The organism is Aeoliella straminimaris (genome assembly GCF_024054565.1).
GTDB classification, from domain to species: Bacteria; Planctomycetota; Planctomycetia; order Pirellulales; family Lacipirellulaceae; genus Aeoliella; species Aeoliella straminimaris.
Genome location: NZ_JAMXLR010000023.1, coordinates 57,367 through 107,560 on the forward strand (window position 1 = coordinate 57,367; position 50,194 = coordinate 107,560).

The 50,194-nt window shown below is 56.9% G+C and carries 32 protein-coding genes (1 of these 32 cut by a window edge); 10 read left to right on the plus strand and 22 right to left on the minus strand.

The window, feature by feature from the left end:
* From NG895_RS05550 to pheA, 9 genes are all read right to left on the minus strand, one after another.
* A protein-coding gene (locus NG895_RS05550) for a phosphopantothenoylcysteine decarboxylase domain-containing protein (protein ID WP_252851472.1) crosses the window boundary here: on the minus strand, positions 1-644 show its 5' portion. Its footprint begins 10 nt before the window's first position; 644 of the gene's 654 nt are visible here — the first part of the coding sequence; its start codon is at positions 642-644; its stop codon lies off the left edge, out of view.
* A gap of 1,384 nt (positions 645-2,028) precedes the next feature.
* Entirely contained in the window at positions 2,029-2,568 is a 540-nt protein-coding gene (locus tag NG895_RS05555; RefSeq protein WP_252851473.1) for a flavoprotein, read from the minus strand.
* A 208-nt stretch (positions 2,569-2,776) separates the two neighbouring features.
* Positions 2,777-3,043 (minus strand): DNA-directed RNA polymerase subunit omega, encoded by a 267-nt coding sequence (locus tag NG895_RS05560; protein WP_252851474.1) that lies wholly within the window; start codon positions 3,041-3,043, stop codon positions 2,777-2,779.
* On the minus strand, positions 3,040-3,630 hold the full coding sequence (gene gmk / locus NG895_RS05565; RefSeq protein WP_252851475.1) for a guanylate kinase: 591 nt from the start codon (positions 3,628-3,630) through the stop codon (positions 3,040-3,042). The genes NG895_RS05560 and gmk overlap by 4 nt, the downstream gene beginning before the upstream one ends.
* Before the next feature lie 102 nt (positions 3,631-3,732).
* Complete coding sequence (locus NG895_RS05570; protein WP_252851476.1) at positions 3,733-4,617, minus strand: YicC/YloC family endoribonuclease; 885 nt, start codon at positions 4,615-4,617, stop codon at positions 3,733-3,735.
* Between the two features lie 35 nt (positions 4,618-4,652).
* Positions 4,653-5,057 (minus strand): preprotein translocase subunit SecG, encoded by a 405-nt coding sequence (secG, locus tag NG895_RS05575; protein WP_252851477.1) that lies wholly within the window; start codon positions 5,055-5,057, stop codon positions 4,653-4,655.
* A gap of 97 nt (positions 5,058-5,154) precedes the next feature.
* Positions 5,155-5,907 (minus strand): triose-phosphate isomerase, encoded by a 753-nt coding sequence (tpiA, locus tag NG895_RS05580; RefSeq protein ID WP_252851478.1) that lies wholly within the window; start codon positions 5,905-5,907, stop codon positions 5,155-5,157.
* Between the two features lie 127 nt (positions 5,908-6,034).
* Entirely contained in the window at positions 6,035-7,060 is a 1,026-nt protein-coding gene (aroF, locus tag NG895_RS05585; RefSeq protein WP_252851479.1) for a 3-deoxy-7-phosphoheptulonate synthase, read from the minus strand.
* A gap of 103 nt (positions 7,061-7,163) precedes the next feature.
* Positions 7,164-8,216, minus strand: a complete 1,053-nt coding sequence (gene pheA / locus NG895_RS05590; RefSeq protein ID WP_252851480.1) for a prephenate dehydratase — start codon at positions 8,214-8,216, stop codon at positions 7,164-7,166.
* 593 nt (positions 8,217-8,809) lie between these two features.
* Between pheA and dnaK the strand changes: the two genes are divergently transcribed.
* The 4 genes from dnaK to clpB all read left to right on the plus strand — a co-directional run bounded on the left by dnaK (position 8,810) and on the right by clpB (position 15,580).
* Complete coding sequence (gene dnaK, locus NG895_RS05595; RefSeq protein WP_252851481.1) at positions 8,810-10,723, plus strand: molecular chaperone DnaK; 1,914 nt, start codon at positions 8,810-8,812, stop codon at positions 10,721-10,723.
* Positions 10,724-11,049: 326 nt separating this feature from the next.
* Positions 11,050-11,301 carry a hypothetical protein gene (locus NG895_RS05600; protein ID WP_252851482.1) on the plus strand — a complete coding sequence of 84 codons (252 nt, stop codon included), beginning with the start codon at positions 11,050-11,052 and terminating at the stop codon, positions 11,299-11,301.
* A 490-nt stretch (positions 11,302-11,791) separates the two neighbouring features.
* Positions 11,792-12,799 (plus strand): glycoside hydrolase family 43 protein, encoded by a 1,008-nt coding sequence (locus NG895_RS05605; protein ID WP_252851483.1) that lies wholly within the window; start codon positions 11,792-11,794, stop codon positions 12,797-12,799.
* Between the two features lie 135 nt (positions 12,800-12,934).
* Entirely contained in the window at positions 12,935-15,580 is a 2,646-nt protein-coding gene (clpB, locus tag NG895_RS05610) for an ATP-dependent chaperone ClpB (protein WP_252851484.1), read from the plus strand.
* Positions 15,581-15,715: 135 nt separating this feature from the next.
* Here the strand turns inward: clpB and NG895_RS05615 are convergent, their stop codons facing one another.
* The 5 genes from NG895_RS05615 to NG895_RS05635 form a co-directional block, all read right to left on the minus strand.
* Positions 15,716-15,907 (minus strand): DUF6800 family protein, encoded by a 192-nt coding sequence (locus NG895_RS05615; protein ID WP_252851485.1) that lies wholly within the window; start codon positions 15,905-15,907, stop codon positions 15,716-15,718.
* Positions 15,908-16,283: 376 nt separating this feature from the next.
* The gene (locus tag NG895_RS05620; RefSeq protein WP_252851486.1) at positions 16,284-16,895 is read right to left on the minus strand and encodes an EF-hand domain-containing protein; all 612 of its coding nucleotides are present in this window, start codon (positions 16,893-16,895) and stop codon (positions 16,284-16,286) included.
* A gap of 39 nt (positions 16,896-16,934) precedes the next feature.
* Positions 16,935-17,984, minus strand: a complete 1,050-nt coding sequence (locus NG895_RS05625) for a DUF1559 family PulG-like putative transporter (RefSeq protein WP_252851487.1) — start codon at positions 17,982-17,984, stop codon at positions 16,935-16,937.
* A 35-nt stretch (positions 17,985-18,019) separates the two neighbouring features.
* Positions 18,020-19,654, minus strand: a complete 1,635-nt coding sequence (locus tag NG895_RS05630) for a PQQ-dependent sugar dehydrogenase (protein ID WP_252851488.1) — start codon at positions 19,652-19,654, stop codon at positions 18,020-18,022.
* A gap of 190 nt (positions 19,655-19,844) precedes the next feature.
* A complete protein-coding gene (locus NG895_RS05635; protein ID WP_252851489.1) occupies positions 19,845-24,041 on the minus strand; it encodes a PEP-CTERM sorting domain-containing protein in 4,197 nt (1,398 codons plus the stop codon).
* A gap of 990 nt (positions 24,042-25,031) precedes the next feature.
* Here NG895_RS05635 and NG895_RS05640 point away from each other — a divergent pair.
* Positions 25,032-26,654 (plus strand): sulfatase, encoded by a 1,623-nt coding sequence (locus NG895_RS05640; RefSeq protein ID WP_252851490.1) that lies wholly within the window; start codon positions 25,032-25,034, stop codon positions 26,652-26,654.
* A 462-nt stretch (positions 26,655-27,116) separates the two neighbouring features.
* Here NG895_RS05640 and NG895_RS05645 read toward each other — a convergent pair whose 3' ends face one another.
* A complete protein-coding gene (locus tag NG895_RS05645) occupies positions 27,117-28,583 on the minus strand; it encodes a DUF1501 domain-containing protein (protein ID WP_252851491.1) in 1,467 nt (488 codons plus the stop codon).
* 3 nt (positions 28,584-28,586) lie between these two features.
* Complete coding sequence (locus tag NG895_RS05650; protein ID WP_252851492.1) at positions 28,587-31,628, minus strand: PSD1 and planctomycete cytochrome C domain-containing protein; 3,042 nt, start codon at positions 31,626-31,628, stop codon at positions 28,587-28,589.
* Between the two features lie 1,317 nt (positions 31,629-32,945).
* On the opposite strand from NG895_RS05650, the gene NG895_RS05655 reads away from it, so the two are divergent.
* On the plus strand, positions 32,946-34,127 hold the full coding sequence (locus NG895_RS05655) for a XylR family transcriptional regulator (RefSeq protein WP_252851493.1): 1,182 nt from the start codon (positions 32,946-32,948) through the stop codon (positions 34,125-34,127).
* A gap of 606 nt (positions 34,128-34,733) precedes the next feature.
* Positions 34,734-35,852: a hypothetical protein gene (locus tag NG895_RS05660; RefSeq protein ID WP_252851494.1), complete on the plus strand. Its 1,119-nt coding sequence runs from the start codon at positions 34,734-34,736 to the stop codon at positions 35,850-35,852.
* 479 nt (positions 35,853-36,331) lie between these two features.
* Here NG895_RS05660 and NG895_RS05665 read toward each other — a convergent pair whose 3' ends face one another.
* The gene (locus NG895_RS05665; RefSeq protein ID WP_252851495.1) at positions 36,332-37,807 is read right to left on the minus strand and encodes a DUF1501 domain-containing protein; all 1,476 of its coding nucleotides are present in this window, start codon (positions 37,805-37,807) and stop codon (positions 36,332-36,334) included.
* 17 nt (positions 37,808-37,824) lie between these two features.
* Positions 37,825-40,659, minus strand: coding sequence for a DUF1553 domain-containing protein (locus NG895_RS05670; protein WP_252851496.1), 2,835 nt, complete (start codon positions 40,657-40,659; stop codon positions 37,825-37,827).
* Positions 40,660-41,285: 626 nt separating this feature from the next.
* Here NG895_RS05670 and NG895_RS05675 point away from each other — a divergent pair.
* Both NG895_RS05675 and NG895_RS05680 read left to right on the plus strand, forming a co-directional pair.
* A complete protein-coding gene (locus NG895_RS05675) occupies positions 41,286-42,584 on the plus strand; it encodes a Gfo/Idh/MocA family protein (protein WP_252851497.1) in 1,299 nt (432 codons plus the stop codon).
* Positions 42,585-42,598: 14 nt separating this feature from the next.
* Positions 42,599-43,339 carry a 3-keto-disaccharide hydrolase gene (locus NG895_RS05680; RefSeq protein ID WP_252851498.1) on the plus strand — a complete coding sequence of 247 codons (741 nt, stop codon included), beginning with the start codon at positions 42,599-42,601 and terminating at the stop codon, positions 43,337-43,339.
* A gap of 82 nt (positions 43,340-43,421) precedes the next feature.
* On the opposite strand, the gene NG895_RS05685 is transcribed toward NG895_RS05680, so the two are convergent.
* The 3 genes from NG895_RS05685 to NG895_RS05695 all read right to left on the minus strand — a co-directional run bounded on the left by NG895_RS05685 (position 43,422) and on the right by NG895_RS05695 (position 46,545).
* On the minus strand, positions 43,422-44,078 hold the full coding sequence (locus NG895_RS05685) for a hypothetical protein (protein ID WP_252851499.1): 657 nt from the start codon (positions 44,076-44,078) through the stop codon (positions 43,422-43,424).
* A 425-nt stretch (positions 44,079-44,503) separates the two neighbouring features.
* Positions 44,504-44,866: a hypothetical protein gene (locus NG895_RS05690; protein ID WP_252851500.1), complete on the minus strand. Its 363-nt coding sequence runs from the start codon at positions 44,864-44,866 to the stop codon at positions 44,504-44,506.
* Positions 44,867-45,354: 488 nt separating this feature from the next.
* Complete coding sequence (locus NG895_RS05695) at positions 45,355-46,545, minus strand: IS91 family transposase (protein ID WP_252851501.1); 1,191 nt, start codon at positions 46,543-46,545, stop codon at positions 45,355-45,357.
* Positions 46,546-46,636: 91 nt separating this feature from the next.
* On the opposite strand from NG895_RS05695, the gene NG895_RS05700 reads away from it, so the two are divergent.
* Positions 46,637-47,239, plus strand: coding sequence for a DUF6398 domain-containing protein (locus NG895_RS05700; RefSeq protein ID WP_252851502.1), 603 nt, complete (start codon positions 46,637-46,639; stop codon positions 47,237-47,239).
* 441 nt (positions 47,240-47,680) lie between these two features.
* On the opposite strand, the gene NG895_RS05705 is transcribed toward NG895_RS05700, so the two are convergent.
* Entirely contained in the window at positions 47,681-50,110 is a 2,430-nt protein-coding gene (locus NG895_RS05705) for a PKD domain-containing protein (RefSeq protein ID WP_252851503.1), read from the minus strand.
* Positions 50,111-50,194: the final 84 nt, after the last annotated feature.

Sequence of the window (50,194 nt, forward strand, 5' to 3'; positions counted from 1 at the left end):
CGGCGGATCAAACGCTCGTCCACCAGGCGCAATACGCCACGGGCCACGTCGGTTTTGCTGCCGGCAAACTCGGCCAGCACCTCGCCCTCGGGGCAGAGAATCTCGACTGAGTTTTCCAGGGCGTTCATTGCTTCCACTCCGTTGGAGACCATCAGGTCGCAGTGCTTGCGTTCCAGTTTGGCCAGCGCCCGCAGGCGGTGGTCCTCGGTCTCCAGGGCAAATCCGACCACCCACCGCCGCTTCTCCTCGGGATCGAGGTCTTTTTCGGCGCCCAGGGTGGCCACTACGTCGTCTGTTTCGACAAGCTCCAACAAGAGAGGTTCACCCGTCTTGGAGATTTTCTGATCCGAAACCCGCTCGGGCCGGTAGTCACACGGCGCCGCCGCCCCAATGAGCCCATCACAACTGGCAAACTGCTCGCGGGCGACCTCCATCAACTCCTCGGTCGAAGTGATCGGCACCACGGTGGCCCCTGGCGGATAGTCGACCTCCACCGGCCCCGAGACGATCACCACCTCGTGCCCAAGCTCCAGCGCAGCCGTGGCGAGCGCCGCGCCCATCCGACCACTCGACGCGTTGGTCAGGTAACGCACCGGATCGATGTACTGGCGAGTGGGTCCGGAGGTGATGAGGATTTTGGCCATGGGGTTTCTTGGGTTTCATGTCACGCAGAGACGCGGAGACGGCGGAGGTTCGGAATCAGTCGCGGATTCACGCGGATTGGAGCGGATGTTCGCGGATAGTAGTGGCGTAGGTGTTTGACGGTGTGGCAGGTGACGGCCACCATCACAGGGTAGCGGGATTGGATTGTGAGTTCAAACGACGCTGACAACCGCCACTTCAGTGCATACCATCGTTCGGGCGTGCTAACCGATCAAAGCCCACTTATAGCCATCGCCGTTCAACTCGGACCACTTCGTTGCGGGCTCTCCAAGCGATGCGCGCAATTCTAACACTACATCTGAAAGTGCCGCCCGCTGATAGTAGGCCAAGTCGAGCGCTTTGTCAGAGTCACCCATTCCACTCGCAACACATGCAAACTGTTCGGGCCCAACTAAGACTTCGACGATCTTCGTGATTGCTTGCTGAAGCGAAGTTGCTACTGGCGAAGTTTCATCGTGTACACGAGCAAATCGTTCGGCGTGTCCGAGACAAGCTACGCAATCATAGATGTGCATATCAAAGCCGTAGGGCCCATCATCGAACAGGTATTCAGGTTCGCCAGGATTTGCCGGAATGGAAACTACTTCCCATGGTTCACAATCGAACGAATACCAAGCGTGCTCCTGGATGACTCGAAGTTGGACGGCGCATTCGGCGAGGCTAGAGTTCAACCTCTGCGATATGCAAGTTCGATCACAATTTTCCGGTCTCGAAAAGACTACATCAATGCTTGTGCCCACTGCACTTCATCCAGCCAGAACCTTGGTGCTCGGTGAACAAGAACTCTACTGCACTGCACCGGATAACACGTGAGTACGACGGATTATACAGCTCGTAGCTGTATGTCGTCGAGAACGCGAACACGCGGTCGGTCACGTAAAATGCAACAAATGCCCTGCACAAATGGGAACATATGAACTTACTTCGGCTTCATTTTCTTAGGGCACCTTCTCACTTGTCCAATCCGCGATCATCCGCGTCTCATCTCCTCTGCTGTCTCCGCGCCTCTGCGTGACACCTACGTCCGTAGAACCCTATCGACCTCGGCTAGCTGCGGCTCTTTGCGGTCTCGGTCACACTCCAGCTAGTGGATAAGCTGCTCCTCGACCGCTGGTTTGGTTTTCCAACTAACCCAGGGCTGCACTTGGACTCGTGCCTCGTCCGCGTTTGCCCTGGGCTATCCTATTTCGCCCCTTCGGGGCTGGGCTTGGTGGAAGCCGATTCTATCGCAATCCGTGTTCATCCGTGGCCAACACTTCAGCACGATTGACGTGCGGTTCCGTCTTCTCTGCTTCCTCTGTTATCTTCTGTCCAAATCCGCGATCATCCGCCGAGATCCGCGCCATCCGCGTCGAATTCAAAACGCTAACCACCAAGCAGCTTTTCAATCTCCGCCGCAATTGCCTCCGGTTCGCTCATGCGGCCGGCACCTTTGTCGCGGCAGCTGAGCCAGCCTTCGTCGGGGCCGACGAGGTGCACACCGTCTTCTTTCACTTGGGCGACGTTCCGCTGCACCGCGGGCTTGGCCCACATCTCGCAGTTCATCGCCGGGGCCATCAGTACGGGGCCTTCGAACGACAGGAGCAGCGTCGAGAGCAGGTCGTCCGCGATGCCACCGGCCGCTTTGGCCAGGATGTTGGCCGTCGCCGGCGCGATGCACAGCAGGTCAGCCTGCCGCGCCAGTTCGATGTGCGGGCCCAAGGGATGCGTGTTGGGCGGGAAAGAATGCGTGGCGACCCCGCGACCAGTGAGTGCGCGGAATGTGGCTGCGCCTACGAACTCTTCGGCACTCGCGGTCATCACCACCGAGACGCCATGCCCGGCTTGTACGAGCTTGCTCACCAGCGCGGCCGTCTTGTAGGCAGCCACGCCGCCGGTAACGCCGATAAGGATTTCGGAGGGCATGGTGTGGGGAACGATTGGGATCAAGCGGGGAACGTCCAGCCGCGCGCTCAATCACGAACTTCACCCTCCCTCCGGGAGGGTCGGCCTCTCAGGGCCGGGGAGGGCCAAGGCGTCCACCTGTGAGTGGTCGAAAGATGCTGGCTAGTACTCCCCTCCCCGCGGCTGAGACCGCGACCCTCCCCGAGGGAGGGTTTGGGACTGTGGCAGCTTACAGTGCGGAAAGGTCGACTTCGGGGCCGTCGTCCATCGGGGTCGGTTCACCGACCACGGTGCGGACTTCGCCCGACTGGTCGAGGAAGATCTTGTCCTGCAGGATTTCCTGCACGACGATTTCCATCTTCTCGTCGGTTTCTACATCCACCAGCGGACGGGCGCCACCGTTGATGGCAACCAGTCGCTTCTGGATGAGCGTGGAGAGCTTGAACCGCCCGCCCACCTTGTTGACGATTTCTTCTTCCTTCAAAGCGTCGATCATACTTCGAGTCCCTCTTGCGTGAGGATGTTTGCTATCTGGTCGATGGTGGATTCGACCTTGTCGTTCACCACCCGATACTTGTACGTATTGGCTTGGTCCATCTCGTGACGGGCCACGTCCAGTCGGCGGAGGATCGCTTCTTCGGTATCCGTCTTCCGAGACCGAAGTCGCTGCTCGAGTTCCTGGTCCGACTCGACCGTAATAAAGATGGTCACCGCCTGGGGGAATTGCTCGCGGGCTTTGCGCGCACCGTCCACGTCGATTTCCAGAATAACCCATTGCCCGGCCGCTAGACTAGGCCTTACCTCGTCAAAAAGGGTGCCATACCAGTGCCCGCGGCCGAAAACCTCCATGCATTCCAGAAATTCCCCCGCCTCGCGGCGAGCCGCGAACTCCTCGGGCGAAAGGAAGTGGTACTGGCGGCCATTCACCTCGCCGGGGCGCGGCTCGCGGGTTGTGGCCGATACGCTCAGACGAATCTTGGGCGAGAGCCGCTGGATCAACCCCGCCACGATGGTCGACTTTCCCACCCCCGATGGCCCGGAGATGATGACCAGGCGGCCTTGTTGGTCGGCTGCGGGCGTCATTTGCGGGAAACTGACCTCGGCAGAGGGGACGAAGCGAAAATGACCAAGGACAAATTCACAATGACCAAACGGAAGCCTTGGTCATCTTCAATTCGTCACTGGTCATTCAACATTTTGTACTTGTTCGCGGATGCGTTCCAGCGCGGCTTTCATCTCCACAACGTACTGGCTGATCTCGCAGTCGTTGGCTTTCGAGCCGATGGTGTTGATCTCGCGGCCCATTTCCTGCGAAATGAACTCCAGCTTACGGCCCGAGCTTTCCTTGGCGTCGACCGTGTCGGCGAACTGGGCCAGGTGGCTTTTGAGCCGGACCAGTTCTTCGCTGATGTCACTCTTGTCGACAAACAGGCTCATTTCCCGCAGCAGGTCGGCTGGCTCGACCGTGACGTTCAGTTCCGAGAGAGCCCTGTTCACTCGCTCGGTTAGCCGCTCGCGGTATCCCACGGAGACGTTCGGCGCGCGATGCTCGATGGCCGCTACCTGCTGATCGATCACATTGCAGTTCTCCAGCAAGTCGGCCGCCAGGGCTCGGCCTTCCGCCTCGCGCATCTTGGTGAGCGAAGCCAGGGCTTCCCGCAGCGTTGGTTCGATCTGCGGCCAGTCCTCCTGCGATTCTTGCTCGGGGGCACGGCGATCGTCGATCACGCCGGGTAGCGTGAGCATTTGACTGATCGAGATTGATCCCTCGATGCCCGCCTTGTCGGCGACCTGCTGGGCCTGCTCGATGTAGCTCTTGAGCACCTCGGCATTGATGCGGTAGTCGTCCGGCGCCGTGGCACGCTGGACATGCATGTTAAGCTGCACGGTGCCACGACGGACTCGCTTGCGAACCAGGGCATCGATTTGCGGCTCGAGTGCGCCGTAGCCTTCGCTGGTGCGGAGGCTCAATTTGTAGTGGCGGCTGTTGATGGTGCGAAGCTCCACGGCCACCGACAATGTGTCGAACCGGTTATGAGCTTCGCCGAAGCCTGTCATGCTGAGGAGCACAGCGGGTAACCCTCCGTAGCGTGAAAGCGAGGTGGTTACTCTTCGCTGGACGACGAATCGCTAGACGACGATTCTTCGGTGGTCGCACTGCTCGAATCGCCCGCTTCGCTGGACGACTCCTCGGCTGCGCCGGTGCCGGTGCCTTCGGTTTCGGTTTGTACCGACCGCTTCTCGTCGAGTCCGCCGAGTTTGCTGCTGCCTGCTCCGCCCCGGCCGTTGGCGAAGTAGAGCGTGGCGACGATGCAGACGAACATCCAGATCAGGGCCGTGTAGGCGGTGATCTTGGTGAACGCATCACCTGCCTTGGCACCGAAGGCACTGGAGCCTCCCGGTCCGCCGAGCGCACCAGCGAGTCCACCACCACGTCCTCGCTGAACCAGGATCAGCAGGATCATGAACAGGGCGATCAGGAACAAGGCAACTTGAAATAAAGCTTCCATCGATCTCGCTTGGGTTGGGACACCAAAACGGCGATCGCCCGGCGATGAAGCCGGGCGGCCGCCTTTTGTTGTAAATTGTAGCCGACAGCACGCGGCCTCAGACCGCCTTGGCGATGCCCAGGAAGTCTTCCGGCTTGAGGCTGGCTCCGCCAACCAGGGCACCATCCACATTGGGCTGCGACATCAGCTCAGCCGCATTGCTGGGCTTCACGCTGCCGCCATACAGGATGCGGACTTTGTCGGCAATCTCGTCATTGTAGCTTTCTTTGAGCAATCTGCGAAGGTCAGCATGCACTTCTTCGGCCTGCTCGGGAGTGGCTACTTTTCCAGTGCCAATGGCCCAGACGGGCTCGTAGGCGATCACAATTTTTGTCACCTGGTCGGCCGTCAGGCTGGCCAGCGAGCCGGCGAACTGCTCGGCGATTACCTCGCCTGTCTTGCCGCCTTCGCGCTGTTCCAGCAGCTCGCCCACGCACACGATCGGCACCAAACCGGCCTCGAGGGCGGCCAGCGTCTTCTCGTTCACCATGGCGTTGGTCTCGCCCATGATGTTGCGGCGTTCGCTGTGGCCCAGGATCACGTATTCCGCGCCGACGTCCGTCAGCATCGCGGCGCTGATCTCGCCCGTGAACGCGCCGTTGGGCTGGGCGTACATGTTTTGGGCACCCAGTGCGACCGGCGAGCCGTCCAGGGCCTTGCCGACCGATTCCAGGTAGATCGACGGGGGGCAGACCAAGAGGTCGGCGTTCTCCACGTCGCCCGAACCCTTCGCCACGCCCTCGGCCAAAGCCACGGCCGCGGCGTGATCGGTGTTCATCTTCCAGTTACCAGCGATTAGTGTTCGACGCATGGTGGGGGGTCTCCATATTTCAACTCGTTTGATGTCCAACCGAGGGTGTCGGTTCGACCAGGTATTAGGTGTTAAGCGTTAGGCGGTCGAACTCAGTCGCCACCTCCGAACGCCTAACATCTAACGCCTAAAAACTCTTACCAACGGCCTCCGCCACTTTTCTGATCTGGGCGGCGAGGTCTTTGTATTGTTCGGGCAGCAATGCCTGCGGGCCGTCGCTCATTGCTTCTTCAGGGCAGTTGTGTACTTCGATGTGCACGCCGTCGGCACCGCATGCCGCGGCAGCCAGGGCACACGCGGGGATCAACTCGGGGCGGCCCGTAGCGTGGCTCGGGTCGACGATGATCGGCAGGTGCGACATCAACTGCACCTGCGGCACCGCGGCGATGTCGAGCATGTTGCGGCACGCATTGTCGAAGCCCTTCACGCCCCGCTCGCACAGCACCACTTCGGTGGTGCCGTTGGCGATCACGTACTCGGCGCTCATCAACAGGTCCTTCACTGTGGCCGCCATACCCCGCTTCAGCAGCACGGGCTTCTTGGTCATGCCGACTTCGGTGAGCAGAACAAAGTTCTGCATGTTCCGCGCGCCAAGCTGAATCATGTCGGTGTACTCGGCGATCAACTCCACATGGCGGGGGTCGATGGCCTCGGTCACGACGGGCATGCCATGCTTGTCGCCCACCTCGCGGAGGATCTTCAGGCCCTCTTCGCCCAGGCCCTGGAACGAGTAGGGACTGGTCCGCGGCTTGTAGGCTCCGCCGCGAAGCACGTTCGCGCCGGCCGCCTTGATCTCGCCAGCAATCTCGTCCAGACGCTCGCCGCTCTCGATGGCACACGGGCCGGCAATCATGCCAAAGTGGCCGCCGCCGATCTTTGTCACCGCCTTGCCGGAGCCGATTTCCACCACCGAAGGTTGCGGGTGCGCCTCGCGGCTGGCCAGCTTATAGGCCGGCATGACGGGCATGGCGTCTTCGACGCCTGGGATGGCTTTGAGCGGCGCGGTTTGGATCTTCTCCTCGTCGCCAATCACCCCGACCACGGTGCGGTAGGTGCCTTTGCTCAAGTGAGCCTTGAGGCCCATCGCCTCGATCCGCTCGACCACGTGATCGATCTGGTCGTCCGTGGCACCGTTTTTCAGAATTATGATCATGGGGGAGCTGGGGGCTCAGGGCTGTAGCCGGATTCGCAAGAATCCGGGGGCTGAGGAGGAGCACTGAATTCTTGCGAATCCAGCTACGAAACGTCCCCAAATCCTAGCCGATAGGCTCCCGATGCGCATAGGACCCAAGCACCACCAGTTGCTGGGCCTTTTTCTCCAGTGCTGCGATGGCCTTCTTGGCTCGGGCCTCCGTGGCGTGGCCGACGAATTCGATGAAGAAAAGATAACGCCCGCGGCTGCCCGCTACGGGGAAGCTCTCGATCCAGGTCATGTTCAGTCGATTCCGCTTGAACACGGCCATCGCATCGGCCAGGGCGCCCGGTTCGTGGCTGATTTCGAGCATCAGAGCGGTCTTGTCATTGCCGGTCTTGGCAGCCATCTCGCGGCCGATCACGGCAAAGCGGGTAACGTTGTCCTTATTGTCTTCGATGTTGGGCACCAACACCGACAGGCCGTACTGTGCGGCCGCCTGGGCGCTGGCGATGGCAGCCACCGTTGGATCGTTGGCGGCGGTCTGGGCTGCTTCGGCAGTGCTGGCGACGGGGTGGCATTCGGCGCCCGGCAGGTGCCTGGCCAGCCAGTTTCGGCACTGCGAAAGTGCCTGTGGCTTGCTCTCCACGCGACGCACTTCGGCCCGCGCGCCCGAGCCTAACAGACAGTGATGAATCACCAGCGGCAGCTCACCGCAGATGCTCACGCTCGCCTTGGCGAAGCACTCCAGGGTGTCGCTCACGCGGCCATCGGTGGAGTTCTCCATCGGCACGATGCCAAACGCCGCGGTGCCTTGCTGCACTTCTTCGAACACCGCTGCGATGGTCGCCACGGGCACCAGGTCGGCTGCCGCGCCAAAGTGTTCGATGGCCGCAATGTGGCTGAAGGTATGTTCGGGGCCCAGGTACGCAATGCGTTCGCTGCCGGTGAGCGTGCGACACGCGGCCACGATTTCGCGAAACACGGCCGACACCGCTTCGCTGGCCAGCGGCCCGCGATGGCGAGTCACAGCCTTGGCGGCGGCATCTTCGGCAACCTGATGCGACTCGCTGGCCAGTTCCGCGCGGCGCTCCAGCAGCTTGAGGATCTCGCGATCCACGCTGTCGATTTCCCGCTTGGGACTCGCGGTTCGCGTCGTCTTTTTCTTTTTGGCCATGAGTTAAGAATCAGTCGCGGATCTGCACAGATTGGAGCGGATTCACGCGGATCTTTGAATGAGTAATTTATTCGTCCAGGAGGTTCGCCGGTGCGACTTCCATGCGGCGGTTGACTCGTGCACCTGCCAACGCACCAGATTCAGATCCGCGACCATCCGTTCAAACCCGCGTTCATCCGCGACGAATTTAAACCGCCAAATTCACCCTGCCACCCAATTGTAAGTCCTTATCGGTGGCCAAGTTGCTCCTGGCAGCCTGCCAAGTTGACTGCCAGTTTGGTCGGGTGGGCGGGTGCTGGCACGCAGGTGGCAGTCAATTTGGCAGCCCCGGCAAGTTTGGCGGGGCCGGAGAACGTGTTCTCCGCGTGTCGTAAGTTGTTGTTTTCAGGCATCTTACAGCAATTTATTGCTTTTGCCAGGGGGACCGGCACACTCTTTGCTTTCTCCCTTCGGCGTACCGGTCTGCACTGGGCCGAACAAATACAAGTTTACGACCCCCAATTCCATATATTCAGCAATTAAGAATTCATGCCGCTGCTCCTGTTGGCGGTTAATGACACGCGAGAATAGATCGCGAGAGAGAGAGGAATCTCATGGCTACTGGCGAAAAAATCATTGGTATCGACCTCGGCACCACCAACTCGGTGGTCTCCGTAATGGAAGGCAAAGAAGCCAAGGTCATTCCCAATCCCGAAGGCAATCGCCTGACGCCCAGCGTCGTGGCGTTCACCGACAAGGGCGAAGTCCTGGTTGGCGAGCCCGCGCGTCGTCAAGCGGTGACCAACCCCACCAAGACCGTCTACTCCATCAAACGCTTCATGGGCCGCCGCCACAACGAGGTGGCCAGCGAAGAGAAGATGGTGCCGTACGAAGTGACCGGCGGCAGCGAAGACTACGTGAAGGTGAAGGTCGGCGATCGGGAGTTCACTCCGCCAGAGATCTCCGCCAAGGTGTTGGTGAAGCTCAAGGAGTCGGCCGAGGCGTACCTGGGACACAAGGTGAACAAGGCCGTCATTACCGTGCCGGCTTACTTTAACGACGCACAGCGTCAGGCCACGAAGGACGCCGGGCAGATCGCCGGGCTCGAAGTGGCTCGTATCATCAACGAACCGACCGCCGCGTCGCTTGCTTATGGTCTCGACAAGAAGACTCAAGAGACCATCTGCGTGTTCGACCTTGGTGGTGGTACGTTCGACGTGTCGATCCTCGAAGTGGCCGATGGCGTGTTCCGCGTCATCAGCACCAATGGCGATACCCACCTGGGTGGCGACGACTTCGACGAAGAGTTGATCAACTACGTGGCCGACGAGTTCCAGAAGGAGCAGGGCATCGACCTCCGCAAGGACACGATGGCCCTGCAGCGTCTGCAAGAGGCCTGCGAAAAGGCCAAGAAGGAACTCAGCTCCGCGCAGTCGACCGACATCAACCTGCCGTTCATCACCGCCGACTCGAGCGGGCCCAAGCACTTGCAGATGAGCATCACCCGGGCCAAGTTCGAAGAACTGGTCGATGGGCTGGTGGAGCGTGTGCGTGGTCCCGTGATGCAAGCCCTGGAGGATGCGAAGCTCGACCCCTCGAAGATCGACGAAGTCGTTCTGGTGGGTGGCTCGACGCGTATCCCCAAGGTGCAGGAACTGGTCAAGAAGATCTTTGGCAAGGACCCGCACAAGGGCGTGAATCCCGACGAAGTCGTGGCCGTGGGCGCCGCTATTCAAGCTGGCGTGTTGGCGGGCGACGTGCAGGATATTCTGCTGCTCGACGTCACTCCGCTGTCGTTAGGCATCGAGACCCTGGGTGGCGTGATGACCAAGCTGGTGGAGAAAAACACCACCATTCCGGTCGAACGCAAGCAGGTGTTCAGCACCGCCGACGACAACCAGACAGCGGTGACGGTACGCGTGTTCCAAGGCGAACGTGAGATGTGTGCCGACAACCGGCTGCTGGGCGAGTTTAACCTCGAAGGCATTCCGCCCGCGCCGCGGGGTGTGCCGCAGATTGAGGTGAAGTTCGACCTCGACGCCAACGGCATCCTGAACGTGGCCGCCAAGGACCTGGGTACCGGTGTGGAGCAAACGGTGAAGATCGAGCAATCTTCGGGCTTGTCGGAAGACGAGATCAAGAAGATGCAGGAAGACGCCGCGGCTCACGCCGAAGAGGACAAGAAGAAGCGCGAGCTCGTGGAACAGCGAAACCGTGCCGACAGCTTGGCCTACCAGGTGGAGAAGACGCTCAAGGAGCAAGGCGACAAGATCTCCGACTCCGACAAGGCGCCGATCGAAGCGGCCATTACCAAGGTCCGCGAAGCGGCCAAGGAAGACGATCCGGAGAAGATCAAGACGGCCATCTCCGAGCTCGAAGCGGCTAGCCACGCCATGAGCGAGGCGATGTACAAGCAGGCCACGGCCGACGGCTCGAACGTCAATGACGAAACCGTGGGCGCCACCGCCGGCAAGGGCGGTGACGACGACGACGTCGTGGACGCCGAGTTTGAAGTGAAGGAAGACTAAGAAGCTGTGGGCTGTTAGCTGTAAGCTTTGGGCTTGCAGTGACCGGCCAGCAGTTTTGGTTATACAGTCCGATCCAGTTGCCGCGGAGCTTCGGCTCCGCGGCGCTTGGGTCACCCGCTGAGTTCGAGATTTTCACCCCAGGTTCAAAGCTGAATAGATAACCAACGCGAGCATCATCGACCAGCAAGGCAGGTGTTCGCACCTGCCTTTTTTTATGGAGTGAGAGCACATGGGTGGCTGGGGCCGAGCTCCGCGAGCCCCCAGGGGCGCAAACTGTGGGCTCGCTGGACTCGACCACAGCCATCCGAACAGTTCAAGGATTGTCCATGAACGGCGTGCAACTTGCCTGGTACCTGGGTATCCGAGCCGTGGCGGTTGTGGTGGGGCTGTACCTGCTACATCGCCTGGCGTTGGGGCTCGAGGCCCGTGGGCTTATTTACTACTTGAACAAGAAACCAAATAGCAGTGGTGTGACGGCCGCTGCCTGGGAGTTCGATCGACTCACTCGTCCCTCGGTCGAACATCACGTTGCGGCCGAAGATGAGCAAGTGGAGAGCGAAGAGAACGATGGCGAGTAGGTAATCAAGCCGCAGTGGCTTTGTAGGAATCTTACACGCGTTTGATAAGATGAAGGTTGCGAAGCGTCTGGCCACTCCAGGGTGGCTGTGGTCGAGTTCAACGATGGGCACAGGCAGATAAATTGTGAGCTTGCAGGACTCGACTCCAGACACCCCAAATTACCAGAAAGGTTTTGGGCCAATGCGGAAAGCCGGTGGGGGAAACTCGTGGAGTTTTGTCGCACTTCCCGGCGGAAAGTCCCTGAAAAAACAGTGTGAAACGCGAGTGAGATGGGACAAAACTAACAGTGTTTTGGGCCCATGAATGTTGTTCCCCCATGTTGGCCCAAAACATGTTGGCCCAAAACCCTTTGTTCCGAATCGCTATGTCCCGAAACCCAGTTCCGACGAGGTGTAGCTCGTCGGCTGTGGGCGGCGAGTAAGTAAAAGTTGTTGGCAATCCCACAATCCACAAATCCCTGACTCCTGAATCCTGACCCCTGCCGCCACTATGCACCGATCCATGACGTACGCCGTTGCTACTGCCATTACCGCGACCTTACTGCTCGCCCCGTTGTCGGCGGCCAAGAATCCCATCGATCCTGGTTGGTACGCCGATCCGGAGGTGGCCGTGTTTGGCGAGCGGTATTGGATTTATCCGACCACCAGTGCGAAGTATGACGAGCAGGTCTACTTCGACGCGTTCAGCTCGCCCGACCTGGTGAACTGGAAGAAGCACGAGCGGATTTTGACCGCCGACGACATCACCTGGGCTCGCCGGGCGATGTGGGCGCCCTGCTGTGTAGAAAACAACGGCAAATACTACTTGTTCTTTGCCGCCAACGACCTGCAGCGGCCAGGCGGGCCGCTATACGACAAAGATAACCCGAACAACCACACCGGCGGCATTGGTGTCGCCGTGGCCGATCGGCCCGAGGGTCCGTTCAAGGACCTGTTGGGTAAACCGCTGATTGCCGAGTTCCACCACAATGCCCAACCGATCGACCAGTGCGTGTTCCAGGACGACGATGGCACCTGGTACCTGTATTACGGCGGTTGGGGCCACTGCAACGTGGGCCGCTTGAAGGACGACTTTACCGGCATCGAACCCTTCGATGATGGGCAGTTGTTCCACGAGATCACGCCTCGCGGGTATGTGGAAGGACCCGTGATGTTCAAGCGGGACGGCAAGTACTACTTCATGTGGTCGCAGGGTGGTTGGACCAACGGCACCTATCATGTTGCCTACGCGATCGCTGATTCGCCGACCGGACCGTTCAAGCGAGTCGGTACGGTGCTCGAGTCGGACGAGAACATCGCCACTGGCGCCGGTCACCACTCGGTGCTGCGTTCGCCGGCGAGCGGCGACTGGTATATCGTGTACCACCGCCGGCCGATCCCGAACAAAGACCGCGACCACCGCGTTACGTGTGTAGATCGGCTCGAGTTCAACGACGATGGAACCATTAAGCCCGTAAAAATGACCTTCGAAGGCGTGAAAGCGGATGCTTTGAAGTAGCAGAGATTTTGGGTGGCTGTGGTCGAGTTGAGCTCGCCCACAGTAGCTATGACCTGTGGGCTCGCAGGACTCGACCACAGCCACCCGACCGCGTCGAATTACTTTCCGACCCCTGAATCCTACCCCCTCCCTACCATGGCTTTTCGATTCGATAAACTGACCCTCAAGGCTCAAGAAGCGGTGCAGCGTGCGCAGGAGCTTGCTGCGGACGCTGGCAATCCGCAGATCGAGCCGTTGCATCTGCTCTCTTCGCTTTTGGCCGAGACCGAGGGCATCGTGCGCCCTGTGCTGGCGAAGATGAACGCCAACGTGGGACAGCTGCAGTCGATGGTAGAGTCGGAACTCGGCCGGCTGCCCAAGTCTTCCGGTGGTTCGCCGCCAGGGATTGGTGGCGACTTGAGTAAGGTGCTCGAAGCGGCCGCCGCGGAAGCGGAGAATATGAAGGACGAGTACGTCTCGACCGAGCACCTGCTCTTGGCCCTGGCCAAGACCAAGTCGAAGGCCAAGGACACGCTCGAACTGTGCGCCATCTCGGAGAAGGACCTGATGGCGGCCCTGCAGCAGGTGCGTGGTTCGGCGCGGGTGACCGATCAGGAGCCGGAAGGCAAGTTCCAGGCACTCGAAAAGTACGGCATCGACCTGGTGGAGCGAGCACAGCAGGGCAAGCTCGATCCGGTGATCGGCCGCGACAACGAGATCCGCCGCGTGATTCAAGTACTGTCGCGGCGACGGAAGAACAACCCCGTGCTGATTGGCGATCCCGGCGTCGGCAAGACGGCCATCGCCGAAGGGCTCGCCTTGCGCATCGTGCAGGGCGACGTGCCCGAAAGCCTCAAAGGTCGCCGCGTGGTGGCGCTCGATATGGGCGCGCTGGTGGCCGGGGCCAAATACCGTGGCGAATTCGAAGAACGCTTGAAGGCCGTGCTCCGCGAGGTGGAGGACGCCGCCGGCAGCGTCATTATGTTCATCGACGAATTGCATACCGTGGTCGGTGCGGGTGCAGCCGAGGGTTCCGGCGACGCGGCGAATTTGCTGAAGCCAGCCCTGGCCCGCGGCGAGCTGCGGTGCATTGGCGCCACAACGCTCGACGAGTATCGCAAATACATCGAGAAGGACGCGGCCCTCGAGCGACGGTTCCAACCGGTCTTCGTCGGCGAACCAAGCGTCGACGACACGATTGCCATTCTGCGTGGTTTGAAGCCGCGCTACGAAGCGCATCATCAGGGCGTGAAGGTCAAAGACTCGGCTTTAGTAGCGGCCGCGGAACTGTCGGATCGCTACATCGCCGATCGGCACCTACCCGACAAGGCGATCGACCTGGTCGACGAAGCGATGAGCCGCCTGGCGATGGAGCTGCAAAGCGTGCCGCAAGAGATCGACGAGGTCCAGCGGCGGGTTACGCAGTTGGAGCTGGCTGCGCGGCAACTTGCCGACGAGACCGAAGAGCATGCCAAGGATCGCCTGGCCGAAATCAACAGCGAGATGGAAGAGCTGCGGCATCAGCTGGCGAGCCTCCGCGAACAATGGGAGGCCGAGAAGCTGGGCGTTGGCGACGTGGCCAGCGTGCGACAGCAGCTTGAAGAAGCCAAGTTGGCTTATGAGCATCAAGCCACGGCCCTGAACGAGAAGCAGTCGAGTGGCCAACTGGTCGACGAGCGCGACTATCAGAAGCTGTACGAGCTCGATCAGGCACGCACGAAGCTAGAGAAGCATCTGGAGGAGATCGAATCCCGCCAGGAGGAGGCCCAAGCTCAGCAAACCGAAACCAAACGCAAACTGCTGCGGCAGGAAGTCGGTCCCGACGAAATTGCCGAGGTGGTCAGCGCGTGGACCGGCATTCCCGTCAGTCGAATGATGGAGACCGAGCGGGCCAAGCTGCTGGTGCTGGAAGAACGTCTGCACCAACGTGTGGTCGGTCAGGACGCCGCGGTGGAAGCGGTGGCGAACGCCGTGCGCCGCAGCCGCAGTGGTCTACAGGATCCGAACCGCCCGATTGGTTCGTTTCTGTTCTGCGGCCCGACGGGTGTCGGTAAGACGGAGCTATGCAAGGCGCTCGCCCAGGTGATGTTCGACGACGAGAACGCTATGGTCCGTTTGGACATGAGCGAGTTCATGGAGAAGCACACCGTGAGTCGGTTGATCGGCGCGCCTCCCGGGTACGTTGGTTACGAAGAAGGTGGTAAACTCACTGAAGCGGTTCGCCGCCGGCCGTATTGCGTGGTGCTGCTGGACGAGATCGAGAAGGCCCACCGCGATGTGTTCAACATCCTGCTGCAAGTGCTGGACGATGGCCGCTTGACCGACAACCACGGGCACACCGTGGACTTTACGAACACGATCATCGTGATGACGTCGAACGTGGGCAGCCAGATGATTCAGGAACTGGCCAGCGAAGGTGGCTCGTCCGAAGAGATGCACCGCGCGGTGATGGACGCGCTGTCGGCGCGATTCCTGCCGGAGTTCCTCAATCGCATCGACGAGACCATTGTGTTCGAGCCCTTGAAGCGAGACGAGATTCGACACATCGTCGATCTGCAGACCGCGCACCTCGAGAAGCTGCTTTCGAAGCAGGGGCTCGAGCTGGTGGTGACCGACGCGGCGCGGCAGGAAATAGCCAACCAAGGCTATGATCCCGTGTTCGGCGCACGACCGCTCAAGCGAGTGGTGCAGCAACAACTGCAGAACCCGTTGGCGACGGAGCTACTAAAGGGAGAATTTCCCGAGGGAGCAACCGTGGAAATCGGCTACGACGGCGAGGAGTTTACATTTGCCAGGAAGTAAGCCAGTTCCTTGAGGAGTGGCTGCTTCACGGCGGTTGTAAAGGCGCACCAATGTAAGCGGCGGCACCAGCGTGGAGTAAACTCCGCGATGCCGCCTCGCATTGGGTGCTCGCCTTACGCTCGGTTGGTGGCCGATCTAGCGATCGACTTCCTCGAGCTTCCACTCGTGAATGAGCACTTCGGCTCCAGGGGTCATCGCACGGAGCTTCCGAGCGATTTCACCTTTTTCGCTGGTGGTGGCCTTTGCCAGGCGCGACTTGAGATGAGCGACCGCCTTCAGACGCTTACGGCGCCGGCGGATTTCGCGTTGACGTTCACTACCTGGCATGCACCAGACTCCCAAACATATGAACCAACTTGCCACGGCACGGATCTTATCGGTATCGTGCCACTTAACACAGACCCGTCATTGTAACGCTGTCCCGCATTCCCGCAAAGTGGGTCGCCGCCGCACGGCAGGGCGGTACGCGCGACCTTGGTCGGGTAGTAGAGCCTGGTTGAATGCACCGGTCTTGAAAAAGCACTGGTTTTGGGGGCCAAAGCGTATCTGCCGTATTTCTCGGCCAATCGATTCTTTGTCCTTACGGTCCCTGGAGCGACTCACCGCAGTAACAGGGCCGATGCCCTTGCCTTCTCGGCTATATGGGGGCACCGACCACGGTGGGCGAGGCGACTTTCCGTGGTGAGACCCAGATGACAGCAAACTACAGCGAGAAGACTATCCGCGTGCCATCGGGGGAATCTTCCGCAACTTCAACTCCACGAACGTACTCCTCGCCTCCGGCTCTGGTGATGGTCACGCGGTATAGTCCAACGGGCAAACCACCGACTGACTTACCTTCGGTTGCCAACGACACCGCGCCTAGCGAGTCGGAGATTCCTGAATAGGCTTTTGGCTCTGCGACCGCAAACTCCTCCTGAACGAACTCCACCGTCGCCATTTCAAGCGGCCGCGTCCCCAAACGAACACGAACCGATAGGGGAACCGTGCTGGCTTGGGTGTCGTAGGCCTTAAGCCTTTCGGCTATTTCGGCGCTGCTGAGTTTTCCGTCGTTATTGGAGTCGATCCTATCCATTGCGGTTGCAAGAGCAGGCGATTGCTCGATTTCTCCTCCGCTCAACTGGCCGTTTTGATCGGTATCGTAGGTCTCCAGCGCCCGCTGCGCTGCGTCCTCAGGAGCGTATCTATCGGGTGGGTCTAACTGTGACGAGCAGCCTACTGACGCGACAGCATACACCAGGGCCATGCCGGCCAGCAGGTCGTGACCCTGTCGAACCATCCCGCGTGAAAGGAGAGGAAATCTTCGATACTTCATCCGTTGTACATTCCGTATCATATCTTAGATGGAGAAGGATCAGCGAACCGGGCCTGTTGACGCTCTCGCTTGCTTCACTCGACAACTATCTCCAAGTACGCCCATCACTTCCCAGACTTGGGGGTCGATGTCGTATTCAATTGGATGAACGGATCCATCGCACATCGCGCCGAAAAACGCGGAGACGTGGGAGCTGCCGAAACGTACCGAGCACGCCTCTTCAATCGCTGTATCTGGTTGGGGCAGATAACGTTCCTCACTTCGCGTCCAACGAATCACGTCCCAATCGTATCCTTGGTACAGCGAGTTATTGTCCGAACAGCTGTTTTCTCGACTCTCTTCAGCATAAAAAACGGGGCTCAAGAACTTCTCTGCAGCCAGCAATGTGTTGGACGTCCCCCGGGAGATCTGACGTAGTTCGACGGGGAACCGCGGTCGAACGGGTCCGTCTAACCATTTGATGTTGCTCTTCGTGTATCCCCAACTGCCGCAATCAGGGTAGGTATTCACACAGTTTGCGCTAGAAGGACCACCCCACCATCCGACAGGCGATCCTTCCGCCGGAGAGTGACAGCCGCCGTTTGCCGCGTAGTCGGTTTTTGCAACCATGTAGTTGGGGGGGTCAGCGGCATTGACCACAGCGTAGGGAGCGTACGATAAAGCCGGCACTCGTCGGCTGGGACAGTAGAAACTTGGCACCACCTGTGTTTGCTGAATGGCCAAGGCTGCTCGTTTCTCGGCAACCGACAGCCCTGACCCCACAGAGTGAACGTTTGCGCCTTCCAAGTACGGGAGTATACTGTAGGCCCATCCACCCGGTTGGCGTTCGCCCGACCCCGAATCAGGATCACCGGTCCAGGTCCATCCCCAACCGCCCGATGGCAGCGCACCAATGTTGCTCTCATGGTTTAAAAAGCCCAAGCCAATCTGTTTGAGCTGATTCTGGCATTGGGTGCGGCGAGCGGCCTCACGCGCCGATTGCACGGCAGGAAGCAACAACGCCACCAGAATTCCGATGATGGCAATTACAACTAGCAATTCCACGAGCGTAAAAGCCCTGCGCAAGGATGGTAATTCCTTCTTCGTCATCATATGCCTCTGATTGTGTAAAGAGGGTTCAATGGTCAAGCTTGACGCTGTCGAGGTTTAGCAACGGTCATCGCAATGGTCACGCCCATGAGCGCAAGCAGTACGGAGGTTGGCTCGGGCACACCCGTGAGCTGTCTCGTTGAGAAAGACAAGCCGGCGTCCTGCAATGCAGAGTGCATCAAGAACAAATCGGCCAGGTCGGTGGTTGAGTCCAAGTTGAGGTCTCCACGTTTCCATGAAGCGACGCTCGGGACCAAAGTTTTCGATAGCCAACCTTCCTTGAATTTTATGACGTCCTGCTGGGTCACGTCGCCATCGAGGTCGAGGTCGCCCAAGATGGACGGCGGGGCAATCGTCTCGCCCGAGACAAAAACATAGACCTTATCGTTAGTCTTGCTGATGACGTAGACTTCGCCGTCAGAATCGGCGCCAAAACGCATATTTGCTCTCCCACCAGCACCAACGCCCACGACATCGCCTAAGGTCATTGACACCCCAGAGAGATCGACGATTGATTGTTGAAAGACATTCGCCGGAATCTCATCGTTCACAAAGTCAGTGGTCGAGGCGAAGAAGATTTGGTCGGTCGACAGATTGCCAAATAGGTACTGGCCTTCCAGCTCCGGCGCAAGCGTGCCGTGGTAGGCCGCACCAGCAACAACCGCAGCCGTTCCGTTGAGATTGTTCCGATGGTCGAATTGCGCTACAGGGTACGTGTACGCGTCACTTAGTCGTGTTGCCAGCGGTACCTCGGTAAGAGTTGTGCTGCTGTACGGGGTGGCAAAGTCGTATGTACCCTCGCGCTCAGCCCAGCCGTAATTCTTGCCACTTTCAATCAGGTTTATTTCCTCCACGTTGTTGTGGCTGATGTCACCTGAGAGCAGCTTGCCGCTAATGGGGTCGAACGCCATGGTCTGCGGATTGCGAAAGCCAAGTGCGTAGACCTCGTCGAGGATGTCGCCGCCATCAGGCGCCTGACCATCCGCACCAACAAACGGGTTGTCGGAAGGAACGGAAAATGGATCGCTGCCACTGCTTAAGGGGTCAATGCGAATGATCTTTCCCAGCACGGTGGCACCGCTCTGCGAAACCGTTGTAATTACGTTATCGGCCGAAAAGTCCTGCGATCCTGGCAATCGACCACCACTGTCGCCAAACCCGATATACAGCTTTCCGTAGTCGAGATCTCCGGGTGAAACAGTAGGGTTAAATGCAATGTTTTGGCCGATGTGGTGACCGGCCGGGTACTGCACCCGATACACTTCGCGCTGTGACGAGAGTGAGACGGTTTTTGGGTCGAATGTCCACTCCGTCAACACGCTATCGAGGTTGCTGCCGGTACCAAGCTCCCAGTTTGGGTTGAGTTGGTGTGTTGGATTCGGGCCGCGTGACTCCGCCTGCATCGTGTAGAACTTCCCGTTCGTGTTAAAGTCCGGGTGAAAAGCGATGCCCCGCAAACCATCCGCCGAACCGACAGGGTTATTTCCAAACACGCTTCCTCGCTGAGAAGCGACGTTCAGGAACACACCAGGGTTGTCAGTAAGCGAGCCATCGGCGTTCTTGGTGTACTCTTCCACTAACCCATTCTGCAAAGCGAAATACAACTTGTCGCCGCGAGCAATCATCTGCTGACTGTTGTGCGAAAGTGAAGCAACTTCGACCAAACGCACGGGGCCATTTGTGCCAAAAGGAACGGCACCCAGATCCACGTCGTTGGCCGCAAGTACCGCGGACCAGCACCCCAACGCTAGGAGTGCTGATGCGATAGCTGACGCGACCTTCGGTGGGGGAACCGACAATATCAATTTGCTCCTACTCGTCACATTGACGTGATTGAACGGCCTGTATTCACCGGTTTGTCTATCGCCGGCGCCACGCCAGCCAGCTAGCGAGGCCCGACAGCGTTATCAATGCAACCGAGGAGGGCTCGGGTACGGCTTGGCCAGCAAGCATGTCCGCTGTGATGGTACCGACTCCGGCACCAGCCAAAGCCTGATTCATGATGTACAGGTCTCCCAGATCCGTCATGCCATCGTGATTGAGGTCACCATTGCCCCAGGTCTCCCAGTCGCCGGCGACTGCTGTGCCATGGGCACCAGCAAACTCGTTCACGCTAAGCCATCCAGCAATGAAGGCGTCGACATCGCTGCTGTTGACATTTCCATCCTTGTTGACGTCTCCTGGCTGCAGCACTCCACCAGGGATGTTGGCAATCTCGTTGGCAATCCACTCGTTGTCAGAGAATAAGTCGAACGATCCCCAGTTTTGACCACCTTCGGAGGTGTTGTCGCCAAACACGTACATCTCCAAGTTGTCGATGTCACCCTCAAAGAAATAGTCGTACTCTGCAGTTTCAAAGTTATTGTCTCCATTCACCTCGGCTGCCCCCACCACTAGCTCGCCTTTGTAGTTGGCAGGCGGAGCTGCAACGATCGTGTCGAGGTTAGCTGAAACCACCACTCCATCTACGTACACAACGCTCAGGAAGGTGTCGCCCGAGGTCGGTTGGTGATGGTGCATCACGTGGTACCATGTGTCGCCAGCAGGCACGTCCACGCTGGCGGGTACGGGTGCAATTCCGTCAGCACCTGAAACATGTTGAGAATTGGTTTGAGTCCACTGTCCGACTTCGTTAATGGCAGGACCACCACTTAGGCTCGTATCAAATACGATGCTCTGGTATGTGCCTGGGCTTTCCTCCGAGCCAAGTGCCGATTGCGCTGGATTGACCCACATTTGCAGTCCGTGGCCGAGGATCCCGGTGTAGTTCAGCGGGTAACCTTCCACTAGAGTCGATAGGTTATCTGGTCGATTCAGTGGAGTGCCATGCAAAACATCGTCGGTACCATCGAACCTCGCTCCAAAGTCGCCGTTTGCAGCACCAGGACGACCCGACACATCGGTGTACCTTGGGTCCCCTCCTACAATCAAATCGAGGTAAGCACCCCCTGGTCCAATCTCATCGCCGGTTGCCGACTGCCCATTGAAGACGAAACCGATGGTGTTTCCATTTCCAACGTTTGCTGCCACGTCGACGCTGGGCGGAGCGAGTGTCGCATCTGCCGAACCAGGATCGCCAAACAAGAACGCGCGATCGTTTGAAACCGCCGCCTGGGCAGTGCTGCCCACAACTGCCCAAGCGACGAGAAAGCACGTAGCCAGACCGAGTCGGCCACGCATTAGCATTGAGAATTCGCTCTTCATGAAACCAACTCCGTTTGTTTTAACAGTGCGCGTTAGCATCAGACTGCCAAGGGCTGCCAACACCAGCACGATGGTCGACGGCTCTGGTACGGCCCTGACGGCAGCTGGCAAACTCGCAGTGGAACCGAAGTTTGACTTCCAGTCTGCATAGTCGGATGCGTCGACGCCGCCACCGTTTCCGGTGCCGGGTGCGAAACTGGACTCGTCGCCCGCGCCAAGGTTGTTGCGCCAGACAGTGTAGTCCGCTAGATTGACCACTCCGTCACCGTTATAGTCGCCGGATACCGGAGGGGGCACATCATATACAACCAAGCCAGGTATTAGCGCCCCGTCAGTAGTCCGGTAGGTGAATACCAGATCACCTTCGTTGCCTGCGCCAAATACGGATTCGTCGAACGCAGAACCAATGGATAGGCCCGACGCGGGAACCTCTGTACTGCCAAGCAGAAAGCCCTCGTGCAACGAGTTGGCTGAACCGGAACCAACCACGTCCCAGGTTTCACCGGGATTGCTCCCTCCACCGATAGGATCGAGATTCTGATCCGAGAAACTGTTCCAACCAAGCGGATCAAGGGCACCACCGACACTACTGATTTGGTAGCTGTTTATACTGACGGGACTTCCCGTCGGATTGCGAATCATCACGCTGCCATTGTCCGGATCGATCTGCAAAGTCAACAAAGCAAGTTGCGAGAGTGCCTCCACCGTAAATGAATTGTCAGCATTGTCCGTGATACTGAGGCCGTAGCCAGCTGACGAACGGAAGGAACCATCCCCACCCAAAGCGGCTGCCGCCTGCACGGCCGTAAGGTCGACCAAGTTGCCGCCGAAATCTGCCGTGAACGTTCCTCCGGGTGAGGTGAAATCGACATAGTTGTTCGCGGCCAGCGCATCGCCGGTAGCAGCAACAGTGAAATTGCTTAGTGGGCCGGCAGCGTCAACCGATCCACCATTGACCGTGAAAGTGCCATACCGCGGACGCCCGGCTGCAGACAGCTCACTGCTGAATGTGATGCCGGCATCAAAGTTCAACGTACCGTCGGAATTGACGACAAAGTTGTGCGTCACCTGTTGCTCGTGGCGAATCAACGCACCCGAATGTGACACATTGAGTATTACGTCCTCGTTGGCTCCCCCAACTCCGTCGCCCACGACGAACAGCGTCCGCGCGAGTCCAACTTGGTTGGTAATGTAGCCGCCGATTTCCCCAACGCCCGAGGTGATGGAAAGGTTGCCACCGCTCTGAAGGTTCAGGATCGGGGTGTTCGTTCCAGCAGCGTTTCTACCGCCAATGTCTGGCACGTTGACGGTCGGCATATTCGAGCCAGCAAAGATAATACTGTCATCCACTCCCGCCACGCTCAGACCAGCGCTGCCCGCATTGTCATCTACTGGAATACCGTTCGTGTCCCAATTGGCGGCATTGTTCCAGTCGCCGTTGCCAGCGGAGCCGGTCCAGGTGTAGTCGATCGCTTGAGCCTGTCTGGTTGGGAGAGCAAAAGAGGCGACGGCTAGCAATGCCAGGAGTGAAATGCTGATCTCACGGTGCTGACGGCGAAGCACAACGGCCCCCAATATTGCTACCATTCCCATCAACAGGTAACTGGCAGGTTCTGGTACACCCCGGGCCGCGATCATCGCTTGGAACGACCCCGCACCGTTGGTGCTTTCAAATGCACGTATGAAGAGATCGGTATCAAGAATGTCATTGACTCCGTCCCCATTTAAGTCGCCCGCTAGGTAGGCCGCGGCAGCGGGCAAGCCTGAAGGGTCGTACATCGCGTTGGTAACATATTCATCCCAGTCATTGGCATCGATTACACCGCTGCCGTTCAGGTCACCGACTTCGATGGGCACTCCTGAGTACTCTACATCAAGTGTGTTGATCGAACCGTCGCTGAGCAGAATCTTGGCAACTACGTCTTCGTAGGGCGTCTGTTTCCAGGGAGTTCCCAAGTTGATTGGACTGCCAGAAGCCAGGCTGCCACCGTTGCCACCATCGAGCTCGCCTTCACTGAGGTCTGTGCCGTCGGGGGTGGTGGTTAAGACTGTCCAACTGTCGTCGCTGTCAACGGATCCGTTGCCCGGCGAGGCATCGTAGTTGCCAGTTACTGTAGTCCAATCGCTGGAGTCGGCACTGAGCGAGCCCGCAACCGAAGTTAGAGAATAGCCAATAATCCCAATGTCTGAGCCTGTTTCATTCACCAGTGCCACAGCACCCGTTGCACGATCAATCGTCAGAACCGGGTTAAGGGGCAAGCTGGCGAAAGCACGAATTTCAACAGGCGTGAAGAAATTGTTGTCGCCAACCCCATTCGAGTCGTGGGCGATGAGGTGCAGACTATCAAAGGTGTCGCCTGGAGAGCCGAGCGCAGAACGGTTGTAGTACGGCGCCGAATTAGGAATGCCCTGTCCCGTGATCGACGCCACCAAGCTGCCGCTGTTGTACAACTCGATGTCATAGTCGTCGTCTCGGTCGTAACAGCAGTTGTTTCTTCCCCAAAGGTCGACATTGAATGATTCGCCCGCGGCAAGGGTGATTGGGCCGTTGGTGAAATCGAAAATCAGTGTCACGTCCTGACCTGCAGGTTCGTCGCTGTGGAATCCATCCGTGTGGATGCCGGCAGGTGTTGCCGAGGTGGGATTGGCTGGATCGTAGGCGAATGGATCGTTTACCAAGTTGGTAATGTCCGTGCCGAAAGCAGGTTGGGACGAGTTGGCAGCGTCCGGGGTTAACGGCACTAAAGTGAGTGCCTGAGCTTCCAACGCCATGCCGCCTAGCATTAGTACTACAATCGTGGACTTTACACTCAGTTGCCGAACTAGATGTACGTGCCGTTGTGAACTCAACATGGTGTCGATTCTCCCTTTATCAACCTGGACGATGATTAGTAGGTAGCAGGGGGTATTCTCGATGAGAACAAGAGTCTTCTTACTTCACAGAATTCATTCACGCGTGAACGTGGACCCTAGCCATCGGTCCCGATGTGCATGATGGACCTTCAACACACAACTCACTTAAGCCACAATCTTGGGAACTGCCCCCCCCCCATCGAAAATGTGGCTGACCAATCGTTCCGCCCAATCCGTCGGAACTTTGATCACATACCTCGGTTAATCTAGACAAGTGCCGAAAAAACTATAGTTCTCTTCGGGTCTTGAGAATATACAGTCTTCGCCCCGGCTTTGTCACTTAGTTTTTGGTTCACAATGCTTTGTTTTTGTCGCATCGCCCAAGCCGCGAGCCAATTGCTGCAAGTCCTTGCTAGAATTTGATTTAACACATAAGAGAACTCGTGGGTGCAGGTTCCGTATCTCGTTACTTCGAGAATGTGGCATTGCACTTAGAGGGCAGGGGAGCACGCTCAGCAAACCGAGGTAGACCGACGCCGGCCGCGCGGTCAACACAGATATCTCCGACCAAAAGAGTACATGCTCCACCGCTATTGCCTCCACGTCAGGCCTAGCAGACAACTGGATGCTGCGAAACTTAATCGACAAAGACTACTAGGCAAGGTGCGCGAAAACGATAGCGTGTGCTGCCCACACGTGTCAGCATATGCCATCGCCCAGCTTACTCAAAGTTAGGGACTGCGTCGTATAAACTTCAACTCGAATGGGCTCAGTGTGGGACAATGCCCGTCCCACGCCGCAGCAAGGTAGCCAAGCCAGTTCAGAATCGGGCATTGTGTGCATTGGCGATGCGGTGTTGCTGTGGACGTGAGTACGTTTGCAAGCTTGCAAATTCTTGTAGCCGATGAACTCCGGAAGATAATAGTTGCAGCTACTCTATGCTTCGTGCCCTTGGTACTAGCCGGTTCCCGAGAGAATGCAATTGGGTGCTTGGATCGCAAGCTCGATGGTCGCAAGAAAAGAACGAGAACAAAAATGTACTGTGTGTTGCTTCGAAATCTGTTGAGGCAGGTAATTGGATACCTCGGCTTATTTTCGGTTTTCAGCTTGCCAGTGATGGGGCAGGCGATAACAAAAGGCAGTCGCGCGACCTCTCGCGCAAAACAACCTAACATTGTCGTATTCCTCGTCGACGACATGGGGTGGACAGATACTTCTGTCCCGTACCACCGTGAACCAACGGAGCTGAATCGCCGCTATCGAACTCCGCGCATGCAACAGCTTGCTTCGCAGGGAGTGATGTTCACACAGGCATATGCCTCGGCTGTATGTTCTCCCTCGCGTATCAGCCTGATGACAGGCATGAATGAGGCGAGGCATGGTGTAACCAACTGGACATTAGATCGAGGCCGTTCACCAGATCCTCAACACCCCCGCGTTCAGCCACCAAATTGGCCACTGAACGGCATGGCTGCCGAGCCTGGTACCGAGCGGACCGTTGTAGCCACTCCACTGCCATCCTTGTTGCAGGAAGCCGGTTATTACACGATTCACGTGGGCAAAGCCCATTTTGGCGCCACTGACACACCCGGAGCAGATCCTAAGAACTTGGGCTTCGACGTAAACATCGCCGGTCACGCGGCTGGCGGACCAGGCAGCTATCTGGGAACGAACAATTTTAGCGCTGCGCACCGCAATGGGCGGAGAGTCTGGGACGTACCCGGGTTAGATCAGTATCATGGACAAGATATCTACTTGACTGAAGCGTTGACGATTGAAGCTCTAAAAGCTGTCGAAGTGGCGGTGGATGAGCACAAGCCGTTTTACTTGTACATGTCGCACTATGCGATCCACGCACCTTGGGAGGCGGATAAGCGTTTCCTCGCTGACTATTTAGGGAAAGGCTACGACGGATTGCCCGCGACTTACGCTTCCATGATCGAAAGCATGGATGATTCTCTCGGTAAGATCCTCAGATGGTTGAGTGAGCGGGGAGTGGAAGACAATACGTTGCTTGTCTTCATGTCGGACAACGGCGTACCTAAACAGTGCCCACGCAACCTGCCACTTCGGGGCCACAAGCTGACACCCTACGAAGGCGGGGTCCGTGTCCCGATGATCGTGCGTTGGCCCGGCCGCACATCGGTGGGCACGCGACAAGATAGCCTCGTCAAGATTGAGGATTTGTTTCCAACAATACTAGCCGCAGCTGGTGTTGAGCAGCCCCAGACCGTACAAGCGACCGATGGCGTAAACTTCCTGCCCTTGCTCGGCACGGAGGCCGACCGACCTCCATCACAACGCGAGCTGGTCTGGCATTTTCCGCACACCTACGATGGGCCACCATGGAGTATGATTCGCAAAGGCGACTGGAAATTCATCTGGTTTTACCTCGACCAACGGTCCGAACTGTACAATGTTGCCGAAGATATCGGCGAATCGATCAATTTGGTTAATAAGCACCCCGATGTCGCGACGGAGTTGTCCGCTGCCTTACGTCGACAGCTCGTCGAACTTGGTGCACAGATTCCCATCGACAAACAAACAGGACAACCGTTCGGTATGCCGCCGGGTGAGGAGGCGTTTGAAGCGTTAAGCCGTCCAGAGTCCTAGGCCGACCAGTGGATGTTTGTCGGTGAAACTATGAATGAGCCCGGATGCCACGTGGGGGGTAGCAGTCTGTTGTTCGACGTCGACGGACATGGGAGTTGCTACTGCCGATCGACGATCTCGGGATTCGGCAACGCCGAGGTGGCCTGCTTTGGACCTCGGACGACGGCTTAGAGTTTGCCTTGCGTCCAATGTTGGGATCTTAAAACATTGGAAGCCACTAATTCCCGGACGGCGTTCCACAGACCAGACGCGACCACTACGGCCGCTCGGTTAAGTTCGAGCGGCCTCAAGTTCTGGTCGTCGATGGTGAACCTGCCTACCAGTACGTACCTGGTGGTACGTCGATAGACGGTTCAAACGGCACCAACTGTTATGTCCTCCGGCGCAAAGAGCACTAAGCGTTGCCAAGGCACTCGTGGGGATCGTTGCACAAATAGAGTCTACGGGTATTCAGCACTACGCTTAGCTCAAAATGTCGCGACAGACATTTCCGTGCACATCGGTGATGCGGTAGTCGCGGCCTTGATAGCGGTAGGTCAGACGCCTATGGTCCAATCCCAGCAGATGCAAAATGGTTGCGTTGAGATCGTGCACGTGCATGCCGTTCTCGACAATATTGTAGCACCATTCGTCAGTCTGCCCGTAGCCGATGCCAGGTTTCACGCCGCCACCTGCCATCCAAATAGAAAAGCAGCGAGGGTGATGATCGCGTCCGAACTTCTTTGGGTCACCTTGCTTGTAAACAGTTCGTCCGAATTCTCCTCCCCAAACAACGAGAGTGTCGTCGAGCATGCCGCGTGCCTTCAGGTCTTGCACCAGCGCTGCCGATCCCTGGTCGACCTCCTTGGCAATCTTTGGGTGGCGCTCAGGCAAATTGCTGTGATGATCCCAGCCGCGGTGATATAGCTGAATGAAACGAACGCCCCGCTCCGCTAGTCGTCGAGCCAGCAGACAATTTGCGGCGTGGGTGCCCGGCACTTTTGCATCGGGACCATACAAATCGAATGTTGCTGCAGATTCAGTCGATAGATCGATCAATTCTGGTGTCGAAATCTGCATCCGATAAGCCATTTCGTAGGCCGAAATTCGTGTGTCGATCTCGGGATCGCCAACGTTCGCGAGTCTAAGCGAGTTGAGCTCCGCCAACCGATCGAGAAACTTACGCTTTTCTTGAATGGTGGCTCCGGTGGGGTCTTGAAGGTAAAGCACAGGGTCTCCCACCGTCCGTAGCTTGACCCCCTGGTGGTTGGAAGGAAGGAAGGCACTATCCCACAGACGTGAGTAGAGAGGCTGGGCTTGGGGATCTGTGTTCTTGTCGAGCAGTACGACGAAACTTGGCAGATCGGCCGATTCGCTCCCCAAGCCGTAACTCAGCCAAGCTCCCAACGAAGGCCGGCCTGGTTGTTGGTTGCCCGTCTGGAAAAAAGTGATGGCGGGATCGTGATTGATGGCCTCGGTATACATCGACTTAACGATACAGATATCGTCGGCAATCTTGGCGTGATGCGGCAACAAGTCGCTGATCCACTGCCCAGACTGCCCATGCTGACGAAACTTGGCAATTGACCGGGCTGCCGGCAGCGACTTCTGGCCCGAAGTCATTCCGGTGAGCCGCTGGCCTTGTCGTACCGAGTCCGGCAACTCTTGTCCGTCGTGCTGTTCAAGTTGCGGTTTGTAGTCGAACGTGTCCATTTGGCTGGGCGCGCCCGATTGGCAGAGGTAAATAACTCGCTTGGCCCGCGGCGCAAAGTGCGTTGCGCCCGCCATGCCGGGAGCGTACCCTGGGCCGTTCTGCTCGGCGAGCGACTTGGCGTGGGCGTGCGTTGTTGGAGCTAGACTTGACAGTGCAGCTAGTCCAATCGCGGAGGAACCGGCCGCGAAAAAGTGGCGGCGATTGATCTGTAAGCGGAGTTCTTCGATTGGATGCATGATCTAATTCTTCGTGATGAACTCGCTGAGGTTCAACATTAGCCGGGCCACCGATGTCATGGCGGCATGTTCGGATAGTGGCAACTGCGTGTCTCGTTTAGACTCGCCAACTGAGAGCAGGTCTTTCGCCTTGTCCGGCGACGCGCTATACATGCTCACCAACTCCGAGTTTGTATCTAACAGCACTTCGAGTTCAGCCACGGTGGGTGGCCTTCCCAAACAAACTTCCATTCCAAACCGGATCTGTTCCTCAGTAGTCTCTCCACCTTCGGTAAGCATCCGCTCTGCCAACGCGCGTGCCGCTTCAACGAATTGAGGGTCGTGCAGCAACACAAAAGCCTGCAGAGGAGTATTGGTCCGCGATCGTCGAATCTGGCAATACTCACGGGAGGGGGCATCGAAGACCGCCATGGATGGTGGGGGTACCGTGCGTTTCCAATAAGTATAGATGCTCCGTCGGTATAGCTTGTCACCAGAGTCTTGTTCGTACTTGCTGGAAAACCCGGGGCGGTTGTTTACTTCTAACCACAGTCCTTTGGGGTGATAGGGGAATACACTCGCACCGCCGATCTTTCGATTGAGCAGCCCACTTGCGGATAAGGCAGTGTCGCGAATCACTTCGGCATCCATTCGCATTCTCGGTCCGCGGGAAAGATAGCGGTTCTCTGGATCGCGAGCATAGGATTCTTGAGTGACCGAGGACGATTGCCGATATGTTTCCGACAGCATAATGTTTTTCAGCAGGGCCTTGGTGTCCCAGCCCGACTCCACGTACTCGATCGCCAACCAGTCGAGCAACTCGAGATGGACAGGCACAGAGCTCTGAAGGCCAAAGTCCTCGGGCGTCTCGCACAGCCCAAGTCCGAACAGTTGTGTCCAGATTCGGTTGGCGGCGACCCGCGCCGTGAGCGGGTGATTTGGCATTGTTAGCCAGCGAGCCAAGCCCAAGCGATTACGTGGAAAGTCCTCCGGCATGGGAGGCAGCATGGACGGCGTGCTCGGTTGGACCTGTTCGCGTCGTTTGTCGTACTCGCCTCGCTCTAATACATAAGTCCCCCGCGACTGCTCCATATCACGCATGATCATTGTTTTGGGGATCTCCGCTTGCAATTGATCCCTCCGTTCCTGGGCAGCCGTGAGATGGTTCCAGGCATCTTTCACAAAGTCTGGGCCACCCTGCTCAATCATCAGCGAACGTACTGCCCGCTGTTGTTCTCGAGTCCGTTTCTGAGCTGGAACGCGTATCGCGTTTAGACGGGCATCTCCTAGGGGTAACACCTGCTTGGAGGCGAAGGCAAACTGAAAGCAACCGAGTTGGTGTCCAGTATACTGGCTGGCAAAATGCAACGTTATTCGCAGGTGCCCGCGTTCGCTAGCCTGCAAAGGTTCTTTGAGTTGGAAGCTGGCAGTTAGCGTCTCGTTCTGGCGGCCGTGGACAGCCCACCCCGATTGGTCAATTTTGCCATCCGCGGCCAGTGCAGCATCGTATCCAGCTTGCGAATAGTCGGCAAAGGCACTCTTTACAGGAACGCTTACGGCACGTTCGTCCCGTTCCGACGGCAAGTACTCTACGGTCAACTCAGACAACACGAAATTGCCATTGGCGCTCCGCCCAAGCCCCCCCGTTGGCGTGCTGGATGTGGGTAGCGCTGTCAAACTGATTCCGTAAACAGTGTGGTCTTCAACCGGAATAGTGACTTCGTAGACGTCCTGATCGGGAATCGCGCCCTCTGCAAATACTCTTCCGTGGTCGTTGACTGAGAGTTCGGTTCCGTTCAAGGAAGAAACTGAGTCCGGAACCAAGATTTGCCACTCTTCGTTGTGGTCGCCAAGTAGTCGACGCTCAAACGCCTCCACATTCGGCGCCCAGTCTTCAAAGGCGTCGTCTAGCAATAGACGTGCTTCTCGCAATTCATGCTCTGCAGATTCGATCGCCGCAACCTGGTACGGCGACGGAATGCGCGCTTGGGGTTCGAATCCATTCATTCCCTTCTCAGGAACCTGATTAAAAAAGGCCGTGAATTCGTAGAACTCTCTCTGTGGAAATGGATCAAACTTGTGATCGTGGCACCGCGCACATGATACGGTCAAGCCAAGCCAAGTCGTTCCTGTCGTGGACGTGCGATCAATGACGTATTCGACTCGATACTCTTCATCGATCACTCCTCCCTCGACCGTAATCGGATGATTGCGATTGAACCCGGTCGCCAACTTCTGCTGCTCGGTCGCCTGAGGCAACAGATCGCCGGCCAGTTGCTCGATGGTAAATTCGTCGAACGGCTTATTGTCGTTGTACGCTTGGATTACCCAGTCGCGCCAGGCCCATTGATCACGCCGAAAGTCATACTGATAGCCATGGCTGTCGGCGTATCGTGCCGCGTCTAGCCAATAGCGTGCTTGATGTTCGCCATAGGCGGGCGAGGCGAGCAGTTGGTCGATAGCTCGCGACCAGGCCTCTGGAGAATCATCCGACAGGAAGTCAGTAAGTTGCTTCCGAGTGGGTGGTAGCCCGGTCAAATCAAAGGTCGCACGGCGAAGCAGCGTCCAGCGGTCGGCTCGCGGCGAGATTTTCCAAGATCTCTGTTTGAGTGTTGCAAACACAAGGCGGTCGATAGGATGCTGCCTCCATTTGGCGTCACCAACGTCGGGCATCTCTGGCTTCTTCGGAGGACGGAATGACCAATGCTTCTGATAGATGGCTCCCTCGTCAATCCACTGCGTTAGCAGTTCGATCTCCTCGGAGCTGAGCGGCTTCTTGTTGCTATCAACTGGTGGCATCTGCAGATCTGGGTCATCGCTCGTAATCCTCGCAACGACCTCGCTAGCGCCGGCGTCACCGGAAACAATGGCCGATCCAATCGCAGACTCACGAACGTCCAGGCGAAGATCTGCTTTTCGACTCGCCTCGTCGGGGCCATGACATTGAAAGCATCGGTCAGACAAGATCGGACGAATATCTGCCCCGTAACTGACCTTCTTGATGGGCTCGTTGGTAGGCCCGTTGTCGCGCGAGACCGGCGTAAGAATCACAGCTTTCAGATTCATGACCCCTCCATGGACCATTTCTACGCATCTAACTTCGACCTTCTGGCGGCCCGATTGTTCGATGTGTATCCGGCCCAACGACGCAACACGATAGCGATACCAGCTCCCCGTCTGAGCTAGTGTGATTGGAATCGATGTACCGCCAATCGAGATCTCCGCTTTCGTCCCTGACTTACTGGCCCGCGAGTAGACCAACTCAATATCATAGTCGCCTTTAGAAATCTCCGCGCTCCAAGTTACGAAGTCATCGGCGTTTGTCCAAAAGCCAATACGATGATTGCCGGGATGAGTTTCCAGTCTGGCTTGCTGTCCCTTCACTTCTGCATCCAGGGCGCTCAGCACTACCACTTCGTTTGGCAGTGCCGTCGATTCTTCAACGAGCAAAAACTCCAACTCAGAGTTGTCTGCAGTCGCCCCCGATGAACTTGGCAGGTGGAGGGTGATCCTGGTGGCGTCTTCGTTGAAGGAAAAATCAGACGGTACGCGCCTGCCGTCATTCACCAACCAAGCGTTCACGATGTTGGGCAGCGGACCATCAAAGTGCACCTCTCCGTTCAAAGGCCTCTTGCCAAGAGGGCAGTATCGAATCTGAGAAATGCTTGCCTCGCGAGCCTGCAAGTCCTTTGACGTAAGGGGCTCCGTCGCCCTAGCCGCTGGACCGGGCAGCGCTGCGAGTAGGAACGCAGCAACAGCTGGAAGTAGATGAGTTAGTCGCAGTGTCCGTTCTATTAAAAGCATGCGGATTTTCAAACGCAGGTTGGAGGAGCTTCAGCAAGCCGAGAGAGCAGTCGCCAGTCGGACCATCCGAGCGTTGCCTACCACTTAACGTGAACTATCTACGATTTTTTAAACATCGTGGAAGCGAGAAGGTTGGCTTTGAGCTGCCAATTACCTTGCATATCGATGGCACTGCTGGATTCTCACTTGACGTACGCAACAACAACTTCCGTGCGCCCCCATAATTCAATGTGTTGACCACCCGACTTTGGGGTTGCGCCAGATTGATGACAACAGTCGAGAACGAAAATGGAGGTGAGGTTCCCCGCATGTCGATGGGAGCGCTGACCTCTTTCACCACCCACCAGCTCAGCAAAGTAACCGCGCTTAACGTCCTCTGTCATTGAGTATTTGGGGCAATGCAATTCGTTTTTGATTCAACTGGAGACGCGGGGGGGGAAGTCGTAACCTGTTTTGCAATATGGGGTTTGGGAGATTGCTGCAGTTTGCCTTGGACAGCGCGCTCCACTTCTTGTAATAATGAGGCAGCTAGTTGAGGCGGCCGTTGGGTGAATCCATTTCTCGTTCGCTGCATTTCTCATGCTTCCCAAAGTTGCGGTAGTAGTAGAATCTTCAAGAAGCTACGGCAGAAACATTCTGCGCGGCATCGCCGCTTACAGTAGGTCTCATGGGCCATTCTCTATCTATCGCCATGATCAGGGGTTAGCCGAGTCGGTACCAGATTGGCTGGACGACTGGGAGGGGGATGGCATCATCGCCCGGATCGAGTCGGAGGAACTGGGTGCCTTTCTCACGCGACGAGACATCCCCACTGTTGATTTGCGATATCGGTTTCCCATTCCTAACATTCCGACCATTGAAACCGATGAAGCATCGGTGGCGCAGTTAGCTTGCGATCATTTGATTGCATGCGGCATTAAGAACTTCGCCTTCTGCGGTTTTGAAGGAGCAGACTACTCGAACGTCAGGCAAAATCATGCCGTCGAGTATCTCAAGCAATGCGGCTATTCGTTAAATGTCTACAACGATCGAGCTACAGGTGCGACTGCTACCGTTTCCATCGAGTCGGCGGGACTCGTGCATGAACGTGAACTTGGTGAATGGCTTCAATCGTTACCAAAACCGACGGGGCTTTGGGCCTGTAACGACGTACGAGCCGCACAGGTGCTGAATGTGTGCCGGGAGTACGACATTTCGGTGCCAGACGAAATCGCGGTGCTGGGCGTGGATGACGATCGGTTGATCTGTGAGCTAACGACTCCTTCACTTAGTAGCGTTGTGCTCGATCCATTTCGCGTCGGCTACTTGGCTGCGGAGGCACTCGCGAAAATGATGAAAGGCACATATCCGGCCGAGCCAAGCGCTCTAGTGCGTGCGAAAGGCATTCTAAGTCGTCAATCTACGAACTTGTTGAACATCGACGATGCGGAAGTCGCAACGGCGATCAACTTCATTCGTGACCACGCCTGCGAAGGAATCACGGTTGTCGATGTGGCCAACGCGATACACGTCTCGCGGAGTACTTTGGCGCGCCGATTCGCCAAGTTCACGGGGTCAACTGTCAAGGCAGAGATAACGCGCGTCCGTATCAATCGCCTCAAGCAATTGCTGGCCGATACCGAATACTCCTTGGCGAAGATTGCCAATATGGTTGGGTTTGCCCATGTCGAGTATATGTCGACGATGTTTAAAGAACATACGGGTGAAACGCCGGGCCAGTATCGCAGATTGCACCAGCGTTTTCACGCGACGCTTGACTAAACTGCTGATTCGAGAATTGCTTCTGTTGTGCCAATCAAGTCGATCTATGTGTTGTGCCCAATTCAGTGAGCAGGTTCAGATTCTCTGCTGCAAGCCTTGGATAATTGCACAACAGAGCGTCGGTAAGGACGATATCTCCTGGATGAAAGAGCTTCCATAGCTGGCGAAACAGCGCGATTTCGCCCTGAACCGCCCGCGGACCACCACGTTGGCCATATTCCTATTTTGAGCCATTAAATACTTCGTTCAATTCGTAGCTTGTTGTCGCAGTGATCACCGCCACTGTGCATGACTCCCAATTGGGTGTTTACCTCCCCGCATCAGTGGCACCAACTTTGGTTGGAGTTTGTTCCCCCGAGGGCTGGGCTAAGGGACGCTCGGAGGTAGGTGAATGAGTCGCCACGCAAATGATTCCGTCCAGGTCCGCACAACCCACAAGATCGCCAGTTCGCTTGCGATTGCTCCATTCACAAGTAGCGTAGCAGCCTGCCTGGACTCGAATTCTTCGACTTGGTCCGGCTATCTTGCCGATTCCGTAGACAGTAACCATGACGCACTCTGCTCATGTCGCACGAATAACCTCAGTAGCCAACCAGGAGGGCACTGATGTCGAATTCCCAAACTACAGATAGCCGCTCACAGACGCCCCAGTCGTTTTCCGCACAGAGCGTGTCAATCCCGGTAGCTGCAGTCCTTCTTACTTTGCTGGCCGGATGGTTTTGTGCACTTCGACCAGCGCAAACGCAAATCGCCGCGATCGAACGCCAATGCAACGAACTGACAAGACTTGTCGACCGACTTAACAACCATTCCGCAGCGGTCGACCAATCGAATAAACTCCTCGAAGTGGTGTCGACGCAGGCAGCAATTGTAGAATCGGCTGAGTCTTCCCTTACAAAATTGGACAACTTCCATCAAGAGTTATTGAACCGCCTGCAAGACATTCAGCAGCTCGACGCAATGACGGACTGCCTAGCAAAAATCGAGAGCACGGCCGTGCAAGAGCGCGAAGCGATGTCCGGTGTGTTGGGGGCGCTCCGTGAACTTTCTGAGACACATCACTCCGTGATCGCCGCTGGCACGCCCCTCCCTGAAGTGCGCCGGACACTCAACCTGATGGACGATTTGCACCTAGAACTAGACAGCCAGCGCCAGGACGCTATCTCTGCTGCCAAAGTAGTGGAGGACCTGGGTCAAATCTGCAATGGTCTACTTGCAGCGCGACCTCAAGTAGAAACGGCTGCCGGCGTAGCCGAGCGCTGGAATGTTACGCAAAACAAGCTGGTAAAGCAGACCAATCAACTCGCGGCTGCAGAGCAAGCAGCGACACGGCTAGCAGAGATCAACGCGGTGCTCGGCGAACAGAGTCCGAATGTATTGCGAGCTAGACGCAACTTAGATCGCCTAGTTGCTGTTAATCAAGAACTGGGTCAGCAAAACGAACTACTTGCCACCGCGATAAATACAGTTGAACAACTCCGGTCCCTGGGACCAATCGTAGACCGGGCGTCCAATACTGTGGACGCGATTCAACGATTGGTGGTCGATGTCTGTCTAACCCACCCCGCTGAGGTCCAGGCAGTCGCAAGCTATGGAAAAGACAGCCCTGCGCGTATAAGCAGCGAGGATGCAATACCGGTCAATCGCAAATCGGAGGGCATGCAAGACTGGGCTGGCGTGTACCAAGCATTTCGTATCATCACGCCTGTTTGGACACTGCGTTAGCACGCCATCGTCGCCCGATGACCAATATTGAGAAGGAAATGCACGAACTAAACGAACCAACAATATTTGCCATGTAGTTGGTGAATGACATTACAAATGCAGAGGCCCTGTTCATCGGTAATTGTGCAATCTAACTGGTACCTAGGTAATTTTCGAGTTCTGACCTGCCAGGATTGTTGGTTCGTTTGATTCGCTGGTTGGTATTACGGTGATTTGCCGAGTACCCGGACGCGTTCACCTGTCCATAAAACCGGAAGCTTCTGTCCACTCAGCACAAATGCCCTGCACTCAGTTAGTAGGCTGGGAAGACTGATCGGCCCAGCGGACTCCAAGGTCGGAATCGTCTCTTTCCTCACATATAGCTTTGCGGCGTGGGCGGAAGCAAAAAATGCCAACTTCGCGACGTTCAGCATCTCCACACGATGTATTGCAAAAAGCAACAGAAGGTAACTGGCTCGGCAGCTTTGACATGACATCAACTACGCATGGAGTAAGATTTCTTCAATCACTTCTCCATGCACGTCTGTCAGGCGGCGATCACTACCGTTGTGGGTGAATGTCAACATGGTGTGATCCAGCCCCAACAGGTGCAAGATTGTGGCATGCAAGTCGTAGATGGTAGTCACTTTCTCGACAGCGCGATGGCCGAAATCATCGGTTGCACCATATGAGAATGGAGCCTTTACTCCTGCCCCGGCGAGCCAAACGGTGAAGCCATCTGGGTTGTGGTCGCGACCCTGGGCACCTTTTTGGAACACGGGCATCCGTCCAAACTCCGTGCACCAAACTACCAGTACATCCTCAAGCATGCCGCGAGCCTTTAGATCGGCCAGGAGCGCAGCCGCCGGTTGGTCGAGCACAGGGCCATGCCGGTCGTAGTCGGCCTTGAGTTGCTTATGCCCATCCCAATTGCCAACTCCCTCACCCATCGCATACGAGCCATTGAAGAGTTGGACAAAACGCACACCACGTTCCAGCAGCCTCCGCGCGAGCAGACAGTTACGACCAAATCCAGCTGTCAGAGGGTTAGGGTCGCGAATGCCGTACTGGTTGAGTGTGGAGGAAGACTCCCGCGATAGATCGGCCACTTCTGCAGCGCTTGTCTGTAATCTCGCCGCCATCTCGTAACTGGCAATCCGCGCTGTAAGCTCACTGTCTCCTGGGAACGAATCCAAGTGCCGCTCGTTGAGTGATCGGACGAACGCTCGCGTCGCGTTATCGGTGGCAAGCGACACCGCTTCTGGGCGAGCGAGATTGTCAATTGGACGATTGGCGCTAAACGCAGTTCCTTGAAACACAGCCGGCAGAAATCCATTGGACCAGTTGTTGGGCCCGGCCTGTGGAACTCCGCGCGGGTCAGGAATCGCGACGAACGCGGGCAGATCCTGCGTTTCGCTACCGAGAGCGTAGGTGGTCCACGCCCCTATGCTGGGGAAACCGTCAAGTGTGAACCCAGTGCTCATTTGGTTCTCGCCTGGCCCGTGGGTATTCGACTTGGCGGTCATCGAGTGGATGAAGCACATCTCGTCCACCATGTCGCCTAGACGCGGCAAAAGATCCGAGGTCCATTTGCCACATTCGCCGCGTGGGCGGAATGCATATGGACTTCGAGCCAAGTTGCCACTCACGCTCTGGAACGAAACAAGCTCCACGTTTCCAGGCATGGGTTGATCGTGATGAGCGATCAACTCAGGCTTATAATCCCAGGTATCCAGTTGGCTGCACGCGCCGCTACAGAAAATCATAAGTACTTGCTTGGCGCGGGGAGTGAAGTGCGGGCTGCGTGCATGCAGTGGGTTGCCCGCTCCATTCTGACTGATGCTATCGGCCAGCACACCTTCGGAGAACAGCAGACTCGAGAGAGCCAATGCACTCAATCCACCTGCTGCATCGACCAAGAACCGCCGGCGATCGAGCAATCGATACCCGTCAATAGATAGTTGTGGCTTACGCACGTGTTGTGGCTCGCAGATTACTGTACGTAGACAAACTCGTTCGTGTTGAACAGTGCTCGACAAAAGGCGCTTAGACCGTGCTGCGTGACGAAGCCGAGACTCTCCTTAAGTTCAGCGTCGTCAGGTGAACGGCCATAGGCAAGTTGAAAGCCAAGATCGACCTGGGCTGCAGCGTCCGCGGGAGCCTCGCGCTCGAGGCGCTCTGCAAAGAGCCCTGCCTGTTGGATGACGAACGGGCTGTTCATTAGATTCAGCGCCTGCAATGCGGTTGTCGATACAGTGCGGTTGGGGGCAATCTGGCTTGCATCGGGACAATCGAAGGCACCGAAAGTCGAGTCCTGCTCCATTCGCGGCTTGGTTTGATAGATCATCCTGCGCCATTCTGTGGGTCCCCATTGTCTCTTGGGCTCGTACACCTTGACGTAGTTATTGTTTGGCACAAAGGCGTCATACCCCTGTCCTCCAATGCGCAAGTCGAGCACTCCACTGGCCTGCAGTATCGAGTCTCGAATCGCCTCCGCTTCGAGACGCCGCACAGGATTGTGCCACAAGAGTCGGTTTTCAGCGTCGACGTGCTGTGGTTCGGAACGCGGAGTGCTCGCTTGCCGATAGGTACTGGAACATAGGATCAAGCGATGCATTTCTTTTAGGCTCCAGTTGCAAGAGACCAATTCACTTGCCAGCCAATCAAGCAACTTGGGATGCGAAGGCTTCCCCCCTTGGAATCCAAAATTACTCGGGGTCGTGACGATGCCTTGACCAAAGTGATAATGCCAAAGTCGATTGACGATTACACGCGTTGTCAGTGGATTGTCGGCGCTAGCGATCCACTTGGCGAGTGCCAATCTCCGCTGACTTTCCGGCATGTTGGCTGGTAACTGAAATCCGCCCGCGACAGCAGAGAAGCCTCCCGGCGCCACTTCGTCTCTTGGCTGCATGACATCGCCACGATAGAGCAGAGGAGTCGGAGGAGGTTCGGTGAAAGTGCCACAGTACGCTTTAAACATGCTTGCCGGTGGCAGTTCCGATTCGATGCGTTCCTTTTCTGCCAATAGCGATGCGCGCTCGGTTCCTGCCTCTGACTGTGCGTCCGCTTCCACCTCGGTCGATCCCGCCGATTCGTAGGACAAGCGGTCCTGATCAGTAGCGACGGTCTTCCAATGACCTGGTTCGATGGCGACCTCAATTCGGTAACTCGTTGCAAGGCGATCGGCATACACACCTTTCCGATCCCGCGCCCAAAGCACACGGTCAATCACAACGGGTTCAGGCAACTCAATCTGGACCCAACCCTGGCCCCCTTCGTTGCTGATCCAACTGTGACTGTTTCCATATTTTCCATCATTAATGTGAGCTAGTTGATGGATGCTATTCGTGCCGTTGGCGTAGACGCCCGAGGCAGAAGCTACACTGCCGAACGAAGCTAGTGCCACGTTGCGCGGATCTGGTCCTACGGACCATATCTCTAATTCGTCAATGCAGGGCTCGCCGGCATTGGTGGCCAAGACCGTGAATCGGATAAGCCGCGTTTTCACCGGCTCAAAGCGATCTCCATTGCCTCGTGCGTCGACAGTGGGGCGATTAACTTCGGCTGCCGAGTCTAAGCTCGCATGCGGCTCCAAACCGACTAGTCGGCGATTCACCTCAGCTAGTTGCTCTAGCAGTTGCCGTTCTCTTCTGAGACGCTCCTCGTAGTCGTCGGGCTTGATGTCTCGTTCGCCATGTTGCACACCCGCAAACACGGCTTGCATCGCATAGTACTCGCGTTGTGGGATCGGGTCGAACTTGTGGTCATGACAGCGGGCGCAGTTGGCTGAGAGACCAAGAAAGGCGGTTGAGGTGACGGCAATCATATCATCAAGGTCATTGGCCCGCTGTTGCCGCTGCCCCTCTATGTTCTTGATGCCAACCTCGTCGTGTGGCCCGCCCACCAAGAAACCGGTGGCCACCTCCACGCCTACCTGATCACCGGCAAGTTGTTCAATGATGAATCGATCGTAAGGCGTACCGTCGTTCAATGCTCGTACGACGTAGTCTCGATAGTGCCACGCGTTCGCTCTCAGAGTATTCGTTTCGTATCCGTTTGACTCGCCAAAGCGAACCACGTCGAGCCAGTGTCGCGCCCAGCGTTCACCATAGTGGGGAGACTGCAATAAGCGGTCGACCAGTCGTTCATAGGCATCGTCACGATTGTCCGCTACAAACTCCTCAGCTTCTGCCGGCGAGGGTGGTAGGCCGATGAGGTCGAAGTAAACTCGTCGCACGAGCGTCCGCCGATCTGCCTCGGGAGAGGGTCCAAGGCCGGCTGCCTGAAGTTGATCGAGCACAAAGGCATCGATTGGATTGCGGACCCAGCCTTGCGGATTGGCATGAATTACTTCCGGTCGCTTAACTGGCTGCAGCGACCACCAATCCTCTCCACCGCGGTGCACGGTCGTGTAGTCATAGAGACTTAGCGTCCGCTCTTGAGGCCACTCGGCACCTTGGGTCACCCACGTGGCAAGCAACTGGATCTCGTCTTCAGTGGGCCGGGGCTTGTGTGTCCCCGGCGGCATTGATCCTTCACGCAACCTTTGAATTACAAGACTGCTATCGACGTCGCTTGGCTTAATTCCCTGTCCGCTATCTCCCCCGGCACGGGCTGTGGACCTTTCCACCAGGCTTAGTCCGCCTTCGGCAAGATCAGCATTATGGCACTCCAGACAATGCGCAACCAAGATCGGAGCGATCTGTTTGCTGAAGTCGATCCGCGTTTCGGATTCTGCCGCTGCCCGTTGCGAGGCAAATGCGACGATGAGCAACAAACTGGCAGTACCCAAGCAGATTTGCATCGGTTGGCGAGTTTCATCCATGGTTTCAGCCCCAAGACCGTCGCATTGAATGGTCGCGAGTACTCTTATTTAGCCAATCGGAATGGCAGTTTCAAGAAAACTTTGTTGGAGTCTTCTGAGAGCAGAAGTTCTCGCGGCATCTTGATCCAATAACATCGGTTGCTATGAAAAATGTATTGCTAACAGCTTGAAGTGTTGACTGACGCGCTTTTAGTCTGTTGCCTTTCAGGATCTAATTCTGACAGCATCCTGAGCTTGCCCCCTCTAGATGGACCATCATTCGCGAGAAAATTGCATCCCGGGAAGCCCCGCGAGGGATTCTCAAGATGAACAGCTGTGTAAGTTGGAAGCGGGTAGCTGACATTGTTTGAGCAACGAGCAACAACGATTCGGCACCGCCCAGCTTTAGGCAACCGACACGACATACTGCGAACCACATCTTTCCTGCTGCGAACTTTTGCACGGTGAGGGCTGCCAACCTACAATGTGGTACATCGCGCCTAGGCGATAGCATTGACAATGCGGTGCGTGGCAGCAGTTCAAGGAGAAGCAACATGCTCCCAGATCATCAAGAGTCGACTCGTGGTTGCCCCATCGTTGGGCGTCGAGAGTTTCTCGGCAGAGCCTCTGCCGTTGGAGTTGCTGCAATGCTGCCCGTGCGAACGGCGATGGGGGACGAGAGCACTCGCGGCTCTGAAGACAAGCTCAATGTGGCCATCATCGGCTGTGAAAATCGGGGCCGAGCCAATATGGCAGGCGTCGCTAGTGAGAACATCTACGCCCTTTGTGATACGAATCCGGCTGCCACCAAGTCTGCGAAAGCCAAGTACCCGGAAGCTCTTATAACGCGCGATTGGCGTGAGCTGATTGAAGACGGCAAGATCGACGCCGTTGTGATCTCGACTGCCGATCATCACCACGCACCCATATCGATTGCCGCCATGCGAGCCGGTAAGCATGTGTATTGCGAAAAGCCGCTAGCTCATACCGTGGAGGAGGCTCGTCTCGTGCAGGAAGTCTACCTAGCCGCAGACGGCAAGATCGCGACACAGATGGGAACCCAGATTCACGCCGGTGACAATTATCGCCGCGTTGTTGAAATCGTGCAGTCGGGCATGATTGGGGAAGTCACCGAGGCCCACGTTTGGTGCAGTCGCGACATCCGCCCAGTAAAGCCACCCGTGCTTGGCATGCAACCGATACCAGATGGGTTTGCCTGGGACACTTGGCTAGGCCCTGCCGCCGATCGCCCGTACAACGAAGGATACTGGAAGGGGGGCAACCTGAACTGGAATCGCCGTTGGGAGTTTGGCAATGGCGTGCTCGGCGATATGGGCAGTCATCTGATCGACTTGCCATTTTGGGCGCTTGAACTTCGACGTCCTTCCACGATTGCTTCAGAAGGTCCACCGGTCGATGATATCGCTTGTCCAACTTGGCAGCAGGTAACGTGGACCCACGCGGCGCGTCCTGGAAGCGGACCGCACCATGCCGCGTGCAAGGTTGTTTGGTACCACGGTGGCGAGGGCATGAGCCGCCGCGCCAAGTACTTACAACCTCTTGTCGGCAGCGACACCCAAATCAACAAATGGGGTATCGGTGTGGCGTTTGTTGGTCATGAAGGCACAGTCGTCGCTGATTACGATCGAATCGTGCTCAGTCCGGGGGACAAATTCAGAAACTTGCCGCGTCCTGATCTGACGTTAGCGAAGTCTCTCGGCCACTACCGCGAGTGGATTCATGCCGCCAAGACCGGCGGCAAAACGCTATGCAATTTTGCCTACTCTGGCAATCTGATTGAGCATAACCTGTTGGGCAACGTCGCTCATCGACTGAGCGAGTCGATGGAATGGAATTCAGAGACTCTGACGGCCGAAAACGTTCCCGATTCGGACCAGTTTATTTCTAAGAGTTACCGTGACGAGTGGAAACCTCAAGGAATCTAGAAGTGGAATGAACCATGGCAAGACAGAACTTTTCGCGGCGGGCGGTGATTAGCACAGGCATTGGTTTAGTAGCAGCCAGTGGATTGGCGGCCCAGGCCGAAGAGTCGGGCGAGAAGTCGCCGGAGGCAACCAAAGCTTGGATTGACGGCTCCGGCGATGGCTTCCGTGCTCTCACGGTCGAGGACTTTACGAAAGTTAACAGCGCAGACGACACATGGAAGTTCGATGGCAACACCATCCACTGCACGGGCCGCCCGACGAGCGTCATCCGTACCGAGAAACAATTCACAAACTTTGAACTGGTTGTGCAGTGGATGCACCACAAGCCCGCGGGGAACAGCGGGGTGTTCGTTTGGACGACACCAGAGTCTATCCAACGGCTAACTGAGGCTGGGAAGCCTGGCTTACCCCAAGGTATCGAGGTGCAGGTGCTCGACTTAGCGTATGGGCAACCGATCCCCGCCGATTGGTATACGTCGCACGGCGATGTATTTCCCGTTGGCGTCCAGATGGAGCCATTCCCGCCTGTATCTCCTAACGGCAGCCGAAGCTTTCCCAGCAAAAACCTCTCGCGGGCACACGGCGAATGGAATCACTACTACATACGCGCCATCAACGGCGAGGTCCGGCTGTGGGTCAACGGCGAGGAAGTCTCCGGGGGCACCGAGTGTGCCCCTGCAACCGGTTATCTATGCCTGGAGTCAGAAGGTTCGCCGATTACGTTCCGCAATCTGAGAATCCGAGAGTTGCCCTGATTAAGCCTGGCCGCTAACGAGCCCCCGGCTAGAGAACTGATCATGGCGACTGCAACTTAATACGGGACCTCAAATGCACGAATTAGGGGAGGCGACCTTGTGCTACAGCAAACGAGGCGGAAGCCAGAATAGTAAGCGCTAATCCCGAGGGTTCAGGTACATTTCGGTACAACATTACGCTGGTTATTAGTGTTGGTATATCACTAGATAACTCGGAGACCGGAATAAAACCTACACCGGCCGTATCGGATGCTAATCCCAGTGTTATTGCGCTCACTAATCGAACCGGTCTACCAGTTGTAGAATCAAATTCATTCAGCAATCCAATGCTCGACATTCCAGTAGTCGTCGCTGAAGTTGAGCCAACCAAGTCAATAAGGGCGAGAGTTGGCAGTTCATTCTCAGCAAAGCTACTCGTACTCACATCAATTCCTGCCGAAATAGCCAACTCGATCACATCAGCACTATTTGCCATAACAAAACCTTCCAGCGAACCACCAGGTTCGAGTTCAGGCAGAACCAACTCCAGTCGCTTTTCGGGGTCACGGGAAATCACATGAAACTCGTCGATCAAGTAGGGCAAATCCAGCCACTCCCGTTGATTCACGTCATCGTATGTCAACAGCCCATCCCCCGGAGAGAGCCAGTCGCGCTCAATCACGGCGGCATGGGACCAACACGGCGAAAAGGCAAGAAGTACAAGGAGTGCTGGACGAAAAAACTGCGATAAGGCAGGCATCGCAAGAACTCCTGAGTGGTAATAACAGTCTAAGCGTCCACCGGTAGCCCAATCAACTATTCAGAAGATTTGCATCGGCCTTCCCGAGGATAACGCACGTGCCGCTGACCACTCGCCATCGTTGATGGTGCCGAACGCGAGCAACCGGCCGCTGGTAGTTTGTCTGCCCCACATGTACTTCATTAACTACCTGTTCGTCATCTTAATCTTAACGTCGATGTCTAAGACCTTACCTACGCGGCACTTAGAGATTTGTACCCAGTGGCACCCAGTTCAAACCGAAAAGCATGGGCCCGCGAGAATTACTGGTTTTCACCTAGCTCTTGTGCTTACCACTGCATTGTAGCCATCTCGAAATCGAAGACGCTAAACGTTGGCGAACTCCGCCATAAATCGGTTCGCCCTGTACGGTCCCAGTCCTCCTGCTAGCGACCCCGCCCACGGCCCTGACCAATGTGTCGACTGCCACGCCACGCCCGGGAGAGCACATCCTCGAGAATCTCATTATGCGTGACACCGTCACGTTCGGAGATTTTGACGAGGTAGTCATGCACCGCAGAGTTGACCGTGAGCGTCTTTTGCTCCCCTACTTCGTCGATGAGCATTTGACGGGAGTAAAGGTACGAGTCATAGGTCTTGGGAGCAAGATGCTCGCGGGCATCGGTGAGGAATTCCTCGCCGAGCCCGGCCACCGAGATGGCACCATCGACGGTGGCGAGCAGGTCGCTCTCGGCGAGCAGAGTTTTGAGTTTGGCTTCGGCAGCTTTTTTGTTGCGTCGACCTTTCACGAGGCAGACACGCTTGCCAGCGATGTGCGAGCACCACTAGTTGCGGGCGGACCACCACCACAGGGAAGAGTGCTTGGGCATGGCAGATACCTTTCGAAAACGGGACCAAGTCATGCACAAAACCGTGTGCTGGAGGTCTTCTCGAAAGGCTTCATGAAGAAGAGCCGTTGTCGTAACGCTTAGTGTTGTATCGGAAGTGCCCGCGCAGAGGTTACCCCTTGATGTTTCGTGGCGGCACTTCGGATACAACGCGTTGGAGTAAACCGAGGGGGCGGACTGCTATGGGGATTGTATCGCCCCGCGGTCCTGCCGGTTTGCTGAGGAAAGGCTACTTTGAGTGCCCCACGAGGATGTCCTCCGGCGTCGAAGTGGGCTCTGGCGCTGATGCCTCAAGAATAGAGCAGGTTTCACCGCGCTCGGCGCGCATCGGCAGCGAATCTGCGTGGTCGCGACTTGAATCGCAGAGAGGTTGTCGAACATGGGGACACCTATGACGAGTCTTGAAAGTCGACTCCCGTGGCAAAGAGCGCCAACGCCAGACGAGTTGGTACTCCCCGAATAGGAAATAGGGTGATTGACCGCAATCGCTTCGATCGGCAATTCGGACAAACGACCATCTGGTTCGGATCACCGGTGTGGTCGCCGGTTGTCTCCACAACTTCTGGGATCGCCGTGGTCTTCATGCCCAGCAACTCGCGACATCGCCGCAAGTTGTCGCCGCGGTTGCGGTTGGCTAGAAAGCCGTGGTGGCGGATTCGGACGAACCCTGATGGCAGAACATGCTGCAGGAACCGGCGGATGAACTCCGTGTCGGTCAGCGACATGATCTTCGTCTGGCCGCCGTGGCGGTAGTCCTTCCACCGGAAGCGGACGACGCCGTCCTGATAGCTGACCAGTCGGCTGTTGGCGATGGCCACCCGGTGTGTGTACCGGGCCAGGTACTTCAACACTTGCTTGGGGCCGCCGAAGGGTCGCTTGCAGTAGACGACCCAGTCGTCCCGTACCGACCGATCGACTAACGCCTCGAAGTCATTGGGATCGCTGAGCGACGCCAGGTCACCATGAAACTTGAGTTCGCCCTTGCGGTAGGCGGCCTTTAGCTGCTGGACGAACTTACCACGAAACACGCGGCCCATTACCCGCACCGGCAGGAAGAACGCCTTCCGCTTGCGTGACCGCTTCACCGAAACCCAAGTCTCGCCATCGAGCGACGGGCCGCCGCCCGGTACGACGCAGTGGAGGTGGGGGTGATGCGAGAGGTTCGAGCCCCAGGTGTGCAGCACGCTCAGCATGCGGGCCTTGGCGCCCAAGTGCTTCGGGTCCTTGGCGAGATCGCGCACGGTCTCCCAAGCCGCGCGGAATAGGATTCCATACACGACTTTCTTGTTCTGCAACGCTAACGGGCCGAGGATTCCGGGCAGCGTGAAGACGACGTGGAAATAGGGCACGGGCAACAGCTCGGTCGCTCGCGCGTCCATCCAGGCCGCCCTGGCCGACGCCTGGCACTTGGGACAGTGCCGGTTACGGCAGGAGTTGTAACTCGGCCTGGTGTGGCCGCACTCCTCACACCGCTCGACGTGCACGCCTAGCACCCGCGTCCGGCATAGGGCAATGGCGCGTAGCGCCCGGTGCTGGTCGCGGGAGAGCGAGTCGCCGTGCTGATTGAGAAAAGCTCCCACGTCTCGTGCGGGGAGAACTCTGAGCTTCTCAATAGCCAAGCCGTCGGTAACAATGGAGCGTTCACGAATCTATTAGCAGGGAGGCCAAACCATGGGACGCAAGACAGCCGCTGCAACGGAAGCGGTTCCAAGGATCTCCGGCAGCGAGGAGGTCCCGGCTGAGTTCCGCCGAGTCTATCTCGAACTCGTCTCGCTAACCGACGAATTCTGCAATGAGCGGCTCGACACGGAATACCAGGAGCTGTGCCGTGGGACGGCGATTGGCCTCTGCCAAGATGGCTCGCCAGTCGGCCGCGGCAAACGGGCCAGCTGGGCGTCAGGCATCGTCTACACCATTGGCTGGGTCAACTTCTTCGGTGATCCCAGCACTGATCCCTATCTGCGGTCCGAAGAGATCGCTCAGTGGTTCGGCGTTTCGGTGGGCACCATGCAGAGCAAGTCGAAGATCATCCGCGAAGGATTACAGATCACCTCACTCGATCCCGAATTCACGCACTCCAGCCTACTGGATGACAATCCGCTTGCCTGGATGGTCGAACTGACCAACGGCATGATCATCGACATCCGTCACGCTCCACGCGAAGCCCAGGAAGCTGCCTTCGAGCACGGGCTGATCCCGTACATCCCCGACGACCGAAGCGAGTCAAAAGACAGCTATCAGGTGGTTCACGCCAAAGCCAAACGCAAAAGCTAACGTCCGTTGAGACGACGTATAGCCAGGCGTCCCACCGCGGAGCGGTTTAGTCCAACTGCAATTACGGCAACGGCTTACTTTAGTGCTCCCTCAAGGACTCGAACCTTGAACCTACTGATTAAGAGTCAATCCGCGAGCTCACTAAACGTCGGGGAAAACTGCGATTCTGAGAACTGCGCAGTTCAGGGCGCAGCAGTTGGGGATAACCAATGCCCGACCGACCCCGACCTTGCCCTCATCGTCGAGAGGTGGGCAGAGCTGCCCGAAGCCGTCCGAGTCGGCATTTTGGCTATGGTGAAAACTACATGCGACTGATTTGCCTATGTCGTCTCGCCATCGCAAGAGCAGGGATACTGCTTCTGTCGGTATTCGCCCTGCAACTGTGTTCAACAGATATTTGGTACCCGCATCGGAAGAAGCCGGTTACCACGGGCATGTCTCTCAATCGAACAGATCTTCTCCCTCAAATAGGCTGGCAAACACCTCATCCTGTGCATTTTCAGAACCACCCGAAATAGACTTCGCTTCGAACTCCTCTTCGTCTTCTTCGTGGCGTTCGCCGTATCTTTCTGCAAGGAGGAAATCGATAGCCTTTGCGCTAAGCCCGTCGTCGATTACCTCGTGATTCTCACTTGTCGTTGCGGTCTCAAGATCGTCGCGGTCCAGGCCTCGGGTGCTCAGCCCATGGACAGCGACGTTTCCAACTGATTGGTGCTTCTCGTGCACGTCAGTGTGGAGCCAGTCCAGGTCACGGACTCCTTCTGCAAGGTGCGAATCTAGCACGTCATGATCTAGACCTAGTGCATGACCGTATTCATGCGTGAGGACGGACAGTAAATCCACACCATTGCCGCCGGGCACAAAGTTCCATCCATTGCCGGCAGCGTTAATATCGACCCAGATTATGTTGCCGAAACTCGCACCAAGAGCGTTCCCGGGCAGATCTGCTATACGTAAGTCAATGTTCGCAAGCGATGTAGAACTACTGTCGTATGCAACCGATTGTGACAAGAGCTCCATCGCGTCAGTCGCTTCCAGCTGCAATTGCGATGCTGTCAGTGAGCTCACGTCGCTGGTAGTTGTTGCCGCCACACCATCCAGCAACAGGTTCTTTGGTTGTGGTAATCGCACCTGGATGTTGCCGCCCGCGAGTAGTTGCTCGGTGGTGAGCGTACCGCTCCAGTTACTGGAATAGAGGAGCGTACCACCATCCCACACCGTAAAGGCCACGCTGTCCGAGTCGCCCGGTTCGCCGGCGTCAGTCACGGTAGCGATCAACTGCAGATTGCCGCCCAAAGATATAGGATTCAGAGGGTCAGTGATGTCGCGGAAATTGGCCTTGGCGATGAACTCGGCATGGCTTACTTCAGGATCGCTACCTGGCAACGCAACCAGGGAATCGGTGGCATTCGTCTTTATCTGATAGATTCGATCGTCCTGTCGAACAATGATATTGACGTGGCCCTGAACGTTGGTGCCCTTTTTGTTGGTTTTGATGTTGAAGCCGAAGTTTGTGCGGCGATCATCGTCACCCGCGTAGGTTCCCTCGGAGCTCTCGTTGATTAAATAACCACCACCTGTGACGGCATTGTCCAGTGGTTTCGACACCGTTATCAAGTCGAGCTCACTCCCTGTGTAGTAATCGTCCACTTGGATCAGCACGTCGAAAGTCAAGGAATCCGCATTGCCAATGTCGACTGTCCAAGAGTAGGCAGCTACACCAACGGTGGGATCCGAAACGTCGAGGAGCGTGATCGGTACGTCTGTCGCGATGACCACCGGACTCGCAGGATCCGAGTTGTCGATGAAGGAGACGGTTGCCGTGGTGATATTGCCAGCTTCCGAGTCTGTTGCGGGAAGGGCTGCGGTGATGTCTTGAATGGTCGCTCGCAGCTCAACGGTTGCCTCGTTGTTGTTAACGCTCGGTGTCGAAACAAAGGTCGAGCCTGAGTAAGTTGCAACCGCAGTTTCGCGTTGCACATCAATTGAGGAGATGGCCGTGCTCACCCCGCCCTCGTCGTCTAGAACGGTAATGCGGAACTGGTAAGCACCAGGTTCCAAGTCAGCGATGCCACTGACGGTCCATGTAGCTGGACTCGCTTGATCGTCGCTGCCCAAGAAAACCAGATCGCCCACTATTGTGCCGTCGTCCGGCAAACCTGCTGTATACGTCGCTCCTCCGTCAGTGCTGTAGGCAATGGCGGCCGACAGGGTATCGGCTGCAATGTCTTGGGCTGTAAAGGTGATAGCATCGATGGAGTCGCTATACTGTACGCTTTGGCTATCGACGTCCACCGTTACATCTGGCGAAACATTGAGCACAGTGACGGTGAGTGTATCACTATGGACGCCGCCATCGTCATCCGTGACGGTCACCTTCACAGTGTATATGCCATTGTCAGCGTACTCATGACTGCCCGTGACGGTACCACTTCCCATTCCCTGCGAAACGTTGCCTGACATAGTACCCGTGCTATCGCCCCAGTCGATTGTCGCGGTGTGAGTGTCCAAAGTCCCGACATCTGTAAACAACGCCGTAATATAGACGGTGGTCAGTTCTGTCGGCATGCCAGCGTGCGATTCATCGACCGTTTGGTCCGCACCGGCATCGACCACTGGTGCCACGTTCTCGACGGTCACGTCGATGGACTCACCTGTGCTTGCTGAAAGTGAAGCGACGTCAAGGCTGGTAGAACTGGGAAACTCTTCGGTGGCAGTGGCCACTACGTTGATAATGAACGCAGCGTCGTCGGCAACCGTTATCTCCAGTCCCGCGAGTTCCGTCGGTAATAGCGTCCATTGACCGCCACCATTATCTGTGCCCTGATTGAGGGTGGCGATTGCTGGTAATCCGCTCAGGTGTATTAGCAAGGTCTCCGAGCCATCGCTGTCCACGAGGCTCGAGACTATGTCGAGCGGAATTGGGGCAGCCTCAAATCCGTTAGCTGTTCCATC

Bases quoted from the DNA above. Each gene is read 5' to 3' on its own strand.
- NG895_RS05555 (WP_252851473.1), bottom strand. From the start codon at position 2,568: ATGCCCTCCGAAATCCTTATCGGCGTTACCGGCGGCGTGGCTGCCTAC.
- NG895_RS05560 (WP_252851474.1), bottom strand. From the start codon at position 3,043: ATGATCGACGCTTTGAAGGAAGAAGAAATCGTCAACAAGGTGGGCGGG.
- gmk (WP_252851475.1), bottom strand. From the start codon at position 3,630: ATGACGCCCGCAGCCGACCAACAAGGCCGCCTGGTCATCATCTCCGGG.
- secG (WP_252851477.1), bottom strand. From the start codon at position 5,057: ATGGAAGCTTTATTTCAAGTTGCCTTGTTCCTGATCGCCCTGTTCATG.
- tpiA (WP_252851478.1), bottom strand. From the start codon at position 5,907: ATGCGTCGAACACTAATCGCTGGTAACTGGAAGATGAACACCGATCAC.
- aroF (WP_252851479.1), bottom strand. From the start codon at position 7,060: ATGATCATAATTCTGAAAAACGGTGCCACGGACGACCAGATCGATCAC.
- pheA (WP_252851480.1), bottom strand. From the start codon at position 8,216: ATGGCCAAAAAGAAAAAGACGACGCGAACCGCGAGTCCCAAGCGGGAA.
- dnaK (WP_252851481.1), top strand. From the start codon at position 8,810: ATGGCTACTGGCGAAAAAATCATTGGTATCGACCTCGGCACCACCAAC.
- NG895_RS05600 (WP_252851482.1), top strand. From the start codon at position 11,050: ATGAACGGCGTGCAACTTGCCTGGTACCTGGGTATCCGAGCCGTGGCG.
- NG895_RS05605 (WP_252851483.1), top strand. From the start codon at position 11,792: ATGCACCGATCCATGACGTACGCCGTTGCTACTGCCATTACCGCGACC.
- clpB (WP_252851484.1), top strand. From the start codon at position 12,935: ATGGCTTTTCGATTCGATAAACTGACCCTCAAGGCTCAAGAAGCGGTG.
- NG895_RS05615 (WP_252851485.1), bottom strand. From the start codon at position 15,907: ATGCCAGGTAGTGAACGTCAACGCGAAATCCGCCGGCGCCGTAAGCGT.
- NG895_RS05620 (WP_252851486.1), bottom strand. From the start codon at position 16,895: ATGAAGTATCGAAGATTTCCTCTCCTTTCACGCGGGATGGTTCGACAG.
- NG895_RS05625 (WP_252851487.1), bottom strand. From the start codon at position 17,984: ATGACGAAGAAGGAATTACCATCCTTGCGCAGGGCTTTTACGCTCGTG.
- NG895_RS05635 (WP_252851489.1), bottom strand. From the start codon at position 24,041: ATGTTGAGTTCACAACGGCACGTACATCTAGTTCGGCAACTGAGTGTA.
- NG895_RS05645 (WP_252851491.1), bottom strand. From the start codon at position 28,583: ATGCATCCAATCGAAGAACTCCGCTTACAGATCAATCGCCGCCACTTT.
- NG895_RS05650 (WP_252851492.1), bottom strand. From the start codon at position 31,628: ATGAATCTGAAAGCTGTGATTCTTACGCCGGTCTCGCGCGACAACGGG.
- NG895_RS05655 (WP_252851493.1), top strand. From the start codon at position 32,946: ATGCTTCCCAAAGTTGCGGTAGTAGTAGAATCTTCAAGAAGCTACGGC.
- NG895_RS05660 (WP_252851494.1), top strand. From the start codon at position 34,734: ATGTCGAATTCCCAAACTACAGATAGCCGCTCACAGACGCCCCAGTCG.
- NG895_RS05670 (WP_252851496.1), bottom strand. From the start codon at position 40,659: ATGGATGAAACTCGCCAACCGATGCAAATCTGCTTGGGTACTGCCAGT.
- NG895_RS05675 (WP_252851497.1), top strand. From the start codon at position 41,286: ATGCTGCCCGTGCGAACGGCGATGGGGGACGAGAGCACTCGCGGCTCT.
- NG895_RS05680 (WP_252851498.1), top strand. From the start codon at position 42,599: ATGGCAAGACAGAACTTTTCGCGGCGGGCGGTGATTAGCACAGGCATT.
- NG895_RS05685 (WP_252851499.1), bottom strand. From the start codon at position 44,078: ATGCCTGCCTTATCGCAGTTTTTTCGTCCAGCACTCCTTGTACTTCTT.
- NG895_RS05700 (WP_252851502.1), top strand. From the start codon at position 46,637: ATGGGACGCAAGACAGCCGCTGCAACGGAAGCGGTTCCAAGGATCTCC.